The sequence below is a fragment of the Deinococcus metallilatus genome (assembly GCF_004758605.1).
GTDB classification, from domain to species: Bacteria; Deinococcota; Deinococci; order Deinococcales; family Deinococcaceae; genus Deinococcus; species Deinococcus metallilatus.
In genome coordinates, this window is the sequence record NZ_CP038512.1 from 257,501 (window position 1) to 312,084 (window position 54,584).

Annotated in this window: 55 protein-coding genes, 3 tRNA genes and 1 riboswitch (2 of these 59 running past the window's edge); of the genes, 27 read left to right on the plus strand and 31 right to left on the minus strand. The window is 65.9% G+C overall.

The annotated features are described in order from the left end of the window. The 5 genes in view from E5F05_RS07155 to E5F05_RS07175 are tightly spaced (at most 60 nt apart) and all read right to left on the minus strand, a layout consistent with a single transcriptional unit that may run on beyond the window. On the minus strand, positions 1-729 hold the start of the coding sequence (locus tag E5F05_RS07155; protein ID WP_129117933.1) for a dynamin family protein. The gene continues 966 nt to the left of window position 1, outside the view; 729 of the gene's 1,695 nt are visible here — the first part of the coding sequence; the start codon lies at positions 727-729; its stop codon lies off the left edge, out of view. Between the two features lie 60 nt (positions 730-789). Next, positions 790-1,626: a PilW family protein gene (locus E5F05_RS07160; RefSeq protein ID WP_129117934.1), complete on the minus strand. Its 837-nt coding sequence runs from the start codon at positions 1,624-1,626 to the stop codon at positions 790-792. Positions 1,627-1,628: 2 nt separating this feature from the next. After that, a complete protein-coding gene (locus E5F05_RS07165; RefSeq protein WP_129117935.1) occupies positions 1,629-2,165 on the minus strand; it encodes a PulJ/GspJ family protein in 537 nt (178 codons plus the stop codon). Then, the gene (locus tag E5F05_RS07170) at positions 2,166-2,627 is read right to left on the minus strand and encodes a pilus assembly FimT family protein (RefSeq protein ID WP_129117936.1); all 462 of its coding nucleotides are present in this window, start codon (positions 2,625-2,627) and stop codon (positions 2,166-2,168) included. Then, on the minus strand, positions 2,627-4,660 hold the full coding sequence (locus tag E5F05_RS07175) for a hypothetical protein (RefSeq protein WP_129117937.1): 2,034 nt from the start codon (positions 4,658-4,660) through the stop codon (positions 2,627-2,629). Before E5F05_RS07175 ends, E5F05_RS07170 begins: the two co-directional genes overlap by 1 nt. A 172-nt stretch (positions 4,661-4,832) precedes the next feature. On the opposite strand from E5F05_RS07175, the gene E5F05_RS07180 reads away from it, so the two are divergent. The 5 genes from E5F05_RS07180 to E5F05_RS07200 all read left to right on the plus strand — a co-directional run bounded on the left by E5F05_RS07180 (position 4,833) and on the right by E5F05_RS07200 (position 8,904). Beyond that, positions 4,833-5,045 (plus strand): hypothetical protein, encoded by a 213-nt coding sequence (locus tag E5F05_RS07180; protein WP_129117938.1) that lies wholly within the window; start codon positions 4,833-4,835, stop codon positions 5,043-5,045. Between the two features lie 244 nt (positions 5,046-5,289). Then, positions 5,290-5,365: transfer RNA gene (locus E5F05_RS07185), tRNA-Asp, on the plus strand. 23 nt (positions 5,366-5,388) lie between these two features. Then, a tRNA-Phe gene (locus E5F05_RS07190) sits at positions 5,389-5,464 on the plus strand. A gap of 167 nt (positions 5,465-5,631) precedes the next feature. Then, a complete protein-coding gene (locus tag E5F05_RS07195; protein WP_164973381.1) occupies positions 5,632-6,906 on the plus strand; it encodes a tyrosine-type recombinase/integrase in 1,275 nt (424 codons plus the stop codon). Between the two features lie 354 nt (positions 6,907-7,260). Continuing rightward, on the plus strand, positions 7,261-8,904 hold the full coding sequence (locus E5F05_RS07200; RefSeq protein ID WP_129117940.1) for an ISL3 family transposase: 1,644 nt from the start codon (positions 7,261-7,263) through the stop codon (positions 8,902-8,904). Positions 8,905-8,949: 45 nt separating this feature from the next. Here E5F05_RS07200 and E5F05_RS07205 read toward each other — a convergent pair whose 3' ends face one another. The 3 genes from E5F05_RS07205 to E5F05_RS07215 all read right to left on the minus strand — a co-directional run bounded on the left by E5F05_RS07205 (position 8,950) and on the right by E5F05_RS07215 (position 11,501). Further along, positions 8,950-9,144 (minus strand): helix-turn-helix domain-containing protein, encoded by a 195-nt coding sequence (locus E5F05_RS07205; protein WP_129117941.1) that lies wholly within the window; start codon positions 9,142-9,144, stop codon positions 8,950-8,952. Positions 9,145-9,512: 368 nt separating this feature from the next. Further along, positions 9,513-10,372 (minus strand): IS5 family transposase gene (locus E5F05_RS07210; protein ID WP_146719922.1). Its coding sequence is split into 2 segments (ribosomal slippage): positions 9,513-10,015 and positions 10,015-10,372, totalling 861 coding nucleotides; the frame shifts between segments, so codons are not numbered across the junction. Positions 10,373-10,922: 550 nt separating this feature from the next. Then, on the minus strand, positions 10,923-11,501 hold the full coding sequence (locus E5F05_RS07215) for a hypothetical protein (RefSeq protein WP_146719923.1): 579 nt from the start codon (positions 11,499-11,501) through the stop codon (positions 10,923-10,925). 214 nt (positions 11,502-11,715) lie between these two features. On the opposite strand from E5F05_RS07215, the gene E5F05_RS07220 reads away from it, so the two are divergent. Beyond that, on the plus strand, positions 11,716-12,159 hold the full coding sequence (locus E5F05_RS07220) for a hypothetical protein (protein WP_129117969.1): 444 nt from the start codon (positions 11,716-11,718) through the stop codon (positions 12,157-12,159). A gap of 235 nt (positions 12,160-12,394) precedes the next feature. Here the strand turns inward: E5F05_RS07220 and E5F05_RS07225 are convergent, their stop codons facing one another. From E5F05_RS07225 to E5F05_RS21450, 9 genes are all read right to left on the minus strand, one after another. Next, positions 12,395-15,625 (minus strand): DUF499 domain-containing protein, encoded by a 3,231-nt coding sequence (locus tag E5F05_RS07225; protein WP_129117970.1) that lies wholly within the window; start codon positions 15,623-15,625, stop codon positions 12,395-12,397. Further along, positions 15,622-16,317: a hypothetical protein gene (locus E5F05_RS21435; protein ID WP_206732992.1), complete on the minus strand. Its 696-nt coding sequence runs from the start codon at positions 16,315-16,317 to the stop codon at positions 15,622-15,624. The genes E5F05_RS07225 and E5F05_RS21435 overlap by 4 nt, the downstream gene beginning before the upstream one ends. A 1,409-nt stretch (positions 16,318-17,726) precedes the next feature. Further along, positions 17,727-18,461, minus strand: a complete 735-nt coding sequence (locus tag E5F05_RS21440) for a DUF1156 domain-containing protein (RefSeq protein ID WP_206732993.1) — start codon at positions 18,459-18,461, stop codon at positions 17,727-17,729. 111 nt (positions 18,462-18,572) lie between these two features. Continuing rightward, the gene (locus E5F05_RS07235) at positions 18,573-18,866 is read right to left on the minus strand and encodes a hypothetical protein (protein WP_129117971.1); all 294 of its coding nucleotides are present in this window, start codon (positions 18,864-18,866) and stop codon (positions 18,573-18,575) included. A 468-nt stretch (positions 18,867-19,334) separates the two neighbouring features. Further along, the gene (locus E5F05_RS07240; protein ID WP_129117972.1) at positions 19,335-21,047 is read right to left on the minus strand and encodes an ATP-binding protein; all 1,713 of its coding nucleotides are present in this window, start codon (positions 21,045-21,047) and stop codon (positions 19,335-19,337) included. 26 nt (positions 21,048-21,073) lie between these two features. Then, the gene (locus tag E5F05_RS07245; protein WP_129117973.1) at positions 21,074-21,256 is read right to left on the minus strand and encodes a hypothetical protein; all 183 of its coding nucleotides are present in this window, start codon (positions 21,254-21,256) and stop codon (positions 21,074-21,076) included. Positions 21,257-21,336: 80 nt separating this feature from the next. After that, a complete protein-coding gene (locus tag E5F05_RS07250) occupies positions 21,337-22,464 on the minus strand; it encodes a phospholipase D-like domain-containing protein (RefSeq protein ID WP_129117974.1) in 1,128 nt (375 codons plus the stop codon). After that, entirely contained in the window at positions 22,461-23,981 is a 1,521-nt protein-coding gene (locus tag E5F05_RS21445) for a protein NO VEIN domain-containing protein (RefSeq protein ID WP_206732994.1), read from the minus strand. The genes E5F05_RS07250 and E5F05_RS21445 overlap by 4 nt, the downstream gene beginning before the upstream one ends. After that, positions 23,903-25,801, minus strand: a complete 1,899-nt coding sequence (locus tag E5F05_RS21450) for a DEAD/DEAH box helicase (protein WP_206732995.1) — start codon at positions 25,799-25,801, stop codon at positions 23,903-23,905. Before E5F05_RS21450 ends, E5F05_RS21445 begins: the two co-directional genes overlap by 79 nt. Before the next feature lie 883 nt (positions 25,802-26,684). Between E5F05_RS21450 and E5F05_RS21280 the strand changes: the two genes are divergently transcribed. Next, on the plus strand, positions 26,685-26,834 hold the full coding sequence (locus tag E5F05_RS21280; protein WP_164973386.1) for a hypothetical protein: 150 nt from the start codon (positions 26,685-26,687) through the stop codon (positions 26,832-26,834). Between the two features lie 57 nt (positions 26,835-26,891). Here the strand turns inward: E5F05_RS21280 and E5F05_RS21285 are convergent, their stop codons facing one another. Both E5F05_RS21285 and E5F05_RS07265 read right to left on the minus strand, forming a co-directional pair. Next, a complete protein-coding gene (locus E5F05_RS21285) occupies positions 26,892-27,617 on the minus strand; it encodes an SHOCT domain-containing protein (protein ID WP_184117673.1) in 726 nt (241 codons plus the stop codon). A gap of 309 nt (positions 27,618-27,926) precedes the next feature. Beyond that, entirely contained in the window at positions 27,927-28,517 is a 591-nt protein-coding gene (locus E5F05_RS07265) for a hypothetical protein (protein ID WP_129117975.1), read from the minus strand. A 275-nt stretch (positions 28,518-28,792) separates the two neighbouring features. Between E5F05_RS07265 and E5F05_RS21895 the strand changes: the two genes are divergently transcribed. Further along, positions 28,793-28,927: a hypothetical protein gene (locus E5F05_RS21895; RefSeq protein WP_260177432.1), complete on the plus strand. Its 135-nt coding sequence runs from the start codon at positions 28,793-28,795 to the stop codon at positions 28,925-28,927. Between the two features lie 123 nt (positions 28,928-29,050). Here E5F05_RS21895 and E5F05_RS07270 read toward each other — a convergent pair whose 3' ends face one another. Then, the gene (locus E5F05_RS07270) at positions 29,051-29,320 is read right to left on the minus strand and encodes a hypothetical protein (protein WP_129117976.1); all 270 of its coding nucleotides are present in this window, start codon (positions 29,318-29,320) and stop codon (positions 29,051-29,053) included. Between the two features lie 248 nt (positions 29,321-29,568). Here E5F05_RS07270 and E5F05_RS21290 point away from each other — a divergent pair. Then, a tRNA-Leu gene (locus E5F05_RS21290) sits at positions 29,569-29,645 on the plus strand. A gap of 171 nt (positions 29,646-29,816) precedes the next feature. Continuing rightward, a complete protein-coding gene (locus E5F05_RS07275) occupies positions 29,817-30,062 on the plus strand; it encodes a DEAD/DEAH box helicase family protein (RefSeq protein ID WP_129117977.1) in 246 nt (81 codons plus the stop codon). 70 nt (positions 30,063-30,132) lie between these two features. Here E5F05_RS07275 and E5F05_RS07280 read toward each other — a convergent pair whose 3' ends face one another. Next, positions 30,133-30,750, minus strand: coding sequence for a hypothetical protein (locus tag E5F05_RS07280; RefSeq protein WP_129117978.1), 618 nt, complete (start codon positions 30,748-30,750; stop codon positions 30,133-30,135). A gap of 601 nt (positions 30,751-31,351) precedes the next feature. On the opposite strand from E5F05_RS07280, the gene E5F05_RS07285 reads away from it, so the two are divergent. After that, complete coding sequence (locus E5F05_RS07285) at positions 31,352-31,552, plus strand: hypothetical protein (protein ID WP_129117979.1); 201 nt, start codon at positions 31,352-31,354, stop codon at positions 31,550-31,552. Positions 31,553-31,604: 52 nt separating this feature from the next. Here the strand turns inward: E5F05_RS07285 and E5F05_RS07290 are convergent, their stop codons facing one another. Beyond that, positions 31,605-32,309, minus strand: coding sequence for an IclR family transcriptional regulator (locus E5F05_RS07290; protein ID WP_129117980.1), 705 nt, complete (start codon positions 32,307-32,309; stop codon positions 31,605-31,607). Between the two features lie 54 nt (positions 32,310-32,363). Further along, positions 32,364-33,056: a hypothetical protein gene (locus tag E5F05_RS07295; protein ID WP_129117981.1), complete on the minus strand. Its 693-nt coding sequence runs from the start codon at positions 33,054-33,056 to the stop codon at positions 32,364-32,366. 30 nt (positions 33,057-33,086) lie between these two features. Between E5F05_RS07295 and E5F05_RS07300 the strand changes: the two genes are divergently transcribed. After that, positions 33,087-34,310, plus strand: coding sequence for an MFS transporter (locus E5F05_RS07300; protein ID WP_129117982.1), 1,224 nt, complete (start codon positions 33,087-33,089; stop codon positions 34,308-34,310). 232 nt (positions 34,311-34,542) lie between these two features. On the opposite strand, the gene E5F05_RS07305 is transcribed toward E5F05_RS07300, so the two are convergent. The 3 genes from E5F05_RS07305 to E5F05_RS07315 form a co-directional block, all read right to left on the minus strand. After that, a complete protein-coding gene (locus E5F05_RS07305; RefSeq protein WP_129117983.1) occupies positions 34,543-34,743 on the minus strand; it encodes a hypothetical protein in 201 nt (66 codons plus the stop codon). A gap of 43 nt (positions 34,744-34,786) precedes the next feature. Then, positions 34,787-35,824 (minus strand): sugar phosphate nucleotidyltransferase, encoded by a 1,038-nt coding sequence (locus tag E5F05_RS07310; RefSeq protein WP_221274459.1) that lies wholly within the window; start codon positions 35,822-35,824, stop codon positions 34,787-34,789. A 74-nt stretch (positions 35,825-35,898) separates the two neighbouring features. Continuing rightward, positions 35,899-36,810: an alpha/beta fold hydrolase gene (locus E5F05_RS07315; RefSeq protein ID WP_129117984.1), complete on the minus strand. Its 912-nt coding sequence runs from the start codon at positions 36,808-36,810 to the stop codon at positions 35,899-35,901. Between the two features lie 442 nt (positions 36,811-37,252). On the opposite strand from E5F05_RS07315, the gene E5F05_RS07320 reads away from it, so the two are divergent. Beyond that, positions 37,253-37,573, plus strand: a complete 321-nt coding sequence (locus E5F05_RS07320) for a hypothetical protein (RefSeq protein ID WP_129117985.1) — start codon at positions 37,253-37,255, stop codon at positions 37,571-37,573. A 104-nt stretch (positions 37,574-37,677) separates the two neighbouring features. Then, positions 37,678-38,346: a response regulator transcription factor gene (locus tag E5F05_RS07325; protein WP_011529345.1), complete on the plus strand. Its 669-nt coding sequence runs from the start codon at positions 37,678-37,680 to the stop codon at positions 38,344-38,346. Positions 38,347-38,384: 38 nt separating this feature from the next. On the opposite strand, the gene E5F05_RS07330 is transcribed toward E5F05_RS07325, so the two are convergent. Next, entirely contained in the window at positions 38,385-39,056 is a 672-nt protein-coding gene (locus E5F05_RS07330) for a dienelactone hydrolase family protein (RefSeq protein WP_129117986.1), read from the minus strand. Positions 39,057-39,090: 34 nt separating this feature from the next. Between E5F05_RS07330 and E5F05_RS07335 the strand changes: the two genes are divergently transcribed. The 4 genes from E5F05_RS07335 to E5F05_RS07350 are packed head-to-tail and all read left to right on the plus strand — an operon-like array spanning position 39,091 to position 41,356. Continuing rightward, entirely contained in the window at positions 39,091-39,993 is a 903-nt protein-coding gene (locus E5F05_RS07335; protein WP_129117987.1) for a P1 family peptidase, read from the plus strand. Between the two features lie 18 nt (positions 39,994-40,011). Further along, positions 40,012-40,455 (plus strand): NUDIX hydrolase, encoded by a 444-nt coding sequence (locus tag E5F05_RS07340; RefSeq protein ID WP_129117988.1) that lies wholly within the window; start codon positions 40,012-40,014, stop codon positions 40,453-40,455. Further along, on the plus strand, positions 40,452-40,910 hold the full coding sequence (locus E5F05_RS07345) for an NUDIX hydrolase (RefSeq protein WP_129117989.1): 459 nt from the start codon (positions 40,452-40,454) through the stop codon (positions 40,908-40,910). Before E5F05_RS07340 ends, E5F05_RS07345 begins: the two co-directional genes overlap by 4 nt. Continuing rightward, on the plus strand, positions 40,907-41,356 hold the full coding sequence (locus E5F05_RS07350; RefSeq protein ID WP_129117990.1) for an HIT family protein: 450 nt from the start codon (positions 40,907-40,909) through the stop codon (positions 41,354-41,356). The genes E5F05_RS07345 and E5F05_RS07350 overlap by 4 nt, the downstream gene beginning before the upstream one ends. Before the next feature lie 3 nt (positions 41,357-41,359). On the opposite strand, the gene E5F05_RS07355 is transcribed toward E5F05_RS07350, so the two are convergent. Further along, positions 41,360-42,091 carry a GNAT family N-acetyltransferase gene (locus E5F05_RS07355; RefSeq protein ID WP_129117991.1) on the minus strand — a complete coding sequence of 244 codons (732 nt, stop codon included), beginning with the start codon at positions 42,089-42,091 and terminating at the stop codon, positions 41,360-41,362. Between the two features lie 313 nt (positions 42,092-42,404). Here E5F05_RS07355 and E5F05_RS07360 point away from each other — a divergent pair, with 313 nt between their 5' ends. Together E5F05_RS07360 and E5F05_RS07365 are read left to right on the plus strand one after the other, a co-directional pair. Beyond that, entirely contained in the window at positions 42,405-43,580 is a 1,176-nt protein-coding gene (locus tag E5F05_RS07360) for a DUF418 domain-containing protein (protein WP_129117992.1), read from the plus strand. A gap of 99 nt (positions 43,581-43,679) precedes the next feature. Beyond that, on the plus strand, positions 43,680-45,554 hold the full coding sequence (locus tag E5F05_RS07365) for an N-acetylmuramoyl-L-alanine amidase (RefSeq protein WP_129117993.1): 1,875 nt from the start codon (positions 43,680-43,682) through the stop codon (positions 45,552-45,554). 8 nt (positions 45,555-45,562) lie between these two features. Here E5F05_RS07365 and E5F05_RS07370 read toward each other — a convergent pair whose 3' ends face one another. Together E5F05_RS07370 and rpoZ are read right to left on the minus strand one after the other, a co-directional pair. After that, positions 45,563-46,825, minus strand: coding sequence for a cation:proton antiporter (locus tag E5F05_RS07370; protein ID WP_129117994.1), 1,263 nt, complete (start codon positions 46,823-46,825; stop codon positions 45,563-45,565). A 151-nt stretch (positions 46,826-46,976) separates the two neighbouring features. Further along, positions 46,977-47,276: a DNA-directed RNA polymerase subunit omega gene (gene rpoZ / locus E5F05_RS07375; RefSeq protein ID WP_026332496.1), complete on the minus strand. Its 300-nt coding sequence runs from the start codon at positions 47,274-47,276 to the stop codon at positions 46,977-46,979. Between the two features lie 569 nt (positions 47,277-47,845). Here rpoZ and E5F05_RS07380 point away from each other — a divergent pair. Continuing rightward, positions 47,846-48,841, plus strand: a complete 996-nt coding sequence (locus E5F05_RS07380; protein WP_164973387.1) for a phosphotransferase enzyme family protein — start codon at positions 47,846-47,848, stop codon at positions 48,839-48,841. Between the two features lie 27 nt (positions 48,842-48,868). Here the strand turns inward: E5F05_RS07380 and E5F05_RS07385 are convergent, their stop codons facing one another. Continuing rightward, complete coding sequence (locus E5F05_RS07385; protein ID WP_129117996.1) at positions 48,869-50,377, minus strand: carboxypeptidase M32; 1,509 nt, start codon at positions 50,375-50,377, stop codon at positions 48,869-48,871. Between the two features lie 75 nt (positions 50,378-50,452). Between E5F05_RS07385 and E5F05_RS07390 the strand changes: the two genes are divergently transcribed. The 6 genes from E5F05_RS07390 to E5F05_RS07415 form a co-directional block, all read left to right on the plus strand. Further along, on the plus strand, positions 50,453-50,968 hold the full coding sequence (locus E5F05_RS07390; RefSeq protein WP_129117997.1) for an RNA 2'-phosphotransferase: 516 nt from the start codon (positions 50,453-50,455) through the stop codon (positions 50,966-50,968). A gap of 156 nt (positions 50,969-51,124) precedes the next feature. Beyond that, complete coding sequence (locus E5F05_RS07395) at positions 51,125-51,616, plus strand: hypothetical protein (RefSeq protein WP_129117998.1); 492 nt, start codon at positions 51,125-51,127, stop codon at positions 51,614-51,616. 43 nt (positions 51,617-51,659) lie between these two features. After that, complete coding sequence (locus E5F05_RS07400) at positions 51,660-52,388, plus strand: SIR2 family NAD-dependent protein deacylase (RefSeq protein ID WP_129117999.1); 729 nt, start codon at positions 51,660-51,662, stop codon at positions 52,386-52,388. A gap of 56 nt (positions 52,389-52,444) precedes the next feature. Then, positions 52,445-52,607: riboswitch (FMN riboswitch) on the plus strand. A gap of 36 nt (positions 52,608-52,643) precedes the next feature. Then, on the plus strand, positions 52,644-53,795 hold the full coding sequence (ribD, locus tag E5F05_RS07405) for a bifunctional diaminohydroxyphosphoribosylaminopyrimidine deaminase/5-amino-6-(5-phosphoribosylamino)uracil reductase RibD (RefSeq protein ID WP_306461355.1): 1,152 nt from the start codon (positions 52,644-52,646) through the stop codon (positions 53,793-53,795). Between the two features lie 2 nt (positions 53,796-53,797). Continuing rightward, complete coding sequence (locus E5F05_RS07410) at positions 53,798-54,442, plus strand: riboflavin synthase (protein ID WP_129118000.1); 645 nt, start codon at positions 53,798-53,800, stop codon at positions 54,440-54,442. Next, positions 54,439-54,584, plus strand: the beginning of a protein-coding gene (locus tag E5F05_RS07415; RefSeq protein WP_129118001.1) for a bifunctional 3,4-dihydroxy-2-butanone-4-phosphate synthase/GTP cyclohydrolase II. Its footprint extends 1,069 nt past the window's final position; the window shows 146 of its 1,215 coding nt (coding positions 1-146); its start codon is at positions 54,439-54,441; the stop codon falls past the right edge of the window. Before E5F05_RS07410 ends, E5F05_RS07415 begins: the two co-directional genes overlap by 4 nt.

The window sequence follows — 54,584 nt, forward strand, 5'->3', positions numbered from 1 at the left end:
CTCCGTCTCCGAGAGGCGCGCCCGCAGGGCGTCCCGCAGGGCCGAGAAGCCGGGATCGCCGCCGCGCTGCTCGCCCCGCGCGCTGATCAGGAACACGGGCGGGGTGAGGCCCAGCACGCCCCGCGCCCCCTTTTCCACGAACTCGCGCACCTGTTCGCGCTGCTCGGGGGTTTCCAGCAGATCGGCCTTGTTCACGACCAGCACCACGCTGCGGCCCCAGCGCGCGGCGAGCGCGAGGAACTGCCGCTCGGATTCGGTGAAGGGCCGGTCGGCCGAGGTGAGGAACAGCACCAGATCGGCGCGCGGCAAGAAGCCCTCGGTGAGCGCCTGGTGCTGGCGGATGATCGCGTTCGTGCCGGGTGTGTCCACCAGCGCCACCCCCTCCAGGCTGGGCAGCGGATAGGTCAGGCGGCTCACGAAGGGGTCACGGGTGGGTTCCATCTGGCCGGGCTTTTCGCCATGCACCAGCAGGTAGATGCGGTCGGTGGTGGGCGTCACGCCTTCCGGCAGCACGGGCGCGCCCAGCAGCGCGTTCACGAAGCTGCTCTTGCCCGCGTTGAACTCACCGACCACCACCAGCAGAAAGCTCTCGTCGAGCGACCGGACCGCCTGCCGCGCGTGTTCCACCGCCTCGGGCGGCGCGCCCTGCGTTTCCAGAAACGCCTGGAGGTCCGCGAGCAGCACGCGCTCCCGCGAGAGGAGGTCCTGAACCCGGCCAGTGACGAGCATGAGGAGAGTGTAGAGCCTCCGCGCTCGCCCGCGCGGAGGCTCAGGGATTGCCAAAGACGCTCAGTTGACAGCGATTTTGCCGAGGTTGGTGGGGTAGACGGTGATGCTGTATTCGTCAGTGGCGTTGGGCAGGCGGAGGGTGGTGCCGCTGACCTTGCGGGTGGTGGCGAGATTGATGGTGATGCCAGCAACCGGTTTGGTTGCCGAAGCTGCCGTACCATCTGCCGCCGTGAAAGTGAACATGGTGTAGGTGTTGGAGGCCGTGGTGAAGCCGGATGTCAGGGTGGTCGGGGCGATGTAGTCGGAGAGGATGTTGGCGCTGTTCCCCATCGGGATGCTGGGGGGCGTAGTGGGAGGGCTGCCCCCCGCTCCAGGGGCAATGGTTCCCCGGTACTCGGCCAGCACCCAGGTATCGGCGTTGTCGTCGTCCGGTCCCGGATTCTTCCAGCTGTCCGTCCCCGTGCCCGAAAGCCACACCGAACGCTTGACCGGGTAGTAGGCCAGGAAGCGGTAGCAGCCATCTGGGCCACTTGTGCTGGTCGCGGTACCGCTGACGCAGGTCAGAGCCGAGTTCTTTGGCGGCAGCACCATCGCCAGGATAGGGTCTGTTCCCACTTGCCAGGCATTGCCACCCGCAGGCTTCTGCGTCAAGGCCGTACCCGTCATGTTAATCGTCTGCCCAGGCGGATACACATACCACGCTTCCTTCAACTTCCCGGCGATCAACTGTTGCGCGTTCAGAATCTCCTGTTGCAACTCGGCGCGGCTGCTCGACTGGGTGGACACGCGGGTGCCCTGGGTGAAGTAATTGAGCAGGGCCATCATCACGACACCCATGATCGCCATCCCCACCAACAGTTCCAGAAGGGTAAAACCAACTTGAGCCTGATGTTTCATTCCTATGGCCTCAGAAGGTCGAGAGTCAGGGCCACGTCCTGCGGGCCGATGACCTGTGAGTTGCCCGGGCCTGCTGTCCCCGACTGCACGATGACGCGGCGCATGGTCGGAACAGCTCCCCCGGTCAGCGTGGCGTTCGTGGATGCCGTGCATGTCGAAGATGTTGTCGTATTAAGGGTATTCACGGGCGCTGCTGTTGGAGGACTGGCAATCGTATTGTTCTGGTTAATAGGCTCCGCCCGCGTACTGAGGTTGATGAACTTCACCGTATAGCCGCTGGGAACAGTCATGCCAGGAGCGCAGGCGTTGTTGTAGTTGCTCAGGACGGTCCAGGCGTTTCGCACGTTCTCCATCACCTGCTGAACGTTCGACGTCGTATCCAATTGCCTCTGTGCCTGCCTGTTCAGGCTCAGGGAGCCGGTCAACGTCGCTGTCAGAACTGCCGCCAGAATCCCCAGCAGGGCGATGGCGACCAGAATCTCAATGAGAGTAAAGCCCTGCTCTGCGGCCCTGGCCTGTACTTTTGAATGCTTCACCATTTACGATCCTGCCTTTGTCAGAATGACTTTCCCTGTCACGCCGACAATCCTGACTTCAAGATCGCTGATCCCACTCATGGGACTCCTGATGGTGTAGGCGCTCCCCGTCGCCCCTGCGCCCAATTCGCCATAAGGGGCCTGATAGGTCACGTTTGTCGTTGTGCCGCTACCACAAGTCGTCTTGCAGATCACCTTGACGTTGTTCGGCAGGGTTTTGGTCACCGTATCAACCATGTACGTTGTTCCGCCGCCACTCCCAGGCAGAACAAGAACGACATCGGCACTTCCCCGCTGCGCCTGCGAACGCGCCCGCCGAAGGTCGGTGGCGACTTGCGTGGCGGCCTCACGCAGTTCTGCGTTGCGGATGCTGCGGATAAGGCTGATGCCGAAGATGCCCGCGAGGATGCCGATGATGGCCAGGACGACCAGGAGTTCGAGGAGAGTAAAGCCACGGGTGTCCATCAGTAATCACCCGTACCCACCTGCTGCCAGGCCACGTCGTCGAGCTTCTTGCCGGAAATAGAGTTATCGCTGAACTGCCCAACGACGACGAGGGGCGAGGATGGGGGCAGGATGCCTTCTTTAAGGCGAGCGTCATAGGAGAAATCATCGCCGTAACCACTCACAAAGGTTCCATCCAGCCTTGCCACACCGTTCAGGCCATACCGCTTCTCCACCACGCTCCCGATAACGTGCCTGTGTCCCTGCATCGGACGGGAATCGTAATCCTCGACGTTGAAGGTTCCCTGACTCGCCATGATGGCGGCATGGTAGGTGGCTTCATTCTTGGTATTGTTGGTCATCACAATATCGCCAGTAGGGGCATAGAGCCCAAGAATGTTCCCCGGTTTATCGTTTCCCGTCTTGGGACAACCCTTCTGAGAGTTCTGATTGTCACACGGGGTGTTGGACATGGTCAGGTCCGAATCGAGCCTCAGCCCCGATGCTCCAGTCACATTAATTTTGGCGAAGGAGGCGAGGGCCGGGGGCATCTTGCTCACGTCCGCCGTCTGGCTGTTGCCGATGCGGTCTGGGCCGCTCACAGTAATTGGTTTCGCTGGTTGCTCGCCTCCATAGATCACGCCGTTGAACGTTTTGCCCATGCTCGACCATGTCCCCTTCTTCCCGTTGCCATTATTGGTCTTTACGTAGAGCATCCCATCGGGGCCATAGCGGTACTCGTTGGTAATCTGGCCGCCCGGGTTCCTGACGCGAATGTACTGGTAAGTGGGACTGGGCTCATTCCAAGACGAATTGTTGCTGTTATAGGACGAGAGCGGATTGCCACTTTCGTCTCCTGCCATCAACTCAACATTTCTCTCTTCGCTGCCCAGCATAATACCCGATTCAGTGGCATCTTCTCTCTGCAGAGAGGCATTGGTAGGCAGAGGAATGTACTGCGAGGTAAAGGTGCCCTTTTTCCCAGGCGCGAACTGTGTTCCGGCATTGGTCATCTTGGTATTGAGATAGTTGTTGATTGCGGTAATATCACTATTTGGGGGTGGAGCAACAAGCGTGTTGAGGGGCTGGTAAATACCTGCGGATTTTGCACAATCGGCGCCTGACTTGGCTTCTTCTGAGGTAGGAAAGGAGGTGCATCCGGCACTGAACACGTCGCCTTTAAAGTTGACAGTGTTGAAGCCGAACAAGAACCTGACCTTCTCGTTAACAAACATATCCCCATCGATGACATCGTTAAAGAAGCCGCCGTCGGCACTCAGCCACTGATCGATAAAAAGGTTATAGTTAAACGGATTGGGAATGGTGACCTCAAACCACCAGTCGCCCTTGCTGGTACGCTTGCTGGCAAGAACCCGCGTGCCATTTCCAGATGAACTTTTTGCCGAGAGGCTGGTCACACCGAGATAGAAGCGGTAACGGACGTTGCTATTGTTCCCGAGCTTGACGACACGAAGGGGCTTGACCAGGTACTTGGCATCCCCCAGGTCTACGTTATCCAACCTCTTATTCCACCAGTCTGTCAAAGGCTGGCCTGGTTTGGGGCGTTCCGATGCGGGCAGGACATTGTAGGCCGTGGGGGTCACAGCATCGGCCAGAATGGCGTACTTCTGTGCCGTCAGGCTTGAATTTTTGTCCACCAGGCACTGCTTGGCTCCCGGATAAGGTTGCGTGTCGCTTTCATTTCTTGGCGTGGCAAATTCAGAAGTGTCGGTCCAGGGGTCACTGACAGCTTCCTTGCCACAGAATCTCCTGGCGTAGGCTTCAATGACAGACAGGACGGGGACGGTGCCGACCGGGGGGAGCTTCATGTAGGGGACGATGGCTCCGGCAGCATTCGTGCCGGTCGGGGCCAGCATGGTCTGAATATCTCTCAGCGTGCTGCGGGCCAGATTGACTTTGGATTCCGCCGCGTACTGCGCCCTGAGTGTCGCCGCCTGGTCCGCCGTATTCTGCCGACTGCCCAGCCCCAGACGCAGGGTGGCGGCCAGGATGCCTGCCAGCAGCAGCAGGGTGAACAGGACGACGATAATCATGGTCGCCCCTTCTGTAGATCGTGGGCCTCTCATAGCGATCAGTCTGCGGCGCCCCCCACCGCAGACCAATCCCCTGAATTGGGGGGTGCGTGAACTTCCCTTCACCCCCCTCTCGCGTCCCCGGGAACTTGGCGTTGCAGACTGCCTCCATTCCCACCCAGGAGGTATGCCGATGACCGGACCCTACGACCGTCCCCCTGCTCCTGCGTCCGAACCGACCGATACGCCCGCCCCCATGCCCGAGCGGTTGCCCGGCGGCACAGATACCGGTCCGATCATGGACCCCCCTATGAACCCCGATCTACCCGGTATGCCGGTCCCGACGCCCAGTGACAACCCCGACACGCCCGGCTTGCCCAGCCCGACGCCGATGCCCGCCATGTAAGCGGCGCCCACAACCGCTGGGCCCCTGGAATGGAGGGAGGTGGGGCGAGCGCAGTATCACCGCCGGAGCCTGAAAAACAGCCTGGTGCCTGACTGCTTAGCCCCTACCACAACTTCCAGATGTGGGTCTGCCGCCACTGGGTGGGAGGCAAGCAGGACCACTGGTCTTTTAGGCGTGTTGACAAGGCTCAGGGACGCGGCTATCCTTAACCCCGCTGCTTTTTGCGGCGCAGTGTGTCCAGCCTGGTCCGGTAGTGTAGCGGTTAGCATAACTGCCTGTCACGCAGTAGGTCGCGGGTTCAAATCCCGTCCGGACCGCCATCGTTTCCCCTCCAGGGGAATACGGCTAGGTAGCTCAGCTGGTAGAGCAAACGACTGAAAATCGTTGGGTCGCCGGTTCAAGTCCGGCCCTGGCCACCAAGAGCAAGAACCCCGTCCTGGACGGGGTTTTTCTTTTTGGACTCGGTTCAATGAACGACATGAGAATCGCGGGATAGTGTGCTCTTCACAACGCAGTTCCAGAGCAAACGATTCGGGATTCTCCGCCTACCGAGGACCAGAACAGGATGCCGTCGAAAGGAGCAGCCATGCACCTCGACGAACTCTGGCAGCGGCACACCCGGCACCTCAAGCTCCGCAAGCGCAGCCCCCACACCCTGACGTACTACGACGCTACCGCCAGGACCCTCCGAGCCTACCTGGAGGCTCAGGAGCACTGCCTGCGGGCCGAGGCCATCACGGTGGGGGACCTTCGCGGCTTCATGGAGTACCTCGAAGCGAGGGGCCTGGCCGAAGGAGGCATCGACGCTCACTACCGTGCCCTCAAAGGCGTCTTCGGCTGGGCAGTGAAGGACGAGCTGCTGGACCGCAACCCCACGGCCCGCCTGGAGCGTGTCAAGAAGCCCCACAGGCTCATGGTGACGCTGGGTGGGGAAGAGTACCGCCGAATGCTCGCCGCCGCTCGCAAGAGCCCTTTCCGTGACCGGGAGACAGCCATTGTCATCACCCTGTTCGATACGGGGCTCCGGCTGGCCGAAGTGGCGAGCTTGACCGTGGACGACGTGCGCTTCGCCGACGGCCTCATCCAGGTCATCGACAAGGGGAACAAGGAGCGGGTGGTGCCCCTGGGGCAGATGGCCTCCGAGGCGTTGGACCGGTATGGAGTTGACCCGCCGGTACGTAAACCTGCTTCCCGAAGACCTGGCGAGGGTCCACGCCCAGGTATCTCCTGGCGACCGGATAGACGCTTCGAAGGCGGGAGGCCGCCGATGACCGACAGACGGATGCGGGAGGGCACCTTCAGCGAAGAGCAGCGCACCCGCTTCACGACGCTGGCCGTGAGCCGCAACCTGAGCCACGTCCGCTGGCGCGAGGTAAACCCTTACGGCGCGACCAACCCCGTATCAGTCGGCCTCCAGCTCGCGGCGACGCTGCTGCTCTGGATAGCCACCAGCCCCCTGGAGCAGGCGATGAACGAGTTGGACGGTGACCCGCTCAACCCGAAACTCAAGCGGCTTTGGACCGAGCCGGACTTCCAGCCGGACCACCCGGAGGGGCTGCGGGCCAACCTGCCCCGCTGGTGGGAAGCCATCGCGCAGGGGAAGGTGGAGATGGTCCTGGCCGGAGACGGCTGGTATGTCGTCGGGTTACGGGCGCGTCTTGGTGAGCCAGGGGGTGACAGCCCCGTGTGGGAGATGACCCTGGACCGGGAACGCCTGGAGTTCATCGTGGACACTCTGGCCTGGGCACTGCCCTTCTGGCGCACGCCTATCACGCTGCCAGCGCCATCTGAAGCAGGTGCAGCGCGTCCCGGAAGGAAGCGTAAGGGCAGAAGAGCGAATCCGGCTGAACCCAAAGATTAGGCTTCCAGAAGACTGTGGGGATGCAGTACAGGTGCTGGAGTTCCCCTTCCTTTTCGATAGCCAGCAGGAGGAAGTCCGAGTCGGCCTGGAAGCCCTTGGTGTACCGGTAACGGGCGTGATTTGAGCTGCGCTTCGTGTTTAGCCGGAAGCGGTAGCGCCCCGCCTGTGGGCTCTCCCAGGTCTTGACCTCCAGGCGCAGTGAGCCGGACTGGATGTCGAATGGATGGCCGTATGGCGTGACCATCGCAGGCAGCCCCGTCCGGCGGAGGGCTTCGGCCACGAGATGTCAACGTCAGGTGAGCTGGGTTCTGGCGCCATCTCGGTGCGACCCCTGCCAGGCGCCGAAGATGAAGGATGGACTTCGACCTCCGCGCCCTCCTCACCCTCGACGGGTTGCACCTCGATCAGATCGTCCTTGACGAGCAAAGTGGCCTGATCGTCGTCGAGGTGCACAGCACCACGCCCACTCCGCACTGCCCGCAGTGCGGCACGCCCGCAGGTCGGACGCGCAGCACCTACACCCGTACGCTCGCTGACCTGCCGTGGGGTGGGCGGCGCGTCGTGTGGCGGCTGCGCGTTCGGCGTTGCCCCTGTCTCTGTCCGTCGTGCCCACAGCGCATCTTCGCTGAGCGGTTCAAGACTCTGACCGTGCCCTTTGCCCGTCGAACCTCCCGCCTGGCCGAGTCTCTGCGTGCCATTGGACTGGCGCTCGGTGGGCGGGGGGGAGAACGGCTCGCTGAGCGGTGCTCACTGGTGGTCGGGCGCAAGGCGCTGCTCACCCTCGTTCGACGGGTGCCGCCACCGCCGGTGGCGGCTGTCCGGGTGCTGGGCATGGACGACTGGGCGTACCGCAAGGGGCAGACGTACGGAACGATCCTGGTGGATCACGAGGCCAGGCGAGTTGTTGACCTCCTGCCCGACCGGAAGCCGAACACGGTGGCCGCCTGGTTGCACGCCCACCCGGGCGTGCAGATCGTGACCAGGGATCGTGCGGTGGTCTACGCCGATGGCATCCGGCAGGGTGCGCCTGAAGCCATGCAAGTTGCGGATCGCTGGCACCTGCTGAAGAACCTGAGTGAGGCCGTGCTGCGGGGGCTGCTCGGGCACAGCGAAGATCTCAAGGTCGCCTTCGCCGAGCCACCTCCAGAGGTGGGCGAGTCGAGTGCTTCGGCACTCGACTCGCCCGAAATGAGCCCAACGCCTTCCAGGCCTGACGTCAGCCCCCACAAGCAAGCGCAGTTTGACCGCATCCACGCCCTGCGCGCTGGGGGCCGCACTTTTCGCAGCATCGCCTTCGAACTCCAGCTCAGCCGCAACACCGTCAAGAAGTACGCCCGGCTTGACCGCTGCCCCGAGCAAGTCCGGTGCCCGCGAGGCCAGGCCATCGCCGCCTTTGAAAGCTACTTGGTCGAGCGGTTCAACGCGGGCCAGCGCAACGCCAGGCGGTTATGGGAAGAGGTCTGTACGCAAGGCTTTACGGGCAGCGCCTCAGTGGTTCGGCACTATATGGCTGACGTCCGCCGACAGCACGGCGTGAAGGGACGGCGGAACGACGGCTCACCCGACCGACCCCAAGCGGTGGTGCCGACGGGAGTAAGACGCCCTACCTTGACCATGCTGGCGTTCACCGTCATCCGTGCCCCCGAAAAACGCAGTGACCGGGAGCGCGACTGGGTCGACAAGTTGATGCAGACGAACAGCGAGGTAGCGAGCGTCACGACGCTCGCCCAGCAATTCGCCGACATGGTGCGGCGCCGCGACCCGAGCGAACTCGGCACGTGGCTGAAGGCGGCAACCGACAGCGGCATCGCGGCGCTCAAGGGCTTCGCGCAGGGCGTGTGGAGCGACCTGGAGGCGGTGCGGGAGGGAATGCGGCAGGCCTGGTCGAACGGGCGGGTGGAGGGGTATGTCAACAAGCTCAAGTTAGTCAAGCGCCAGATGTACGGCCGTGCGAAGTTCGATTTGCTGCGTGCCCGGCTGCTGGCCGCCCCGGGGTAGGGGTCGCACCGAGATGGCGCCAGAACCATTTTGAAGTCGCCACCGTCAGAGCTGCTCGCCCTGCCTGCCGATGTTGTTGCGATGGTCGTTGCTCCCCAGATTGAATTCTTGTTTGTACCGCTTCAACTGGGCCAGGCTGACGCCAAGCAGGTCCGCGAGGGCCTGGTTCTTCAGCCCCTGGGCGTGAGCTTCGAGGAGGATGGCGGTAGTTGCCGGGGTAAGCTTGGTCTTTCTGGACATACGAACCTCCGAAAAGGGAAGCCGCCCAGGGGTGCTGGGCGATCGGGATGCTTGGATTGAATGGCGGGAAGGAGAAGATTTGTTCAAGGGAAATCCGTTGGCAGAAAAAGGAGTTCTCCCAAATGGTTAGTCCCCTGGAGACAACACATTCCTGCTCTGAGCGACGTGGTGAGGCCCCTTCCCCATGTTCGGTGAGGGTGTTGCGGGGCACTTCGCCCCATCTTTCTGTCGAAGTAGCCGAAGAGCGTCGTAGAGCCCTTCTTTCGGCAGCAATCGGCTGCGCAGCAGCCCCGGCGAAGCCGGATATTACGTGACGAAGTAGGAATAACCTGCCAGGAAACCCGACTAGGGTCTGTCTGGCTGAAGAATCAAAGCCAAAGAAGGATGCAAGCGAGGTGGACACCGGCTAAAAACTGGTGTCCACGCTTCTCGTACCGGGTGGCAATCGCCCGAAAATCCTTGAGGCGATTGATCCCCCGTTCGACGACCTGGCGGCCTTTGTAGGCTTCTGCGTCAAATTTTGGGGGGCGTCCCCCCCGCTTGCCCTTCCGCAGCCGGGCCTTGCGCGCATCCTGGCGCTCGGGACAGACACACCTGATCTTGCGTGCCCGCAAAGCACGCCGGTATTTCCTCGCCCCATACGCCCGATCCATCCGAAGGGTCGGGGGACGCTTGCGCGGGCGTCCCGGTCCGGGACGCCCCACCCGCACGGCCTCCAGAAGCGGCACGAGGTAGGTCGGGTCGCTCGCCTGCCCAGCAGAGATCAGCACACTGAGGGGCCGACACTTCCCATCCATCAGGACGTGGATTTTGGTGGTGCGTCCCCCACGACTGATCCCGAGCCACTCGTCTTCGAGCGCCCCCTTTTTTCCAGCTTGGCTGGCTCTTTTCGTGCGCCCACCGCAGCGCGGTGGGCTTTGACGTGCGTGCTGTCCGCCGCCGCGCCTTCCCAATCAATCTTTCCCTCAGCATCCGCTTTCAGGTGCAGGGCGGCCAGAATCTCGGCCCAGACCCCGCTGCGCGACCAGCGGGTGAAGCGGTCATGACACGTCTTCCACGACCCATACCGCTCGGGAATGTCTCGCCACGTTGCCCCGGTCTTCTGACGCCAGATAATGCCGTTCAGCACCGGCTTATGGTCCTTGTAGGCGTGTCCCTTCTTGGGGTTTTTGGGGAGCAGTGGGGCCAGAATGGCCCACTGCTGCTCCGTCAAATCCGTCCGTCCCATCCCCCTATCCTGCCAAATTCAGCCAGACAGACCCTAGCTGGCTGCCGGGGACGGCGGGGACCCTACAACCCCACGGACTTGACCGTTGGGGGGCTGATTGAAGTAGGGGAGGGGGGTGTCGCCCAGCGAGAAGAAGCAACCGTGAGGCTGCCTTTTTCAGGGGGGAAGGGTCAGGTCTCCGCCCAATCGCAGTACAAGCCTGCGGCGACATGAGTGCGGCTTACATCCACCACACGACCGAGCCGTCAGTTCTGCGCGGCCACGAGGGGAAACAGTCAAATGCTGTCGTCCGCCTAAGAGGATGCACCGAGTCCCTCCATCTCCAGAGTACGCAGGCCGTCAACACTTTGACCCCCGAAGAACCGAGGTTTTGGAGCAGAAACTCTTCAAAACGAGAGGTCGTTTTGGGGGACTTTCTGTCACGCCGCCACGGGCAGGAAAGATGCTAAAGCACCGTCATGGACAGCAAAAATCGTGTTGCGACGCCAAAGAGAGGTACGAACCTATAGCCCTTCCCCTGCTCCTGGGGGGGGTGCTTGGTTCCTGGCCTTCATTCCAGCGTGACCCTCTCCAGCTCAACTTGCCACTTCGGCATACCCAGGTCCCTGATAGCCCTGTCCTTGACCAGTCGGTTGATACGGCTGTTGTGCCGAGTCCTCTTGCTAGCGTCCTTGAAGCGCAGAGTGAAGCCGTCGTGCTGCCAGGCCGTAATAGTCACCTCCTCGCTGCCTATTTGAAGCAGGTAGTCCACAATAGGCTTGAGCAGGTACAGCTCGTAGGCTTGCATCTCCTCAGCCATCAGGCTGCGGGGGTTACGACCTGTCTTGCCTGGGGAGAGGGACGCCGACTTGCCGAAGACCGTTGTGATGCCCCCTTCGGCCTGAATCTGCCCCTGACGGTTCTTCTGGGCGGCCAGAATGTCCTGCATCAGCTCCGAAGTCAGAAGCTGCTCCGTCTGGGCTGAGGTCAGGCCGGGAACGCCTTCCGTGCCCTCCAGCAGGTACTTCTTGACCGTCTTCTCGGAGGCCCCGAAGAGCAGGGCATACACCGCCCGCTTGAGCACCACCTTCTCCGTAAACGAGGGTCTGAAGCTCCCTTTGACGGGAAGCCCGGCGAGTTGTCCGAGCAAGGCCCAAGGGCCGAGCAGGCGGTGTTTGGTTAACGCTTCCGTCAGGCTGGGAATCTTCCAGACGTGGGCCGCCAGCGTCAGTTGTGTCGTACTCGTCGCAGCCCGCCAGTAAGGCTTTGCGGATGGGGCGACTCAACGACAGGTAGCTGCCGCCAACGGGGAACAATCTCACCGTCCGCTCGGCTTTCGAGGGCTGGTACAGGGGAACCGGGTTGTGCTCGACCTCCAGAAGGAGCCGCCAGTTGTACCACTTGGTCTCGACGGGCATCTGGGTGTCATTCGCCACCGCCTCTCTGGCAGCGTCAATGTTGCGTTCGACGATGCCCTTCAGCGCTGTGGTGGGCTGGGTGTTCAAGAACCTGAGCAGGTCAGCGGCAGGGTGGTCGGCGTCCAACTCCTGGGCAATACGCTCCACTTCTTCCTGCCGAGCTTCCCGAGCCTTAGCAATGTGCGTGCGGGAGTATTTGGGTGGTCTCCGCCCCGTGTCCAGGTACACCCCCCGCGCCTGCCGGTCTACCGTGGCGGACGTGAACTCGTGGTGCAGAATCCCGCCCAACTTCGGCCCCTGAAGCCTCTGAACAATGCGGGCTCGGCCATCGTTGTACTGGTGGTTCTCGATGACGAGGGGGGCTACGTCACGCTGGAAGCCTTCCAGTAGGTGCTTCCCCACGTAGTTCCGAGACCCTACCTGTCCTTCCCGACCTTCCAGCCGCGCCAGTGTAGTGGCGTCAATGACCAGGAAGCCCTGTTTCTCCTCGGCCTCGAAGGTGCCGAAGATCAGGTGCTCCAGCAGCCGTAGGTAGCTGGGGTTCTGGAATGCCGCCGGGTACAGGTTTTGAAGAGCTTCCCGCGTTTCGGGAAGCACGATGCGTCGGAACTTCACTGCGCCCGCTTCACTCCTGGTGCCAGTCCACGTTCAGGCCGTGCTGGTCAATGAGTTCCTTGACGCTCAGGTCGAGCATGGCCTGGTCGAGCCCGGCGGGGTTGCTCGCCGTCAGCCGAACTTCCATCTGTACCTGACCCTTGGCGTCCTTAAGGCCGTGAAAGAGGTCAAGCAGCGTAGGTATCTGGGTGAGCGGCATATCGGGCAAGGTCAGGCGGACATATGTGACGCCACGCTTTGGTGGAAGCGGTCCGATGGGAGGAGGTGGGGGAGGGTCAACAACAGGTGGGGGGTCAACGACGGGCGGTGTAGGCCGGGGAATCGTGTTGGGTCTGGCAAGCCGGTACGCTTCGGTGAAGAAGACGCTGCCCTCGTCCACCGGGTTCTTGCGGTCCCAGATGTTCTTCGGGTCCTGACCGATGAACTGGCCCAGATCGAATAGCCCCTGCTGAACACCGCGCACGATGGCCGTCTTCAGAGCCGCATCCGACTCCAGGAAGGGGAGGTGGGGCAGGCGGGTGAAGTATTCGCGGAGCTTGTGCAGCTCCAGGTACGGCTCGTCGGCGGGCCAGAGCTTCCAGGGGCCTTGCAGGAGCAGGGCAGGGTCAATGGCGGCAATGAGCAGGTCTTCCTGGCGCAGCACGTCCGTGACCGCCGCCTCCAGGGTGGGCCGGGTCTTGGCGTGGGCCGTGATGTCGATGTCCCGCCAGACAGCCTCTCCAGCCTCGTTCGTGGTCGGCACGAAGAGGGCCGTGTAAGCCGCCTTGGTCAGGTTGGGCACCATGTCCGTCTGCTTGGTCAGGCGGTCCTTGAGGTCCGCTTTCTGCTCCGGGCTGAGGGTCAGGGCGCGGTCCTTCTCGATGTCCTGCAAGGCAAGCAGGGTGCGGGCAGCCTCGATGGCGCGGGTGAAGTCGCCCCCCTTGCCGATGAGGTAGACCAGTGTGTTCTTGTGGATGCGTGGCCCGCCCCCGGCGTTCTGGTGGAGAATGCCGAGCTTGCGGTTGCGGTTGTCCCTGTCCTCCAGCGTGGCGTCGGGGCCGAGGAGGACCAGCTTGAAGCCGGTGCTGTCGGGCACGTCCTTGTGCCCCTCCGGCCAGATGAAGGGCTTGAAGAGGCTGGGCCCCGCCGCCTTCTGCGCCGCCTCGCGCACGAAGTCCAGCGCCCGCTCCCGCTTGACCTGCGCCGTGCGGTCGGCGAGTACGCTGTTCAGGTTGGCCTGGGCGCGGAACACGTAGTTCCCGTTCGCGTGCATGTAGTACAGGCGGTTTTTCAGCCGGTCCAGCGCGTCGGTAATCAGCATGGGCGTGATGCCTTCGGGGTGCATCAGCGCGAGGTTCAGGCCGGGCTTGGTGATGCCCTTCTCGGTGCCGCCGGAGTGCGAGGCCATGAAGACGGCGCTCGCCACCGTCTGCGCCAGCCGGAACTTGGCGTAGTTGCCGCCCTGCTCCCTGTCGAGCTGGTAGGAGCGGCCTCCGGGGGCGCTGAGGTCGCTGGCGAGGGCGCCGCCCCATTCGGCGTCCTTGAGGGTCTGCGTGAGGGTGGCCTGCATCTCGCCTTCCTCCAGGCCCACGTCGCCCAGGGAGATGAGGGGGCGAGCCGCGCCGGACAGGTAGCCGTGCTCGATGACGCGGGCGAGCAGCCGCAGGACGCCACGGGTCTTCTGGAAGCTCTGCATCGAGCCCCACTGCTCGTACAGCAGGTCAATCAGCTCCGGGTGGAAGGGGAAGGCCCGCGTCATCTTCTTGCGGTACTCGGTGGTGCGGGCTTCCAGGGGCAGGTCGTCCTTGTGGGCGTCGAAGAGGGCGCTGTATTCGGCGGCGACCTGCGTGGCGGCCCGCTCGTCTATCGAGTCAAAGAGGCGGCGGCGAATGACCTCGTAGATTTCCTCGCCCTGGACCGGCACGCGCACGGCCTGTACGCGACCGAAGATTTTCTCCAGGCGGGAGAAGACTTCCGGGGCTTCCTGATGGTCGTAATACTCGATGTGCGATTCGGGGAAGGTCGTGACGAGGGAGACGCCCTCCACACCCGCCACCGCTTCCGTCAGGCTTTGCAGGAAGGCGAAGGTCTGGGCCTGGAGCGTCGTGCCCTCCACGCGCCTGCCCGCCGCCTTGACCTGATAGACCAGCAGCTCGTCCATCAGAATCAGGGCGCTGCACTTCCCGGCGCGGACCAGCCCGAACAGCTCGATGAGCTTGTCCTTGCTGGGAGCGATGCCGGACTCGTCGGCGGCCCGCAGCAGCTCGTAGCCGTCCTTGCCGCCGAGCCCGTAGGCCATCTCGCCCCAGAGGGTGCGGAGGGTCAGGCCGTCCACGCTGCGGCCATTGGGGTCGAGCTGGGTGCCCACCAGCACCGCCACGCGGGTACGGGGCACGTCCGTCAGGTTCGCGGCCTTGAGAATCGCGGCGCGGTCGGCGTCCTCGATGTCGGCGTGGTGTCTCACGAGGTGGTACAGGGCAATCAGGGCGTGCGTCTTGCCGCCGCCGAAGGGGGTGCGGAGCTGCACCACCGACTCGCCGCCCGTCCCGGCCAGCCGCTTGAGGGTGTCGGCCAGCACCGCCGTCAGTTCCCGTGTCAGGTAGGTCTTCCTGAAGAACAGGTCGGCGCGGCGGTACTCCAGCGGGGCGCTGCCGTCGTCGCGCACCACGTCGTCCAGCTTGGCGGCGAAGGTGTTCTCGTCGAACTGGCCCTTGCGGATGTCGGCGTGGGGCTGGGCGTGCTTCCACCAGGGCTGGAGCGCCGGGTCGTGGGGTGCTGCCGGAGCCGCCGCCACCTTCCCGCCCGTCAGCAGGCCGTCGCGCAGAGCCTTCACTTCGGCAGCCTTCTCGTTCTCGTCCATCAGCACGAGCAGGCGGGCCATGTTGTCCAGCGCCCGGTAGGCGTCGTCGTCCGACACCGGCTTCTGGTGGCTGTACTCGTGGCGCACGTCGGCGATTTCCTGTGCCCAGGTCACCGCCTTGCTGTGCTGGTTGCCGAACAGAGGCTTGAAGATGTCCTTTTGCCGCAGAATCACGTCGCTGAAGTGCGTGACATCAATCAGGTCTTCCGGTGCTTTGACGTTTCCGGCCTCGATGGTGTTCCTGACGTTGTTCTGCTTCTGGAACGAGAGCGAGGCCATGAACGCCTCGAACCACGGCTTGCCCTCGCCGTAGACGCCCTTGAGCCTGCCGCTGACATACCCGCGTACCGCCCCGGCGTAGCTGTAGACCGCTTTGCCGAAGGCTTCCTGCACGTTGCTCATGCTTTCACTCCAAAGAGGGTGTTCATCGCGTCCCCGCTGGCCTTGGGCAGGTTGTCGCGGATGGTCAGCAACTCGTGCAGCGCCCGCCCGTCGTCCACACCCTCCTGCACTTCGGCCAGGGCCTGCATGGTCTGCCAGAAGGCTTCTTCCTCCAGGTAGCCCACGCCGCCCAGGTAGTCCGACACCGCCTGACGGCTCCCGCCGCCCAGCAGGTTCACGGCACGGTACATGGCGTCCACCATCGGCACCTTCTCGCCGTGCTTGCTGAGGCCGAGATTCCTGTCCTTGCTGCGGGCCTTGATGCCCTGCACGTTCGCCTTCTCGCCCTTCACGGTCACCAGCCCGGCAATCTCGCCCAGTTCCACGCCCACCGACTGCGCCAGCTTGCGGGCCTCGTCGGACGGCAGTTCGGGGCCGTAGCCCCACAGGGACAGCAGCGCGAACTGGGTCGGCGCGTCCACCACGCCCAGGCTCCTGGCCCCCAGCACCTGCTCCAGCGCGAACTCCATGACAATCTTGCGAACCTCGTCGAGGAACTCGCCCACGGTCACGACCTCGCCACTCATGCGGCGCACCTCGTCGTGCCTGCTGTACGCCTCCAGCCCCGGCCCGATGGCCGACATAAAGAAGTCCGCGCCGCGAATGCCGGATTCCCAGAACTCGGCCAGTTGGGGTTGAATGGCCGCAATCATGTCCCGGCGAACGTCGTTGAAGTAGCCGATGCCGCCGGAGGTACGTTTGGTGCAGTTGAGGAAGGTGGAGGAGGCGAGGGCGGCGGAGTTTTGTGCTCGTGTACGGCCAGGCTTTTCAGTACGTAAGGGCCATGATGCTTCAACTCTGAAGCCAGCACTGATTAGGGCACCAATCAATGTTTCCCATGCATCAGTTGACTTGTGGGCAAATACGATTGTTGCCTCCCCGCTCATCTTAAGGACTCGGTGCATTTCGGTGAATGCTTGGGACATCGTGGCTTCAAAAAACCGTTTAGCCTTCTCGTTGTCCCCACCGTGTCGGATAGGATTTTGAACTGCCTCTTGTGCCTTTGGCGTAGTCGGTGTGCGGAAATGCTCTGGGTACAGTCCTCCTATCGTACGCTTCAGCCAAACATAAAAGAAGTCCGATAAGTCTGAATAAGGAATGGCATCGTAGTAGGGAGGGTCTGTAATAATTGCGTCAATGACTCCGTCATCTATTGGCATTCTGGTTGCGCTTCCGCGCAAAGTGACTGCTCCTTTGTTGGAAACCAAAGCAGTGTGATTTATTGAGAGGACAATCCATTCTATTGCGTTTGGCCAGCCAACATCCGTAAATGGTGATGTTTCAGCGTAGTCCCAAACCATGGGCAGTGCTTGCCTGATGAAAACATGAGCAATCTTTTCGCTCTCTGGTTGGTAATTTACCAACGTACAGACTTTATCAGCAAGCCTATCCAGATTAAGACCCAGATAAACAGAAACAACCTTTCCATACTCCGCGTCTCCAATTTGTGCCGAGGCTTCAGCATGGGCGGCGCGAACGTACTTGGCGAACGTGACCAGGGAGAGGGCTTGGCGGGCGTTGAACAGTTGACCCCATTCGGTGAAGCCGTAAATGCATGGGGTGAAAGCACGTGGCTCATAGGGAATCGGTTCGTTGGGAACCAGCGGTAGACCGTCAAAGGTTTCGGTAGCTTTCAGTTCCTCAAGTCGTTGCTTGGCCCTCTCAAAAACAGCTTCATCGTCAGCAGTGGCAACGCGATAACTCTTGCCCTGCTCACCAGGGGTAGATAGAACAACGGCCATCAGGCGCTGGCCCCAGCGGTTGCTCTTGGCCTGTTCGCGGGCTTCGCTGCTGGGAATGGCGGTATGGCAGGCAGGGCAAGTGCTGTTGCCACGCTCAATTGTCCCCTCATCCGGCCACGTTTCGCCCTTCCCGACTTCCACAACAGCAAAGTCAACCCGTCTTGCTTCCGGGTTGACTACAGGTTTCAGTGCCAGGCTTTTGCCGGGCTTCTTCGCCAACCACCACTGGCGCACCATCGGGACTTCGGCACGGCAGGCGGGATTGGTACAGGTGACAGTACGAGCCCAGAGGTAGGCGACAGGGCTACGCCTGGAGTACCCTAGTGAATTCTCGCTGCGCCCCCCCTCATAATTTGCTCATCTTCCCCAAAAACGTCGTCTGGATAGAACTCAGCCAATTCGGCGCGGGCCTTCACCCATTCGCCCCAGTAGCGCACGTCGGTCGCCAGCGGATTGCGCTTGTACGCCTGCTCCCACAGGCCCTCGCTGCCGCTGAAGTCGAACCCGACTTGCCGGGTGGCCTTACCCCTGTTCTTCGTGCTGACCTTGCCGGTCGCCAGGGCAGCAGCCTGCCGGTCCTTCTCGCGGATGTAGTCGGGCACAGGGCGGCTGTTCGGCTGGCCGTACTTCTGCGGAAACTCCAGCGTGGCCTTCTGGATGATGTGCGCGACAGGGTTCAGGTCCATCGAGTAGACCTCACAGCCCAGACGCAGGGCTTCCAGCGGAATGGCCCCACCCCCGCCGAAGGGGTCGAGGACTTTGGGGGGAACGCCGCCGTTGGCTTCCAGCACCCGGCGACGGGCTTCCAGAATGGCATCGCTGTTGCCGTCCTTGACCGCCTCCCAGGGGACGATTTTCTTGACCAACTCGTAGTTCTCGTCGGTGTCGGGCACCAGCATGGCAAAGACGGCGGCACGGCTGGCGGCGAGTGGACGCCGTGCCCACCAGATGTGAAGCGTAGAGATGTGACCGTGCCGAATGCTTTTTTCACGCGCCGACTCGGTGCTGACCTCGGCCAGCGGCAGGCGATGTTCGATGAGACGCTTGTAACCCATGATTAAGACACAAGATAGGGCGCAGGAGTATAGCAAGAGTCCCACAATGCGGCAGATGAAGTAAAAACGCCCGCTGGCAGGGCAGCGAGCGTCTAACCGGGTGCGTGTGGGCTACTTCTTGTTGTTCAGCAGGGTCAGGAGCCGGATGATTTCGGCGTTCTGCTTGGTCTGGATGTACATGAGTTGGGCGGTGGTCTCGTTGGCGACCTGGGAGACCTGGGGGGCGCTGTCGGCACCGATGACCGAGATGCGGTAATCCATGATGATTCTGTTTGCCTCAGCTACATAGTCCGTCTTCGACTTGGTGGAGGCGGCGTCGAGGGCCTTGTCGCTCAGCGCCTGGCCGATGGCGACGCCACCGATAAGGAGACCCAGGGCCAGTGCCGTGTTCTTCAGGGTTTTCATACCTCGCGGACTGTAGCAGCCTGCCCAGCGGCGCGATGCCGCAAATGCGGTGACGCCGGGTTTCGTTGACGAAAGACATGGGAGAGGTGGTCTAAGCTCTTCCCTCGGCTAAGCCGGAAGGGCTTGGCTTCGCGATGAAACCGGCGGTTTTCTCCCTCCATACTGGGTCAACTCGGAATGTGAGACGGCACATGATGTTTTCCGAGTTAGATTCCGAGTTAACCTACGAGGCTCTAACCGAAACTCCGTGCAGAACGGGATTCTTCGACCTACGAGGGTGCACAATTTTCCGAATTGGGGGCCGAGTTGGGGGCGGGGCTGGCGGATGCAGGGCCGCTTATGGGCGATATTTGTTAGCAAAAAACTGTGCCCGAAACTAACGTGCCAGACGATGCGTACCGCGACGGGTTTTCGGGATATGGGCAACTTATGGGCGATTGCCCATATCTGGTTGTGCCCATACCCGGCTTATGGCTCGGTGGTGCCCAGGGTGTAGCTGGTGCCCTTCCGCTCACCACGCTTTGCGATTTGGCGAGAGCGGGTCAGGCGCTTCAGCAGGTTCGACGCCTCACTGGGCGTGAGTTCGGGCAACAGCTTGAGGACATCGCTGCGCTGAATTTCGCCGTGCTCCCGCAGGAATTGCAGCACGCTCTGCTCCTGCCGGATGCTGTCGGGCCCGCGCCTGCGAACGTACTCGGCCTTCTGGCCCATGCGGTTGTACAGGCGGGCGCTCAGGTGATAGGTCCGGTGTTTCTTCGGCCCTTTGGGCTCCAGCAGCCCGGCCTCCATAAGCTGTTCCAGGGTGGAACGCGCTTGATGTTCCGTGCCCCGGATGAGGGCCGTCGCCTCGGCGGTCGTGATTTCGCCCTCATCCTTGGCCGTTCGGAGAATCAGGAGCTGACGCCAGGTCAGGTCACGTTGCTGACGGTTCTGGGCCTCGATGGTGAGGCGCACGAACTCCACGTCCGGCTGTCCACCTGGCAGAAACACACGCACATTTGTACCGTCCTTGTCCACCTCATAGGTGGGTGCTGGCCGACCAGCACGCAGGATGGACTCGTAAATACGGTCTACGCCGCGTCCTGTACGTTCGGCCAGGCCCAGGCGCCGAAAAGCGTCAGCAAGGAGCGGATTTCTGGCCCTGGGTTCCACCACCAAGATGTTGTCCGTCGTCACGCCCTCCGGCAGCCGTCCGGGATTGCTGATGTACATACCGCCTGCACCCTCATCAATCCGAACGTAGACGGTGCCACGCTGCGTGTAGTCCCGGTGGACGAGCGCGTTAGCCAGACCCTCTCGAAAGGCCGCTGTGGGGTAGGGCGGCACAGGAATTCGGCGAATGCCTAGGTCAAATTCCTCCTCCAGGTTGAGGGGGACCAGATACTGCTCGAAAGTCTGGAAGAGCTTGACCAGCGGTGCATGGCTGAATTGGTTTAGCGGATTGCCCAACCTCTCGGTGAGAAGCTGGAAGGCAGCCTCGTGCGTGGGCACATGGCTACGAATGGACGCTTCCCTTCCTGCCAGCAGGAGCCCAGTGACTGTAGGGCGTGCCACGCCGTCTACGGTCACCACCAGATTCAGTGCCCCCGCAAGTTCAGCGTGGTCCAACCCGCGTAGCGCTGGGTCAGCCTTCGGGTTGGTTTCAACGTTCTGCCTTAGCCGTTCGAGTTCAATGGGGTCCAGGTCATCCCAAGTGGCGCTGGGAGGCGTGTAGGCGCTCAGGTCGGGAGCACCCATCTGAATAGGGTAGTCCATCCAGTTGGTAGGGTGAATGGTCACGCACTCCGGCCTGCCCTGGCCGCCAATAACGCGCCGCTTCACGAGGCCGTCTGAGGTGGCGGTCAACCCCGCTGCTTTCGGGACGGTGATGACCACAATGCGGTGCCCACCAAGGCTGTGAAAGCCCACTGGTGCGGCGAGATGTGGGCGAGTCCTGTTGGCAATCAATGCTTCGAGATTCGCGGGAGTGAGGTGAGCTGGACGTTCTGGGTTCAATCCAGTCACCTCTCCGCTGTCCTCCACGCCGAGCAGGAGTTGGCCCCCGTGGGTGTTTGCCATGCAAACGATGGCTTCCACGAGCTTGTCCTGATGGAGACCACCCTTCTCCTCCACGTCACTTTTAAATTCAACTGTGAGGGTCTCTCCCTGGGCAATCAGGTCGCGTAGCTCCTGCTCGGTCATCCTGCACAGGATACGGGGTGACTGGCTCAGTCCTCCGCAAGGTCGCGCTCCACCTGAAGTTGCCCGTCCAGGAACGGCCTGAACTGCGGGAACTGCTCCTCGTCGTAGGGCTGTGGATTGATGGGGGCATTTCCGGCGGCGACCTGAAGGTAGAACTCGACCTCAGAAGTGGAGATGCCCAGGACCAGCGGGTCTTCTGCCGTCGGCACCCCCTCAGTCCCCGGTCTGTTCTCTTCTGAGTCGCGGCTTCCCGTTTCATCTGTCAGGGTAACCGGGGACGCCAGTCGGCTCAGTACAGCCGCTGCCGTGCCCGAACCTGCACCATAGCTTGCGCGAGCCCGCTGTGAGGGTCGTCGGCATCTTTCAGGGGAATGAAGAACTGGGCGCTGATGCGAAAGGGGTCCCGGCTGATGTAGTCGTCGAAAGCATCGGCAGCATCTTTCGCAGCCTGGGCCGGAGTCTTGGCTATGTAGCTGGTTTTCTCGCTCAGGAACCGCTGGAAGGCGCTCTCGAACCGCTTCGTGAAGTCGTCCCGCAGATGCTCCCGCTCTTGGTGGAGTTCCTGCTCGAACTTCTGGCGGGCCTGCTTCTCCATGTCGCACAAAAAGGTCTTGATGCTCAGCATGTCCTCGGCCCGCAGGACGTACAAGCCGCTCACGTCGGGCACGTCCTCAATCCGGTCGTCGAGCTTCCGCTTCTCGGCGTTGATGAACTTGCGGAAGCGGGTGGCGAGGCTGGTGTCGGGGTCGATGAACTCCACGCTGGGGTAGCGAACCCGGTCCCGCTGCGCCTGCTCGTTGCCGTGGCCCAGCCAGTCGGGCGGGATGGTGAACTGCCCGCCCAGCAGCTTGAACGAGAGGCGCAGGGCCAGCACACCCAGCTCGGCTTGGTCGAGCAGGAGGGTGCGAAACGTCTCCTGCTCCTGCACCAGCCGGGTCAGCTCGTGCTGAACGTCGCTGGGGCTGAAAGGCTTCCCGTTGCTCCAGAGGTATTCCAGCTTCGTCAGGGTGGCGGGGGTGAGGGGGTGTGGGCCGCTCATGGCCTCTACCTGTTTGCTGTGCGCCCCGCCGTCTTCGCCCAGGTTCGAGAGGTTGGCGCTGCCGAGCCACAGGACCCCGCCCTCGTGCTCACGGGCGTACACCTTGGCGTGCAGGTTCGGCAGGCGCTTGACTTCCACACCCCACTCCCTGAATGCTTGCACGGCGTCGAGGCTGGACATCCCCTTCAGGAAGTCCTCGGCGTGGCGGGTGGTGAGCCAGGGCGTGAACAGCCAGCGGCGTCCCGGCCCCTCCATGTCCTGCACGGCGGCCCGCCAACCCTCGGCCAGATGAACCAAGTCGGGGGCCGAAGGAGATGGGCTCGCCTTCTCCCCGGCGGGGACGAACACCGTGTCGAAAAGGCTCTGCTGGTCGTTCATGCGTGCTCCTGGGGTTGCTCGCCCGCCCGCTGCCACTCCTCGGTGGGGATGACGTAGTGCAGCACGGTGACTTCCTGTCCCGGCGTGACGTTCGCGGCGGGATTGCGAACGATGGTGAGGTTCGGCTGGGTGCTCAGGGCATTGGTGACGATGTAGAGGTAGTAGTTCTCTTTCAGCCGTCCAGCGGTAATCCACTCGTTGGGGGTCAGGACGACGGGACCGACCCCAGCACGGCCCTTGACCTCAATGAAGCGGGTTTCCTGGGGCGTGCCGTCTGCCGCTGTGCTCGGCATGACGCTGCGGATGTCGTACCCGACGTTCTCAGCGCTGACATCGGCAGGCATCCGGCCCTGGGACCGCTCATATTCCTCGGCCACCCTCATCCCGGCGAGTTCCACGGCCTTGCGGACCTCCGGGTCGTCCTCGTTCGGCAAGTTCTGCTGCGTGGGTTGGAGGGGCCGCAGGTACGCCAGCGCGAGAGGCTGGGCCGGTTCGGGAATGAGCTGCGACTCCTGCTCCAATTCGGCCAGGAAGCTGCGCTGACGCTCCTGAAGACCACGCAGGCGGCGTTCCTCCTGAGTGATGGCGAGCTTCATGTCGTCGCCCTGCGCGGCCTTGAGCTTGTGCTGGGTGAGCTTGCGGGTGGACTCCCGGAGCAGGTGTTCCAGACTGCGGGTGCCGTACCGGCGGCGAATGTCCACCTCACGCAGGCGCTCGCCGCGCACCTCGTTCTCGTAGGGTTCGAGTTGGGTCTCCAGCAGCCAGTTCTCCAGGTGCTCCGAGACGCCCTCGCCGTCGGGGATGTTGCCCTCTCCCTGGGGGGCAGGCAGGGCGTCCACTAGAAGCCGGGGCGATACCAGCGTCGGTGTCTCGTCGCCCTTCTGCTGCACGGCGAACAGGCGGCGTGAGGCCGTGCTGCCCTGTCCGTCCACCACCGCCAACTCATAGAAGCCGAGGAGGGCGTCCCCCGTCAGGCCGTCCAGCTCGAAGGTCGCGCCCCGCTGCATGACCGGCTGGGCCAGGGCCAGCGTCTCCTGAAGCACCAGGTCGAACAGGGGATGGCCGGGAGCCAGGAAGTCGGCGTCGTAGGCCGCCCGCTTGTCGAAGGTCGTTTTCAGGTACTCGCTGCGGACGTTGTGCGCCTTACTCCGCAACTCGTAGGGCACCCGCATGGTGTACAGGCCGTCCTGCCGCAGGGTGGCCCGGCCCCCCAACTTCTCCAAGGCTTGCACGAAGAAGCGGGCCGTGTACTCCGGCTGGATGCGCGTCAGCTCGCTCTGCTCGCGGTCGGCCCGCAGCCGCGAGAGGTCCACGTCGCGCTTGGCGAGGGCTTCCAGCGTGACTTCCTTCAGGTACTCCACGCGGTCGGGCGAGAGCCGGGCGGACACCATCGCCTGAATCTCGGCCAGGGTGCGGCGGCCCAGCAGATGCTCCAGCATCAGCTTTTCGAGGTCCACGTCGCCCAGCAGCTCGCCCACCACGTCGTACACCCGGTCACTGCCGAGCTGCTCGCGCATGATTTGGAGCTTCTCCAACACCAGGGCCAGCACGTCCCCTCACGGGTGCCCTCGGCGATGAGGTTGTGGATGTTCACCTCGTACTTCTGCCCGTAGCGGTGGATGCGGCCCATGCGCTGCTCCAGGCGGGTGGGGTTCCACGGGAGGTCGTAGTTCACCATGACCGAGCAGAACTGGAGGTTGATGCCCTCGCCTGCGGCCTCCGTCGCCACCATGACCTGGGCTGAATCCCGGAACTCGTGCTCGCGGCCCACTCGCTCCTCCAGGCCCATGCTGCCGTCGATATGGGTGACGGCGTAGCCCTGCTTTTGCAGCACGGTGACCAGGAAGTTCAGGGTGTCCTTGTGCTCGGTGAAGACGAGGAGCTTCTCGCCGTTCAGCTTGCCGAGCACCTTGAGCAGTTCCAAAAGCTTCCGGTCCTGCTCCAACTTCGCCAGCGTCCGCGCCTCGCGGCTGAGGAACTCCAACTCCCGAATTTCGGCCTCAAGCTGGGGAAGGTTGCGGGCCAGGGTCAGCCGCTCGGCGATGCGGTCCTCCAGCTCCCAGCGTTCCTCTTCGGGGAGGTCTTCCAGTTCGTCCTCGGTGTAGCCCAGGTAGGGGTCGTCCGCCAGGTTATTCACGTCGTCCCGTAGGGCCTGGAGACGCTTCAGCCGGTTCTCCAGCGAGCGGCTGATGGCGTAGGAACTGCTCGCCAATCGGCGTTGCAGGACGGTCATGGCGAGCCCCACGTTGCGCCTGCGGTCGTCCCACGCCTTGCGGAAGTGCTTGGTGACGTAGTCCGTCACGCGGTCGTACAGGGCACGTTCACTGGGCGAGAGCCGGAACTGCGGCGTGTGGACGTAGCGGGGCGGGAACAGCGGCTTGCTGTCGAAGTCGGTCATGTCCTCCTTCAGGCGGCGCAGCATGATGGGGTTCTCGCCCTTGCCCGCAGCCTCCCGCAGCAGCCCGGCGGTAGCGAAGAGGTCCGGCTCCAGCAGGTCCAGCAGCAGGCGGAACTTCTCGTCGTCGCCCTGGTGTGGGGTGGCGGTGAGGAGCAGCATGTGGGCGCTGGTCTGGGCCAGCATCTCGCCCAACTTGTACCGCTGGGACCGTTTGATTTCGGACCCGTACTTGGTGGCGGAGAGGCGGTGCGACTCGTCCACGATGACGAGGTCCCAATGGACACGGCGCAGGTGCTCCAGGTTCTCGTCCCGCTTGGCGAAGTCCACGCTGGTCACCACCAGGTTCTCGCCCTCCCAGGGGTTCTCGCCGTAGCTCAACCCCGCCACGTCCCGGTTGATGACCTGGAACGTCTCGCCGAACTTGTCGTGCATCTCGCGCCGCCACTGGTCGGTCAGGTTGGCCGGGGTGACGATGAGTACCCGGTCGAGCAGCTTGCGGTAGCGCAGCTCCTTGAGCAGCAGGCCGCCCATGATTGTCTTCCCAGCTCCTGGGTCATCGGCCAGAAGGAAGCGAATCCGGGGGCGTTTGAGGAGCACGCCGTAGACTGCTTCGAGCTGGTGCGGCAGCGGGTCGATTCGGCTGGCCGACACCGCGAAGAAGGGGTCGAAGGTGTAACCGAGCTGGATACGCCGGGCCTCGACGCCCAGCGCGAACAGCTCCGGGTCGCCCGCGAAGTCCGTCCGCTGGTCGGCGACCAGGTGCATCAGGGCGGCAATGTCCGCACCATTCAACATGCGTTGGTGGATGCGATGGGTGCTCAGGCCCTCGGCGGTGACTTTGTGTCGCGTTCCTGCACGCTCCACACGGATGACCCGCACCGGCTCCGGGAAGATGGGCGAGCGCAGCGGGCGGTCGAGGAGCCGGTCGAATGTAGTCATGAGAGAGCCTCACCCCAGGAAAGCAGAAATACGGGTGGGGAGCGAACGATTCTGCCCAGGGGGACTGGGGGTAGGAGAAGTGGAATGGGGGTGGGGGTTGACACTCGTGCTGGAGCACACGATTATTCGTGCCCAGTCGGATGGAGATGGCTCTGGAAATGTCCCACGAGGAGCCATCCGTAAGCCCCGAATAGTTAGCCGAACGGTAAGGCCGAAGCAGGACAACGTTGATACTACCGAGATTGGACACGGAGTGGGGAGGCGTTGAAAACCCAGTAAGCGCGCCGGGCTGCTCTCAGCAGACCGCGATGCTGGAGCGTGGACCTCAAGGGTTCACAGCCTGACTTCGGACTCTTCCACTGTCCACCACCGCCACCTGACCTAGGGGCGGCTGGCAAACCTTCACGCTCCTGAGCAGCCCGGCGCACGTCCCATCGCCGAGAGTCTTTGGGCTCGCCTGTGTACCCAGGAGTACAGAATGCAGACAACTAAAAAATTGGACATCGACCATCCTGCCATCGAGCTTCTCTCCTATTACATGGGGCTGCTTAACCCTGTGCAAGACATTTTGGAGAACCTGTACCGTCTCTCTTTCGAGGAGGGGAGGTTCGGTAATTCGGAATGGTCGAGCACACTCGCATAGGGCTTGAGCACTATGGAAGTTGTTTTGATTCCGATGGAGACAATTTACGGTAATCTTCAAGGTCGTCCACCAGAAAATTTGGTACTACACGCAGTTCGGGAGCGGCAGGTTCAAGAGGACCAATGGCTGGAGGTGCTGTTCTGATGCCCAGCCCGTTTCTGAAGCAGCAGCAGGGCGCATTACTGCTCAAAGCAGCCCTTCTGGCTGGGCTAGAGGCCAACTTGGTCACCCTGCTACGCGATGCAGGAGCGGCATGAGCAGCTCACCCGGCGCTACGAGCGCCTGAGCGAGCTGCACGCGCAGAGCGAGGAGGAACTCGATGACCTGGAGAATTTAGTTCTGGAACCGTTACGCGAGGCGCAGGACGTGCTGCTGCGGCTCGCTTCCTGATGTGAAAGAGGGAGCCGGTATTCGCCCGGCTCCCAATCCTCTGAAAGACCCGGTACGTTAAAGCCGAGCGAGTAGCTTGGCCTTGAACGCCTTGAACTCTTCGTCGCCCAGCAGGCCCCGCTCCCGCATCTGGGCCAGGCGCTCCAGTTCGTCCATCACGGAGGGGGTGGCGGTTGGGGTTGGACCTGGGAGGGGTGCGGGCGCGTGGTCCTGCACGAACAGGTGCCTGAACTCTGCCAGATGGTCAATGACTTTCTGAGCGTTCAGGGCTCCGGAGTGAACGCTTAGGCCGCCCCACACCTCGAACTTCACTCGCTGCTTGACGCCGTTGATGCGGCAGATGACGACCACCGTGTTCTTAAGCCGGTGAACGTCGTTGTCGGCACCCCCGGCTATGAGACTACGCACCATGCTGACCTTAAAGTTATCGAGGTCGAGGTCATAAATGTCCAGGTAGGGAATGCGCAGGACGGTGGGGAGCTTCAGCCAGACCAACTCCTCCTGCCCCAGATACAGGTGCCCGCCATCAATGATGTCTGGGAGACCAGGGTAGCCACCGTGGTAGTTGGCAGAAACGTTGAACTTGACGACGGCAGGGACGTGCTGGGCCAGAAGAGCGTCCTGTTCAGCTTTACGGGCAGCCTGCTCGGCTTCGGCCACCTTGCGCTGCTCCTCGGCCTGCTGCTGGTATTCAGCCAGACGTTTCTGGCCCTCGGTGCCCAGTTCGGCGGCGACTTCGGTTGCCTTCTTGCCGATTTCCTGAACTTTCTTCCAAAAGGACATTTTGTTCCTTTACTTAATTGTCACATGTCTGCTGGCTAACGCTGACGAGAGAAGGCGGGAAAAAGCCGACCCAGCCTGACTTCTTTGCAATAAGTAGACTACCAGCCAATCCAGAATCCTGTGATTCTCAATCGACCTACAAGACCAATTAAGCCGATAATGAGCATGATGCCCAGGATACCGGCAACCAGTGCTAGAACAAATTTAGCAATGAGGATAACACCTGCGACAGCCAGGACAATCAAAGTGGTGTAGAATAGTAGTTTCAGAAGGACCCTAAAACATCCCATCTAAGTCTTCCATCCCATCTCATTTACAGTATTTGACGGCGGCAAATGCCTGTGCGAAGCCTTGGGGTTGGAAGGTGTAATCCAGTTGCTGCTTTACAACGGCCCCATCGCGTCGCGGCTGAATACGAATGACTACCTTCTTGCCGTCCATTAAACCCTGCGCGATGGCATTATTGGCATTCATGTCGTAGAAGAGCAGGGATTCAGGACGAAGCTTTCTGTTGAGCCATGCCGAATCAATGTCGCCCACGGTCGCGGCTTGTGAGGTTCCCACGCGGTAGGAGACGGCGTAGAGGTCATCTATCTGTTTGTCCAGTTCATCCCTCGACTCGATGGGTGTGGTGGGCAGCAGGGCGTGCTTGGTAGCGATGCCGAACAGCCAGCCCTGCCCAGCAGCGCACTTCATGCTCAGGTATGTATTGCTGCCCGTATCGTTCAACTCGTCGATGAAGACGATGCTGAGGTTGGCGTCGTTCATCGGGTCCTTCTGATAGCTGTAGAAGACTTTCGTGCCGGGAACGCGAGTTTCAGCCTGGGCCACGGTGGCAGCGCCGAGGCCGAGCAGGGTGAGGACAAGCGTAGGAAGGGTTCGACTCCTTGAGATGGTCATATGTTCGGCGGCACTTTAATCGACGCGGCGGGGCTGCGTGGACGAATATGCGTCCTCTTGAGAAGTTTTCGCGGTGGCTACCCCCGATTTGAAGCAGGTACACCCCCAAGGTTCAGCTCCCTGTGCCTCCTTTCGGCCTGGCCAGCATCTCCAGTTCTGAGTATTCGGCTTCGAGCAGGGCTGAGCACGTTCGATGGTCGTGATGCGGCTTCTCCAGATGCACCTGCTCCGGCCCCTCCAATTCTTGGTCGTAGTGGGGGAGTAGCATCATGGGCATGAGCACCAACACCGAGGCACGAACCAGCTCCCCACAGAAGTCCGAGAAAAAGCTCGTGCTGGATGCTCGTGCTGTAGCCCAGGACGTGCTGGAGAAACGTCATGCTGTATTCGCCGGACTTGCTAAGCGGTAACGGTGCTCTCGCAAGTTGTGGCACTTCAACAGCTTGCCCAACGCCTGTAACTCCGTTGCGAGGGTCGTGGGAAAGGAGGCGTGCTGGATTTGCGGCCCAGCACGCTGCCCTCCCAGCAAGGGGTTAGTTGCCCTGCCACCCGGCGGGCCGTGACAGAACGGCCAGGAGAGGATGTTCCTCTTCCATCTGGACCCGCCGCCGCTGGTGCTGGGCGAAGAGCCGAGTTAGGTGAGCCAGCTCTGAGCTGTTCAAATCGTCGTCACTGTCCGGTGCCATCAACACGCTCAGGGCGTTGAGGTTGGTCAGGACTTGCAGGTATGCCTGAGCCGCGGGAATGGGAACGTCGCTTTCGGCAAGGCGGGCACGAACCTGTTCAATAAAGGTGAAGTACATGGGGTTCCTCCAAAAGGAAAAGCCCCCGGCCAGCCGAGAGGCGGACCAGGGGTCGAGAGACTTATGCAGATTTTTCGTTGCTATGGACGGCGTTATTCAGGAATCCACTGAACGATTTCCGGTCGTTGTATCCTCAGAGCCTTTAAACCCGCTCTAGGACGGCTTTCTCACGTATGCACGAGGAGCGGTATCGTGTGCTCCCCAGGGGTTTTGACAGGAGCGCAAAGCCGTATTACACTGTCTAGGACGGCATTTGCGAAGTTGGTGGAGCAAGGGACGACTGAAAATCGTTGGGTCGCCGGTTCAAGTCCGGCCCTGGCCACCAAACGAAAAGACCCCGTACTGAACGAGGTCTTTTCGCTTTTGAGCTACTGCAAAGGGGAAGGCATAAGGGCTGTATAACGCCCAAATCGTCCTCTCCGAACAGCCCAAAAAGCGGTGAAATCAGCAAACGATTCGCTCCGACGGAAAGGACTTCCTTCAGGACAGCCGCCGCGTGGCCAAGAACACCCTCATCTCCTACGAGAGCGCCCTACGTACCTTCGCGAACTACTGCGAGGCCCAGGGCGTTTTTCACGTTGAGGCGCTGAACCGGAAGCCACTACGGTTCCTGCTGTCTGGCGACCGGGGCGCGGGCATGACCGTCATGGCAGGTCTACGTATCAAGGAGCTGACGGTGTGGGGAGAGCTGGACCGTGGCCTGATCGGGGCGCCGCGGGCCGGGTCTATACCACTCCGGTGACCTCCTGGGGGGAGGGTGGCGAACCGGGAAGTGGCGGTGCAGCCGGGGTTGGTTGAGGAACGGTCGACCGTCAGGGTTTGGGCGGGCAAGCCATCACAGGCGTCATGTCGGTGACGCCCTTGAGCTTTGTGGCCGCGCCGCTGGAAGTCACGTATACCGCTCCATCGGTGCCGGAAACCAGCTTGCCGCACAGCACCGCCCCCCCCTGCTGGGTCACCAGCTGGTAAGGCTTGTCGGCGGGAATCAGGCTGAGCAGCACGCCGAACAGCAGGAGGGCCAGAGCGACGGTGGAAACCTGCTGGGACTGGAGTAGCCGCCGGGCAGCCTCGAAGTTCCGCTGCGCGGTCTGATTGCGGTACAGCTCCCCATCAGTGTAGCTGACGACCGGGGTGACCTGGGCCGCCAGGGTGGCCAGATAGCGTGCGACCAGGCCGGTGGCCAGCGCGCCAAACAGCAGCGTCACCACCCCCTCCTGCTGTCCGCCCTCCAGCTTCCCGATTTCCGAGGGTAGAAAGGCCAGGCCGCCAATGGAGAACGCGCCAAGTGCCCCAGTCAGAAACGTCGCCCAGGTCGTCGCGGCCGTGCTGATCGTCCCCGAAGCCTCGAAAGGGAGTTGCTGTGCGGCGGCCGTCCACTTGTCGGCAATTTCCCTGGGGCTGAGCACCTGGGCGGTAACCTCGCCCGCCATCACGGCCCCCGCATGCCAGGAATACGCAGCCCGCAACCCGTTTTGCCCTTTTTATGGGTTTCGTCACAGAAGCAGCGAAACTCGACGGTGGCGGGGGGGCTGTGAATCAGTCGCCCGCTGCTGCCGGGAAAAGCGGACGGTGCCAGGGAGACTGTCGCCTCCACCTCAAGTTCCGTTTCGTGGCGACACCTGGGGCACCGACCTTTTGTTTGCCACCGGTGGGTCCCCGGCACCTGCTGCCATGTCCATTGATTCAGTTCGTCCAGCCACCGTTGATCGGATGCGTTTTCGTCGTACGGAGTGGCGGTTACCCTTCCTCCTGCCGAATCTGCCATATCCCCTCCTGGCGATGGTCGGGCGCTCTTTTCAGCCTCTCCAGGGTCGTTGGTGCTTCCGGTGTGACCCGACGCGCGTTGGCCTGGGCTCCTCTGGTCCCTGCCAACCGCCAGCTTGAGCGCCCTGCCCGCGCTGCGCTGCTGGAAGAATGGGGGGTGTACGACGAATGCGCTCTGCGAAGGGCCTCCGGCGACGACTGGGGAACCGTGTCACGGCACGCTTTTCCGGAATTCCTGAAGACAGCTTAAGCAGGCCGGGATGGGACATGCAACTGCCGGTCAAGGTCATGGCCGGGTTGGGGGATCAGGCTTTTGGCGACAACCTCAAGCAGAAGGACGGCAAAGCCCCGTCTGAACAGGGGAGCCTGATTCGTTACTGGCATTTAAGCGCGGACTGGCATTCAAGCGCGGCAGAATCCTCGTCCCACAAAAAAGGGACGGGCGACGCCGGGGTGGTGCCGGGATGAAAAGGCCTCGCTGCGCGCGAGGATTGGCCCTGCGAGACGATGTTTTCCCGCTCTAGCCCTGATCCTCCTCTTCCCGCACGATCTGGAGCACGCGCTCGCGGATGCTGCGCTCCTCGCGCAGGTAGCGGCGGGCGCTCATCTGCACGCCGATGGCGGCGACGACCTGCCCGCCGTGGCGGTACGGGACACCGAGGGTACACTGGCCGGGAATCCATTCCTCGATGGCGTAGGCGTACCCCCGGCGCCGCACCCGCGCGACCTCGGTGCGCCACTCGTCCAGGGTGGTGATGCTGCTCTGGGTCGGGGCGGCGAATTGACGCGGCTGAAGATCGGCGTGGGCATACAGAATCTTGCCGCTGGCGGTGGCGGTCGCGGGCAGATAGATATCGAGCGGCTGATCGATGTCGGCGTCGGGGTGGCGTTCGCGAATGGCGCAGACGACCTCCTCACCTTCCAGAATGCACAAAAAGGCGACCGAACGCACGTCCAGCGCCAGGCGGGTGATCAGCGCGCGGGCGTCCTGAAACCAGGGCAGCGCCGAGGTCAGGTGCGCGCCCATCTCCGCGATGTGCCAGGAGAGGCGGTATTTCCCGGCGGGCGTGCGGCGCAGGAATCCGGCCTCGGTCAGACCGGCGAGGTAGGCGTGGGCGGTGGCGCGGGGAACATTCAGATGCGCCGCCAGCGCCCGCACGCCCCATTCGGGCTGTTCGGCGCTGAACGCACCCAGGATGCTCGCGGCTTTCTGTAGGGACAGCACGTGTCCAGCGTACACGGACAGGACAGGGAACATTCCAAGCTGGGCAACGAACGGTCACCCTGGCGGGCCGGGCAGGGCTTCCGGGTCGTCGGCGTCCAGGGGGTGCAGCGCCGTCTGGATCAGGTAGGGCCGTTTGCCCGCGCGCTGGCCGTCCTGCAAGACGAGCAGCTCGCGCAGGGTGTTGAGCGCCTCCTGAACCTGGCGGGCAGTCCCGTCGTCCAGCCACAGCACGCCCATATAGTCCCCGCCGATATGGTGCTGACGGAAGGCGGCATAGGTCCGGGCGTCGGGCATGAACGTCTCCGAATGCACCTCACCCTCTGTACTGCGGTAGAGCAGCCGGGCATTCAGGTCGAGGCGGGCCAGGCCTCGCGCCCCGGCCCGCGCCCGCAACCGGTCAAAGGGCCGCCCGTGCCGGAGAATCTGTGCCTCCAGGTCCGCGAAGGGCGTCAGGTGAAAGGGCACCCGGAAGCCGCCCGGCGCGCGGTAGAGCCGCACGGGCCGCCCCGCCCGCCGCCGCTCGCCCGCCTCCTCCAGCAGGCCCGCCGCCACGAACTGCCGCACGCGGTAGAGCATCCGCTCCACGCTGACGCCCGCCTCGCGCGCCGCCTCCGCCGCTCCCAGCGTCCGCCCGATGAAGGGTTCGAGGTGCCGCAGCGCCGCCGGGTCGCTGAGCAGCCGGGCCTGTTCGGGCGTCGTCACCTCGAACCACTCGCCCCCGAAAGAACCCAAAACGGTGTGCGGCATTTTCAGCAGGGTACGCCGGACGCTGGGGGCATGACCAGCACCGCTCCCGCTCTCCGGCTGCCCCGCGCCTTCTGGACCTACTGGGCGGGCGTGACCCTCACCGCGCTGGGGGACGCGGCCGTGTACGTCGCCCTGCCCTTCCTGGCCCTCGCCACGCATCCGGCCGAGGGCGCCGGGGCGGTCGGCGGGGTGGTGCTGGCGGGGAGTCTGCCACGCTTTCTGGCGCCGCTGCTGGGCGGACTGGCTGACCGGCTCGCCCCCCGGGGGCTGCTGGCCTTCAGTGCGGGGCTGCGGGCGCTGGCCGTCGCGGTGGCAGGACTGCTGGCGACCAACGGAACACTCCCGCTGGCGGCGCTGCTGGCCCTGGCGTTTCTGAATGGGCTGCTGTCCACGCTGGCCTATGCCACGGGCAGCGCCCTGGTGCCGCGCCTGGTGGCCCCGTCCCTGCTGGCCCGTGCCAACAGTCTGAACAGCGGGGCGCTGATGGGGGCGCCGCTGCTGGGCTACGGCCTGGGCGGCCTGCTGATTCACCTGCTCGGCGCGGGCGGCACGCTGCTGGTCAGCGCCCCGCTGATCCTGGGGCTGGCGCTCGCCACGCTGGCCCTGCCCGCTCTGGCGGGGGCGGGGGACCGGGTTCAGCCCCTCGCGGATCTGCTGGAGGGCCTGCGCGTGATCCGCCGGTCGCCGCTGCTGCTGGCCCTGCTGGGGATGAGCTTCGCGCTGAACGCCGCCATGAACGTGATGAACGTCCGCGCGCCGCTGCATATGACCGCCCTGGGGCGGGGCGCTCCCGACTATGCGGCCTTCGAGATGCTGATCTCGGGGGGCGTGCTGGCGGGCATCGCGCTGGTCACGCCGCTCGCCGCGCGCTGGAGCCTCGACGCCCTGATCGGGGGGGGCCGCTGGGTGCTGGTGGTCGGTGCTCTGGGATTCGTCTTCACCCCCGTGCCGGTGTGGTGGGGCGCCGCCGTGGTCTTCGGCCTGGGGCTGGGCCTGCTGGAGGTCGCCGCCACCACCCGCTCGCAGCAGATCGTGCCGGACGGCCTGCGGGGGCGGGTGATCGGGGCACTGATGGGCGTGAATGCGCTGGGCCTGATGCTGGGGGCGGCCCTCGCGGCCCGGCCGCTGGGGACGCCTCCGCTGATGCTGGGGCTGAGCGGGGCGCTGGCCCTGCTGGCCCTCACCTGGCCGCTGGCGATTCGGGCGAACCGGCGAACGCCTCACCCGGTGGGCCACGTCCGCCCGGCGGAATGAGGGGCGGCGGCCCTCATTCCAAATTGCGCCCCTTCGCGAGAATCAACCGAGCGGACTTGCAAAGCTGCGCAGCAGAGCGAGCAGCAAAACGTACCGGCTGGCGGCGATGGACCATGAGCGGGTCAGCCTCTGGCGCTTCCGGCAAGACAGGCGAGGGGCCGCCCCTGAGCCTCCGGCCACTGGAGAACATCCGGCGCTCTTCCGGCTGTTCTGGAATCAGAGCAAGTCGGTATCAGCCGTCCTCGTCCGTCGGTTCCTTGTGGGGCAGCATGGGCGTGAGGCGGGCGTGTTCGTCCGTCGGCGTGACGTTCTCCCGCTCTTCCTGGCTGGGGCCGGTGTCCAGGCCGCTGATGACGACCTCGCCCTGCCCCTGGTCCTGCGGGGTCTGGGCCACGCGGTTCGGCTGGTCTGGATAGTCTGGCGCCCGGGTCATGCCCCAGGGTACGCCAGGCGCGGGCGCGGGTGGTGTGGAGGGTTCATACCCGCAGCACGCTGTGGTCGCCCACCACGATCTGGAGGCCGGTGTCGCTGGGCGCGGCGACGGTCGCGCGCCGCCCGATCACGGTCCGGACGAGCGGGCGGGTGGGGCGCCGGACGGTCGCGGCCTCGTCGATCAGGGTGTCCGAGAGCGTGGCCCCCTCCACCTGCGCCTGCGGGCCGATGCTGACATTCGGGCCGAGGGTGCTGCCGCGCACGCTGGCCCCCGCGCCGATCAGGACCGGGCCGATCAGCGTGCAGTCCTGCACGGTGGCGCCCGCCTCGACCACGACCGGGCCGCTGAGGTGGCTGCCGCTTACGTCGCCGTCCACGCAGGGGGACAGGCCCGCCAGAAAGTGGGCGCTGGCGGTCAGCAGGTCGGCGGGCGTGCCCGCGTCGCTCCAGAAGCCGGAAAAGGACACCGCCCGCACCCGTCCGCCCGACGCGATCACCCGCAGCAGCGCCTGCGGGAACTCGATCTCGCCGCGCTCGCTGGGTGTCAGGCGAGCGACCTCCTCCAGCACGTGCGGGTGAAAGGCGAAGACCCCGCAGGCGGCCAGGTCGCTGGCCGGTCGGCGCGGTTTCTCGTCCAGGCGCGTGAGCAGGTCGTCCCGCACCACCGCCACCCCGTAGGCGCTGGGATCGGGCACGCGCTTCACGCCCAGGGCGGCGTCGGCATCGTGCAGGGCTGCGGTGAGGGGCGTCAGGGCGTCCGCGAAGAGGTTGTCTCCCAGGTACAGCAGGGCTGGGCCGCCCTCCAGAAACTCCCGCGCGGCGAGGACCGCGTGCCCGGTCCCGCGCGGTTCCTCCTGTCGCAGAAAGGTCAGCGGTCCCTCGCCCCGGGTGGCTTCGCGCAGGGCCGTCTCGCTGGCGGGGCTGCTGACCACCGCCACTTCCTCCACCCCCGCCGCCCGCAGTGCCCGCACCGCCCGCGCGATGATCGGCACCCCCGCGATGGGCACGGCATGTTTGGGCCTGCCCGCACTGACAGGAAGAAGACGGCTGCCACGACCAGCAGCGAGGATCACGCCTTTCATATGAGTAGACCGAGTATAGCGGCCCATGTGTGAGAGAGCGGAGAGCGTGAAAAGCTTCACGGCTGGGCGAACCGCTACCGCGTCAGCGCCTCCTCCAGCGCCTCCGCGAAGGCGTCCTCGTCGTCGAGCCAGGGGTAGTGTCCGGCGTCGAGGACGGTCACGTCGGCGCCGCCGAGGTCAGCGAGCCACTCGACCTGTTCGGGGTAGCTGCTGCGGTCGTGGACGCCCGCGATCACGAAGAGGGGACGGCGCAATTCCGGCAAGAAGGGCGGGTACTCGAACTCCCAGAGGCCCTGATTCACCAGGGCTTCCTGCACCTCGCCGCCGCCGATGAGTTGCCCTTCCGCGTCGGTGAATTCCAGGCGCATGCGGCTGGCGCTGTCGCGGAAGTGCAGGGCGTTGAGCAGGTCGCGGGCGTTCAGCAGAGTGAAGGCGGCCTCCACCCGCGCCTCCCCGACCGGGGGGTACTGGCCTTCGGGGGTGCGGGCGCGCACGGCGTCGGCGGGGTCGTCGAGGGGCACGCCGCGCATGGCCGAGGCCTCGCGCAGCAGCGTCAGCGCGAGTTCGGGGAAATGCACCCAGGGATTGACCACGATCACGCGGGCGGTGCGCTCAGGGTGCCGCCGGGCGTACTCCAGCGCCACCAGCGCGCCGAAGCCGTGGCCCAGCGGTACGAGGCGCTCCGCCCCCAGGTGCTCGCGCAGCGCCTCCAGGTCGGCCACCAGGGTGTCGAGGTCCAGCTTGTCGCCCCCCTGCTCGGTTTCCGAGAGCGGCCCGCTGCGGCCCGAGCCGCGCTGGTCGAGGTACACCACCCGCCGCCCCGCGAGCCGCTCCCCGAACAGTTCGCGGAAGGAGTAGCTGTTGTAGCCGGGGCCGCCATGCAGGAACACGATGGGGGCCTCCGGCGCGTCCTCCGGGCCGGTCACCTCGAAGTACAGGTCCGCGCCGTTCAGGCGCTCGGAGTTCGGCTCGTCCGGCGTGGTCATGGGGGCATTGTAGGGGGGAGAGCTTAGGACTTACGCGAAACTGTGTTCTGGGTAGGGGTGGAAAACCACGTTTTCCTGTTTGTGGTGGCTTCGCCGTCCATCCCCGCTGCCAGCGGCTCTGCGAGTCCCGGCCTCTCGCGGTACGAGCTGTGCCAGTCCCCTGCAAGGGGCTGGGCGATGCAGATAAGTCTCTCATCTTTGCAAAGGATGTGGCTGCTGTTGCGTTCGAGCCGCGTTGGGAGGGCGTTTGCGCTCCCCCCTCCCAGCCTCCCCCACAAGGAGGGACTCGCAGAGCTGCCCAGCGGAGGAGCAAAAACCCTTCACACGCACTCGGCTTTTGAATCGCGTCAGTCCTGAATTGGGAATCGCCGCGCCGTTCCCTCAGCTTCCCGCCAAGATCCGCCTCACGGGGCGGCCGCGGCTCCTCCGCTACGCTGCGCCTATGACCCCGCTGCCTCCTGATGCCGTGCCCCCTGCTGATGGGTCCCCGGACGCCGCGCCGCAGGGCATCGCCTTCACGCTGGAGGGCGTGGACGAACTCACCTTCGCGCGGATTCTGCGGGACGTGCTGGGAGACGCCGCCTTCGCCCGGCCCCTCCAGGTGCAGGCGCAGGAACCGCGTCCGGGCCGCCCCGCCCGCCTGACGCTGGTGTTCTGGCCGCAGGACCGCACGCGGGCGGTGCAGGCGATGCAGCGCCTCAAGACCCTGCTGCTGCGCCAGGGCGTGCAGATCGATACGGTGCGGGTGCCGGGGGAGAGCTGAGGCGCTGTTAAGAGAGCCTAAACCGCGTTCGTTACCCGCCCTGCCCACTGTGGCCCCTACGATGGCGAGAAACAGGCTCACGCCGGGAGACAAAGGCAGACCTCATGGACCAACGCATCCTTCTCATCGAAGACAACCCGGACATTACCCGTGTCGTCCAGTACGAACTGGAACAGGCCGGATACCGGGTGCTGACCGCGCCGGACGGAGTCACGGGCCTCACCAGCGCGCGCGAGAACAGCCCCGACCTCGTCATTCTCGACCTCGGCCTGCCCGACTTCGACGGCGCCGAGATCGCCCGCCGCCTGCGCAAGACCAGCAGCGTCCCCATCATCATCCTGACCGCGATGGACGCCGTGGACCGCAAGGTCAACCTGCTGGAAGCGGGCGCGGACGACTACATGACCAAGCCCTTCCACCCGGAGGAACTGGTCGCCCGCGTCAAGGTGCAGCTCCGCCACCAGCAGCACGGCGAGGTGATCAGCATCGGCGCGCTGGAAATCCACCCCCAGAAGCGGCTGTGCCACTACAACGGCCACGAGGTGCGCCTCTCGCCCAAAGAATTCGACCTGCTGACCTTCCTGGCCCGCCAGCCCGGCCGCGTGTACTCGCGTCAGGAAATCGAGCGTGAGGTCTGGAACGGCGAGCTGCCCAGCAACTCGAACGTGGTGGATGTCCACATGGCCAACATGCGCGCCAAGCTGCGCGACCTCGACGGCTACGGGATCATCCGTACGGTGCGGGGAATCGGGTACGCGCTGAAGACGCCCTGAAGAAGGCGGAGAGCGGGCGGGAGGACCGGTCCTCTCCCTCAAACGTAGGCATCAAAAAACGCCATCACCCGGTTCCAGGCGTCCTCGCTCGCCACGGCGTCGAAGGCGGGGCCGGGGTTGGCGAAGGAATGGCGCGTGCCGGGATAAATCTTGATGCCGTTGGGGATGCCCGCCGCGTCCAGTTCGGCCCGCAGCACCTCGCCCTGGCGCGCCGTCACGTCCTTTTCCGGGTAACTTCCCACCACCGGGCAACTGCGGCGCACGGCCTCCAGTGGGCTGGGGTTGAAGCCGTAGTAGGGGGCGATGGCTTTCACCTGACGGTCGGTGCAGGCCAGCGCGATAGCGAGGCTGCCACCCATGCAGAAGCCCACGGCGCCCAGCCGGGAAGGGTCCACGCCCGGCAGTTCCCCCAGCACTTCCAGGGCACGGCGGGTGTCGCGCACGCCCTGATGCTCCAGCGAATTCAGGAAAATCCCCGACAGCATCCGCGTCATGCAGACCAGGCGGTTTTGCCCGGCGAAGAGGTCCACCGCCAGCGCCACGTATCCCGCCCGCGCGAAGCGGTCCGCGACGGCGCGAATGCCTCCCATCAGGCCGAAAATCTCATGGATGACCAGCACGCCCGGCGCGTTCCCCCGGCTCACGGCGGGGCGGGCCAGATAACCGGACAGCAGGCGGCCTTCGGACGGGAACTGGAGTTCTTCCGGCATGACGCACCTTACCCCCGCGTGGTGCAATGCGGCCATGTCTGGCGTCAACCCCACCCTCACCGCCATTCCCGGCTTTCGCGTGGGCCACTGGACCGATCCGGTCGGCCTCACCGGCTGCACGGTCATCCTCTGTCCCGACGCGGGCGCGGTGGCCTCCGCGAGTTTCCTGGGGCCGAGTCCCGGCACCCGGGAGGGCGTGCTGCTCGCCCCCGGGAAGAAGGTGGAGCGCGTCCACGCCCTGCTGCTGACCGGCGGAAGTGCCTTCGGCCTCGCGGCGGCGGCGGGCGTGGTGCGGGTGCTGGAGGAACGCGGCGTGGGCCACGAGACGCCCTGGGCGCGGGTGCCCATCGTCCCGGCAGCCGTGATCTATGACCTGGGCGTGGGCGACCCGGGAGCGCGTCCCGGCGAGCGGGAAGGGGAGGCGGCGGCGCGGGCGGCCTCCAGTGACCCGGTGCCGCGGGGACGGGTGGGCGCAGGTATGGGCGCGACGGCGGGCAAGTACCTGGGCGTGGGAGCGGTGCCCGGCGGCCTGGGCAGCGTGTATATGGAGCGGCACGGGGTCCGCGTGGGCGCGCTGGCGGTGGTGAATCCCATCGGGGACGTGCTGGACGAACGGGGCGGGGTGTTGGCCGGGCCAGGCGTGGGGCCGGGTGCCCTCGCTTTCACGCCGGGCGAGATAGAAAGCACGACGCTGATCGCCGTCGCCACCGAACATACCCTCACCAAAGCCGACGCCCGCCGCTTCGCCGACGCCGCGCAGACGGCGCTGGGCCGCGTGATCGCCCCCAGCCACACCTTCTGGGACGGGGACAGCGCCTTCATGCTGAGTTCCTGCACCCTGCCCCCCGCCGACCCGCTGCTCCTCGGCGCCTTGGTGCAGGAGGCAGTATGCGCGGCGGTGCGGGACGCGGTGAGAAGTGCGGCTGGCGCTGAGTGATTTGTGTAATGTACTCACATGAGTACGAAAGACTATGTGCGTGACCTGCGGGCGGTGATCGGCCCACGCCCGGTGAACTTCGTGGGCGCGGCGGGCCTGATTCAGAATGAACGCGGCGAATTGCTCTTGCTGCGGCGGGTCGGCTCCGAGCGGTGGGGGCTGGTCACGGGCATCAGCGAGCTGGGCGAGGCGCTGGAAGAGACGCTCCGGCGCGAGATGCGGGAGGAAACGGCCCTGACGCTGCACCGGGCCGAACTGCTGGACATGCTCAGCCCCGACCGGCTCAGTCAGGTGGCGAATGGTGACCGGTTCTATTCGTACACGGCGCTGTTTCGCGTGACCGAGTGGAGCGGTGACCCGGTGCCGGACGGCGTGGAGATCGCGGAACTGCGGTTTTTCCCGGCGGGCGACCTTCCGCCCCTGACGCGGCTGGGCGAAAAGGCCAGAGAGGTCCTGGCATGACCGCCTCCAACTACGTCCGCGACCTGCGGGAGCTGGTCGGCCCGCGCCCCGTCAACTGGGCAGGCGTCTGTGCCCTCGTCGTGAGCACGGCGGGCGAGGTGCTGCTGCAACGCCGCAGCGACACGGGCGGTTGGGGAACGCTGGGCGGCATCGCGGAACTGGGGGAGGCACTGGAGGACACCCTGCGGCGCGAATTGCTGGAGGAGGCGGGGATCACGCTGCGCGGTGCCGAACTGCTCACCATCGTGAGCGGCCCGGACACCTACCAGAAACTCCCGAACGGCGACGAGTTCTATCAGGTGACGGCCGTTTACGTGGTGCGTGCCTGGGAAGGCGTCCCGCTGCCCGACGGGGACGAGGGCGTGGAATTGCGTTTCTTCCCGCTGGAGGCGCTGCCTGAGCGGCTTGGCCCGGTCGACAGGCGGGCGCTGGGGCTACTGCGGGACGGGACATGATCGCCCCCTCCGTCACCCACGCCCCGCCGGGCTACCCCTGCCCGTTCTGCCTGCTGGCTGCGGGCATCGTGAACGAACATGTCTGGAGCAGGGAAAGCGACATCGTGTACCGCGACGAATGGGTGATGGCGTTCATCGCCGCGAAGCAATGGGCTGGCACGCTCGGTCACGTCCTGATTGTTCCCGTCGCGCACTTTGAGAACCTCTACACCCTCCCTGATGAACTCGGCGCACGGATTCATGCGCTTTCGCGCCGGGTCGCGCTTGCCATGAAGGCGGCGTACGGCTGTGCGGGCGTCAGCACCCGGCAGCACAACGAACCGGCGGGGCAGCAGGACGTGTGGCACTGCTGGCCTGGTGACGACCTGTACGGTACGCGCGGTTCGGACATGCCGCCCGGGGAGCGGGCTGGGTACGCGGCCCACCTGCGCGCCCACCTGTCCTGACCCTCATCCCCGTGTCAGCGTCAGCCGCATTCCCGTCAGCCGGAATCCGGCGCGGCGCACGTTGCGTTCGCTTCCCGACCCGGGCCGCACGAACACGCTGGCGAGGTCGGCCCCCAGCCGGGCGGCCAGATGCAGCCGCGCGGCGAGCAGCGCCGTCTGCACGCCCTGGCACCGCCACGCCGGAAGGGTGGCCGCGCTGTAGCACGCGGCGACGCCCTCCCACACGCTCAGGGCCGCGACGCCTGCGGGCGTGCCTTCCACAACGGCGAGGAGGTGGTGAGGCCCGGCGAGGCGGGCATTCAGCCGCGAGATCACCTCGCTGCCCGGTCCGAAAGCCTGAGCGGCGAGGTCGGCCCAGACCTGGGGGTCGGCGTCCTGCTGGACGGGCAGCGCCGGGGGTGGGGGGAGGTCGGTCAGCGCGTGCGTGTACAGGTGCAGCGCGCCCGTCAGCGTGTAGCCGCGTGAGGCCAGCAACGCGAGCAGATCGGGCGCGGCGCAGGACAGCAGGTGCAGCGTGGCGGGCTGCGCGTGGGCCGCGCTGAAGGCCTCGAAGGCGGCCAGGTCACCGTCCGTCGTGGGGCCGGACCCCGCGTGCCAGGCGGTGTTCACCGGCAGGTCCGGCCCGGCGTGAACGGCCACCAGCGGCCCGAAGTGCTGCACTTCTCCGAAGGCGCCGTACCGGGCGTGCCCGGCCGCCTCCACGTGGGCGAGGCGAGGGAGGAGGTCGGCGGTCATCTTCCCAGCGTAGCGGTTTGCTCCTCTCCTGGCCTGGGTCCTGGGTATGAAGATCAGAGCAACCGCAACGTCCAGTTTTGGAGGTGCTCGGCCCGGTCAACCCCTCAGTCAGCTTTGCTGACAGTTCCCCTCAAGGGGAGCCAGGGGCTCAATTTGCCTTCTGGGAAGCTCAATCTGTTGCTGAGGGGAGGTGGCCCGAAGGGTCGGACTCGTAGAGCTGCTTGCAGAGGGGGTTGCTTGCTACTTTGCGGTAGCCGTAGGGCTTCAGCTTTGGCAGCGTCGGGCGTGGGTTCTCCGCGCGCTAGCCTGGGGTATGGCCCTCCCGACTTTGCCCGAACCCGCGCCCGCCCCGGAGTCCGGTCCGCCGCGTCCGGTCAGGGCGGGGGAGCGGTCGCTGCTGCCGGACGTGCTGCGGGGGCTGGCGCTGCTGGGCATCCTGATCATCAACGTGCAGGACTTCGCGGGGTTTCGCGAGTGGACGCAGACGGGAATCGACCGCGTGGTACAGGTCTTCACCGACATCTTTTTCAACGGGCGCTCGATCAGCCTGTTCGCGATGCTGTTCGGGTGGGGCGCGGCGGGGATGCTCGCGCGGTACGGGGTGGGCACGCTGGCGCGGCGGCTGGCCGTGCTGCTGCTGATCGGCGCGGCGCATTTCGTGCTGGTGTGGCACGGGGACATCATCTCGACTTACGCGCTGCTGGCGCTGGCACTGCTGCTCACCGGCGGGATGGGTGCCCGCCTGCTGGTGACGCTCGCCGGGGTGCTGGGGGCATGGTGGCTGGGAAAGGAGCTGCTGGCGGCCTTCGCGGCGCTGGGGAGTCCCCGGCCCCGCTTCGACGGCCTGCCCGACCTGGTCCCAGGCATGAGTTACCTGGAGGTGGTGGCGGGGCGCGCGGCCACGTTTGTCGACAGCCTGATCGGGACCAGCCTCTACAACGGGGCCTGGCTGATCGCGCTGTTCTGTCTGGGCGCCGCCGCCCAGCGCACCGGGCTGCTGACCCGCCCGCAGGAGCAGGTGCCCCTGCTGCGCCGCCTGGCCGTCTGGGGGCTGGGCCTCGGGCTGCCGCTGGGCGTGCTGCTCGCCTGGCTCAACACGCGGGGGGACTTCGCGGCGGGGCTGCTGGCGATCCCGGTCCGGATGGGCGGCGGGCTGGCGACCGCGCTGGGCTACGTGGGCGTGCTGGGGCTGCTCACCGTGCGTGGGCGGCTGGGGCCGCTGCGGGCCTTTGCGGCCAGCGGGCGGGTCGCCATGAGCAATTACATCGCGCAGAGCCTGATCATGACCACCTTCTTCTACCCCTACGCGGGGGCGCGCTTCGGGACGTGGGGGGCCGCGCCCGCCGTGCTGCTCGCCTTGATCGTGGGCCTGGCGCAGGTGCCGGTCAGCGCGTGGCTGCTGGCGCGCTTCGGGACCGGCCCACTCGAACGCCTCACCCGGTTGCTGGTGTATGGGCGCGGGGTGAGGCGGGAACCTCCGGCTTCCTGAGCGCGTAAACGGAAAAAAGCGCCTTCCCTTCCGGGTCGCCCGCCTCAAATGAGTGCTGGTGCTCATTTCTCACGCGCTGGCAGTTCACTATAGAGGCCCATGAAGCGGCAGGTCATCTTCCTCTCATCCGTCCTGTCGTGCGGTGTGGCGGGGTCCTGGGCGGCGGCGCAGGCGGACCCGTTTCAGCGCGCGGCTCCGGCGCAGGCCGCGCCCAGCCTGCGCGGAACGCCTGCGCCCACCGCAGCGGCCCCCACGCCGGGCAACCTGACCGGGGCGCCGAACCTGACCTTCGGCGCCCCACGTTCCAGCAGTGACGGCAGCCAGACGCGGGTGGTGTTCGACCTCGTGCCGGGAATGGCCTATACCCTCACGCCGACCTTCGGGGGCCTGCGGGTGGACGTGCGGGGGGCGCGGGTGCTGCCCGCCGTGAGTGCCCGGCTGGGGGCCAGCGTGACGGAGTACCGGGCGGGCGGCGGCCAGGTCACGCTCGTCACGCCGTTCCCGCTGTCGTTGACCGAGGGCTGGCGGGCCAGCGAGGCGACCCTCGCGGCGGGCACGCGGGTGCTGATTCTGGACTTCGGGCCGACCCTCTCGGGCGGGGCCAGTGCTCCCCTGCGCGCCCTGGTCCGCATGACCCCCACCGCCACCACGCCCGACGCGAGCCGCGCGCTCACCTCGCCTCTGAATCTCACCTCACCCGTGACCGGTCCTTCCCCGACCGGCACACCCCAGACCGTTGCGGCTCAGACCGTTGCGGCACCGACCAGCGTGTCTCAGACTGCGCTCCAGACCAGCGCGCCGCTCGCGGACCAGCTGCCGCCCGGTGACGCCGTCCCGACCGCGCCCAGGGGCAGCCTGCCGCCCCCCGCGCCCGCCCTCCCCGGCCAGGACCCCGACAAACCCAGTGCGCTGGCGGGCCGCGCGCCGGGGAACGGGCAGGCGGGGGCGGCCCTCACGCCGCCGCGCGTCGGGAAGAATCCCGGGATGACGCGGGTGGTGCTGGACCTGCCGCCGGGGACCACGTACCGGGTGTCGCCGGGCGGGGTCGGCCTGCGGCTGGACCTCTCGGGGGTCAGCGCCAGTGCCCAGATGGGGCAGGACATCAGCCCGGAGCTGCGCGGCTGGCGCTACGAGCCGGGTGCGGACGGCGTGACGGTGACGCTCCTGACGGGAACCCCGCTCACGGCCCGCAGCGGGTGGCGGGCACAACTGGTCCCGCCCACGCCCGGCAGCGACCGCTCGCGGCTGGCCATCGACCTCTCGCCCGCCCTGGCCGACCTCACGCCGCTGACGCCACGCGAACGGGTGGTGGCGACGGTGCCCCTGCTGCCCGCGGCGCGCGGCACGGCGATCCTGGCCTTCAGCACCAGCATGGTGCAGCCGCGGGTGGTGATCGATCCCGGGCACGGCGGGAGTGACCCCGGCGCGGTCGGCGCGGTGGTGGAGAAGCAGGTCACGCTCGACGTGGCGCTGCGGGTGCGCGACCTGCTGCGTCAGGCGGGCGTGGACGCGGTGCTGACGCGCGACAGCGACCGCGAGCTGAACCCCGTCAAGAACACCGACCTGGTGATGCGCGCGGCGATGGGCGGCCCCGGCACCCAACTGTTCCTGAGCATCCACGTGAACGCGATGCCCGCCAGCAACGCCCTGCACGGCTACGGCGTGGAGACGTGGTGGAACCCCAACCACCCGCTGTCGAACAGCTTCGCCGCCCTGATCCAGAAGAACGTGGTGGCGGTGACCGGCGCCTTCCCCCAGGGCCTGCGGAACAACCGTTCGCTGGCGGTGCTCCGCAACAGCCGCATTCCCGCCGCGCTGGTCGAGATCGGGTACACCAGTCACCCGGTCGACGGCCTGAACCTCAAGGACACCAACTACCTCGACCGGGTGGCGCTCGGCATCGCGCAGGGCATCCGCGAGGCGCTGGTCACCGGCATCACGGCCGGGGGCGCCGTGGGCGGGGCCGGGAAGTAACCGGCGCGTCAGCTCCGGGCGGGGGTTTCGGTGCTGGCCGCGCTGGCCTTGTACACCAGCGGCATGATCGTGAGGCCCTGCACCGCGATGGTGAACAGCACGACGGCGTAGGTGGCGGTGAGCAGGTGCATCCGGAAGGGGCTGTCCGGCAGGCTCAGCGCCAGGCTGATCGCGATGCCGCCGCGCAGGCCCCCCCAGGTCAGCAGGCGCACGGTGTAGGCGCCGTAGCCCTCGCGGGCGCGCACCAGCAGGAAGGGGAGCGCCACGCTGACCCAGCGGGCGGCCAGGGACACGCCGATCAGGAGGACGCTGGCGAGGAGCTGCCGTCCGGTCGTCCGGGTGAGCAGCACGTCCAGGCCGATAAAGGCGAACAGCAGGATGTTCAGCACCTGATCGGCGGTTTCCCAGAAGCCCTCGACGTGGGCGCGGGTGTCCGGGCTGAAGGCCTGCTCCTTCACGGCGGAGATCACCAGCCCGGCGACCACCATCGCCAGCGGGCCGCTGACGCCCAGCGCGGTCGCCGCGACGTACCCGCCCACCACCAGCGCGAGCGTGAGCAGCACCTCCACCGCGTGCTGCTCGATGGACCGCAGCATCAGGTATCCCACGCCTCCCAGCAGCGCCCCGAACAGCATCCCGCCCAGCGCCTCCCGCACGAACAGGCTCAGGGCACCCAGAACGCTCGGCTCGGCGTGGCTGGGCCCGATCCCCGCCAGGCCCGCCAGCACCAGGAAGATCACCACCCCCACCCCGTCGTTAAACAAGCTCTCGCCCGCGATCAGCGTCTCGATCTGGGCGGGCACCCGCGCCCGCTTGAGCAGGTCCAGCACCGCTACCGGATCGGTCGGGCTGATCAGCGCGCCGAACAGTAGCGCCCACATCAGCGGCACGTGCAGGCCTACCAGCGCAAACACGAAATACGCCCCGAACCCGATCAGGAATGTGCTCAGCAGCGTGCTCAGGATCGCCAGCGTCAGGATGCTGACCCGCTGCCGCAGCATCTGCCCGGCATTCAGGCTGAGCGCCCCGGCAAACAGCAGGATGCTCAGGATGCCGTTCAGCACGAAGTTGGTGAAGTTCAGCGTCTCCAGCAGCCCCGCCGCCCACCCGCGCAGCCCCGGCACGCCCAGCGCGTCCAGCGCCATCAGCAGCAGGCTGGCCACCGTGCCTGCCAGCGTTACGCCGACCGTCGTGGGAAAGTGCAGCAGGCGCTCGTTCAGGTACGCCAGCACGGCGGTCACGCTCAGCAGGAAGGCGAAGGCGGTCAACATGCCGCCCACTCTAGCCGCCAGAATCAAGAAACCTCCCGCAAAAGGCAGCGGGAGGTGTCTCAAAGTCTAACGGTCTAACTGCTCAAAACCGGCCCTGCTCCGGCTTCTCCAGCCGTCAGACGGTTTGACGGTCAGACCGTTAGACGCTGGCTCAGTCGCGTTCGCGCTCGCGCTCGGCGTTCAGTTGCGCCTGGAGCTGGGCCTGCTTCTGCCGCACGTAATCCTGGTGAAAGCGGCCCTCGTCCATCAGCTCCGTGCCGACGGTCAGCTTGCCGGTCGCCAGTTCGCGCATCGCCTGCGTGACCAGGTTGCGCGTCCGCACCCGCTGCTCGACGGGCAGCACGCTGGGCGCCCCCGAACGCAGTTGCAGGGCACGTTTGGCCGTCACGACCGACAGCCGGTACTTGCTGTCGGTCAGGGAAAGCAACTTGTCGATATCCTTCTCGGCCATCTTCAAAACCCCTTTCCAGGCGGCGGCCCCGGGCACGTCACCTGTCTTGCCGCGCCCCTCCGGACGCTCTCAACCAGGCAGTCTACCCCGCCGGAGCCGATCAACACCAGCGATAGAGGCACATCCTCTTTAACCCCCTCTGCTCCGCCGCTCTGCGAGTCCGGCCCTGCGGGCCACCTTCCCTTAAAACGCCTGCTGTGAAATGCGGGGCTGGTGGGTAGGGCGCGCAGAACCTTTTTTCTCGTCTGGCACGAGGGCGAGCTTCGCCCGCCACCCCCCTCCCCGACCCTCCCCCGCAAGGGGGGAGGGAGCAAGAGAACACGTCTGGGACGAGGAATCTTCTATTGCACATCAAGCGTTCAAAGGGAGGCAACAGCATGAACGTCTTGGGGGCCATCCCTGGCTCCCCTTGAGGGGAGCTGTCAGCGAAGCTGACTGAGGGGTTGACTGGAGCGCAACCGGACATTGCGGTCGCCCTGGCACATCCTGCCCTGGGCTGGGGCCGTTCACCTATCCGTTAAGACGTTTGGCCGATGCCGCACCGCACGCTGTCCCGTAGGCTGCTCCAGATGTTCGGCAATCCTCCCCCTCCACATGAGCTGTTGACCGCTGTGGCCGCGCACTACGGCCAGACCCCGGACACCCTGACCGACCTGGGGAGCTTCGAGAATCAGGTCTACGCCTTTTCCGCGCCCCAGGGCGGGCGGGTGCTGCGGCTGGTCCACAGCAGTCACCGCAGCGAGCGGCAGGTCAGGGCCGAACTGCACTGGCTGACCTTTCTGGCAGAGGGGGGCGTGAGCGTCGCGCCGCCGGTGCCGGATGCCCAGGGCGAACGGCTGCACGTCTGGCCGGACGGAGCGGGCGGGGCCTACTTCTCGGCGGCCTTTGTGCGCGCGGCGGGCGAACGCGCCAGGCCCGCCGAACTGACCGTCCCGCAGATGCGCGCCTGGGGCCGCCTGCTGGCCGAACTGCACGAACGTACCCAGGCGTACCAGCCGGAGGACCCCCGGGGCCGCCCCACCTGGCAGGACGACCCCTACATCCGCGACCGGCACGCGCTGGCGGCGGCCCTGAGCGTGCCGCTGGACCCCGGCATCCTGCCGCGTTTCGACGCGCTGGTCGCGGAACTGGCCGCCCAGCCCGCCACGCCGGACCGCTTCGGGCTGGCCCACAACGACGCGCACCCGGGCAACTTCCTGCTGCGGGGCGAGCAGCTCACCCTGTTCGATTTCGACGACTGTGCCCACAACTTCTACGTCAACGACCTCGCGATGGCGCTGTACTACGGCGTGGGGGGCGCACCAGACCGCGAGGCGCTGGGCAGGCACCTGTGGGCGAACCTGCTGGCGGGCTACCGCGAGGTTCGCCCGCTGGACGAGGCCGACCTGGCGCTGGTGCCCGCCCTGCTCAAGCTGCGTGAGGTGGACCTGTACCTGCTCCTCCAGAGCAAGTGGGACCTGGCGCGACTGTCCGAGGCGCAGCAGCGGACACTGGAAGCCTACCGCCACAACATCCTGGGAGATATCCCTTACCTGAACTTCCTGCAAGCCTGCGCCGCCGGTTGAGGGGAGGGGGAAGCTCCCCTCGACCGCCTACGAGAACAGTGCCCCGTACTTCTCCCGCAGGTACTTCAGGTACGGCTCCACCGTCAGCGGCTCCCCGGTGGCCCGCTCGACCAGTTCATTCGGCGTGTAGAGGCGGCCCGGCGCGTACACGTTCTCGCGCAGCCAGCCGTGCAGGCGGCCGAAGTCGGCGCGGGCGAGGTCGGCCTCCAGCCCCGGATTCGCCCGCTCGGCGGCGGCGTAGAACTGCGCGCTGAGCACGTTGCCCAGCGTGTAGCCCTGGAAGGCCCCGCCGATGTTGCCGAAGTACCAGTGGACATCCTGAAGCACGCCGTTTACGTCGTTCTCGGCGCGCAGGCCCAGGTTCTGCTCGTAGGCGGCGTGCCAGGCGTCGGCCAGGTCGCGCACGGCCAGGCGGCCTCCCAGCAGTTCGCGCTCCAGCTCGAAGCGGGTGATGACGTGCAGGTTGTAGGTGAGTTCGTCGGCGTCGGTGCGGATCAGGGAACGGGCGACGGTGTTCACGGCGCGGTACATCTCGCCCTCGGTCACGTCCGCGAGCTGTTCGGGGAAGGTGTCGCGGAGCTTCCCGAAGTACGCGGCCCAGAAGGCCCGGCTGCGGCCCACCAGATTCTCCCACAGGCGCGACTGGCTCTCGTGGACGCCCGCGCTGACGCCGCCGCCCAGCGGGGTGCCCAGCAGCTCCTCCGCCACGCCCTGCTCGTACATCGCGTGGCCGGATTCGTGCAGGGTGGAGTACAGGGCCTCGGTCAGGTCGTTTTCCTTCACGCGGGTGGTGATCCGCAGGTCGTGCCCGCCCAGCCGGGTCATGAAGGGGTGGTGGGTGAGGTCCTGCCGCCCGCGCGTGAAGTCGTACCCGTAATCGCGGATCACGGCCTCTCCGAATTTCAGTTGCTCCTGGCCCGGGTAGCGGCGGTGCAGGAAGTCGGTGCGGGGCGGCTCGGCTGCGGTCACCGCCTCCACCACCGGCACCAGCGCCGCGCGGAGGGCAGAGAAGATTTCGCCCACCTGTGCGGCGGTCATCCCCTCGTCCGACTGGTCGATGAAGTAGTCCAGCGGGTCCGCGAACTCGGGAAAGTAGCTGGCGGCCTGGAGGCTGAGGTCCAGGGTCTTTTCCAGGTACGGCACCATCCGCGCGAAGTCGTTCGCGGGGCGCGCCCCGGTCCAGGCGGCGTAACTCTCGCCCACGTGCTGGCTGAACTCCGCGACGAACCGGGCGGGAAAGCGGGTGGCTTCCCCGAACTCCTTGCGGGCGACCGCGAGCGTCCGCGCCTGCACAGGGGACAGGTCGTCCCGGCCCGCCAGTTCATCAAGCCGCCGCCCGTAGGCCGCGTCGGTGGCCCGCTCGTGCCGCAGGCGGGCGAGAAGCGCCTGCTGCCGCGCCCGTCCGCCCGCTGCGCCTGCCGGAAGATAGGTGCTCTGGTCCCACCCCAGCAGCGCCAGGGTGCCGCCCAGGTCGGCGAGTTCCTGAAAGCGGGTTTGCAGTTCCGTCCAGGCCGCGTCGGTCGGCGTCTGAGTCATGGGGGCAGCGTACCCTGTCCGGCGCGGGAGCGCCTCCGCGTTCTGGCCGGGGCCGGGCAGCGGCAGAATGAAGGCGTGACCGACGAGCAGCTTTCCCGCCGCCTCTCGTACCTGCTGCGCCACGCGCCCGGCGAGCTGGGCGTGACGCTGGAGCCGGACGGCTGGGCACCCGTGCAGGCCGTTCTCCGCCATCTGCGCGTCTCCCGCGAGCAACTGGAACGGGTGGTCGCCACCAACAACAAGCAGAGGTTCTCGCTGGACGGCGACCGCATCCGCGCGAATCAGGGGCACAGCGTCCCGGTCGATCTGGGCCTCACGCCCGCCGTCCCGCCCGCGCGGCTCTACCACGGCACGCACCCGGCGGCCCTGCCTGCTATCCGCCAGGAGGGGCTGCGGAAAATGGGGCGGCACCACGTCCACCTCTCGCCCGATCCCGAGACGGCCCGGCGCGTGGGGGCCAGGCGCGGCGTGCCGGTGGTGCTGGAGGTGGAGGCCGGAGCCATGCACGCCGCCGGGTACGTCTTTTACCTCAGCGCGAACGGCGTGTGGCTGGTGGACGCGGTCCCGCCGGAGTTCCTGGCGTTTCCCTGACGCCGCCCGTGACGCGGCGCTCATGCAATGCCCGCCGCCGCGGCGCACACTGAAGCTCACACGGTCGCAGCTCACACGGCCGCTCCACATCCAGGCGGTGCCCACCGGACCGGAACCCCGGCGGCGCGGCCTCCGCAGAAGGGGAAGCGTATGGTCATGCGGTCGCAGGCAACCAGGTCGCCCCTCACGCCGCCAGGCCGGGAGCGGATCGAGCGAGATCTCGCGTTCCTGTCCCCCGGGCAACGCCAATTCTTCCGGCTGGTGATCGGGGTCACCCGCGTGCTTTTCGTGCCCGTCTGGCTGTTGCTGCTGGCCGCATGGGCCGCACGCTGCCTGGGCCTGACCCTTGCGGCGGGCCGCCCTGCCCCGCGCCCGGCGCTGCCCCCCCGGCCCGGCACCGAGTTGCTGGAAGTTCCGGGGTGCAGGCTGTACCTGATGGGGGCAGGTGTCGCCGTCGTCCTGGGCCTGAGTTCGATCATCGGGATGTGCTTCCTGCCCATGATCACGTTCCTGGGGGCCTTCTCCGCCCTTCAGAACGGGGAGGGACTGCCGCGCGTGGTGACGGGCATCCTGGGGGCCGCCGGGCTGGAGGGGCTGATGCTGCTGGTGTACTTCCGGCATTTCCGCGACCTGCTCGCCGGAAAGTGACGGCCCTGGGCTGACCCGGCGCGGGGCACGTTACCCTGACCCCATGAAGCTCGAAGAGGCCCGCGCCGCCCTCCGGAAGGCCCGCCGCGTCGCCGTGCTGACCGGTGCGGGCGTGAGCGCCGAGAGCGGTATCCCCACCTTCCGCGACGCCCAGACCGGCCACTGGGCACGCTTCCGTCCCGAAGACCTCGCCAGCCCGGAGGCGTACCGACGCGACCCCGAAACAGTGTGGCAGTGGTACGCGGGCCGCTACGCCGACGTGACGCGCGCGCAACCCAACGAGGCACACATCCGGCTGGCCGAACTGGAACGCGAAAAGGGCGAAGGCTTTTTCCTCGCCACGCAGAACGTGGACGGCCTGCACGCCCGCGCTGGAAGCGAGCGCCTGGTGGAACTGCACGGCAACCTGACCAGCGCCCGCTGCGAGGAGTGCGGCACGGTCACGTCCCTGCCCGCGCCGGACACCTTCACGCCCCCGCCTGCCTGCCCCACCTGCGGCGCCCGGATGCGCCCCAACATCGTCTGGTTTGGCGAATACCTGCCCGAGGACGCCCTGGAGGCCGCGACCCGTGCCTTTCAGGAGGCGGACGTGGCCCTGATCGTGGGCACCAGCGGCGTAGTCTACCCGGCGGCGGGACTCGCCTTCGAGACGCGGCGGGGGGGCGGCGCGGTGATCGAGGTGAACCCCGAGGAGACGGAACTGACGCCGTACATGGACTACAGCGTGCGGGAGGTGGCCTCGAAGGGGCTGGCGGCGCTGCTGGACAGCTAAGGCACACCCGCTGCGCCCCGGTGCTAGCCTGTGTCCGGCCTGCCGTGCAGGTGGGCCGCTTCCTTCGGGGCGGGGTGAAATTCCCCACCGGCGGTGATGGCCCAGTGCGCTGGCACTCTGGCCTCAGCCCGCGAAGCCCGCGCAAATTGCACCGCGCGCGGGCCCGATCCCGTGAGACTCGGGGGCCGACGGTCACAGTCCGGATGAGAGAAGGAGGAACGTCGCCGCGCCTTCCCCGGCGGGTGACGACAGCGTATGTGTGAAGTGAATGCTCCGCCCGGCACACGGGTGGAGAAGATTCCGCTGGCTGGACCGGACGCCGCCTTCATGGCGCAGGCGCTCGCCCAGGCGGCGCGGGGCCTGGGGCGCACGGCCCCCAATCCCCCGGTGGGCTGCGTCGTCGTGCGGGGGGGCGACATCGTGGGGCGCGGCTTTCACTCCCGCGCGGGTGAACCCCACGCCGAGGTGTTCGCCTTGCGTGAGGCGGGCGAGCAGGCGCGGGGCGCGGCGGCCTACGTCACCCTGGAGCCGTGCGGCCACTTCGGGCGGACGCCCCCCTGCGCGGACGCGCTGATCGGGGCGGGCGTGGCGCGGGTGGTCGTGGCGGCCCTCGACCCCGACCCCCGCGTCAGCGGCGCGGGCGTTCGCCGCCTGCGGGCGGCGGGCCTGGACGTGACGCTGGGCGTGCTGGAGGACGAGGCCACAGCGCAGCAGGCGGGCTTTCGCAGCCTGGTGGCGCGGGGGCGGCCCTGGGTGGTCGCGAAATATGCCATGACCCTGGATGGCAAGATCGCCGCCCTGCGGGCAGACGGCACGCCCGAGGGCCGCGGGGCCGTGACGGGCGAGCAGGCCCGCGAGCGGGTCATGCGCTGGCGCGACGAGCAAGACGCCATCGCGGTCGGCAGCGGCACCCTCCTGGCCGACGACCCGGCCCTCACCACGCGCGGGGTGCCGGGGGGACGTGACCCGCGCCCGGTGGTGTTCGACCGCCGGGCACGGACGCCACTGACGGCCCGCGTATGGCGTCCGGGAGCCGTCCTCGTCACGTCGCCCTCTGCGGACGCGAGGGCCCACGCGGCGGCGGGCGTGCAGGTTCTCCGCGCGGCCACCCTGCCGGAAGCCCTGCGCGGTCTGGGCCGCCTGGAGATCTCCAGCCTGCTGCTGGAGGGCGGCTCCGGCCTGCTGGGCGCGTTCCTCGCGGCCGGGCTGGTGGACGAGGTGCGTGCCCTGATCGCCCCCCGGCTGCTGGGTGCGGGCCTGCCGCCGCTGGACGGCCCGCTGCGCCCGATGGGCCAGGCAGAGGCCCTCTCCCACCTGCGGGTGGAAACCCTCGGCCCGGACGTGCTGATTTCGGGCCTGCTCAACCGGGTTCCGCGTCTGCAAAGAGCAGCGGCGCGGGAGGAGTGACTATGTTTACCGGAATCGTGGAACAGGTGGGGCGCGTGAGGCGTGCCGAGGAACGGAATGGCATCCTCACCGTGACGGTGGCCCCGGAACGGATGTGGACAGACCTGGAACTGGGGGAGAGCGTCGCCTGCTCCGGCACCTGCCTGACGGTGACGGGCTGGGACGGGGAGAGTTTCACCGCCGACCTCTCGCAGGAGACGCTGAAGAAGACCGCCCCCAACTGGCACGCTGGGGTACGCCTGAACCTGGAACGCGCCATGACCGCTGCTGGCCGCTTCGGCGGGCACGTCGTCAGCGGACACGTGGACGGCACGGGCGAGATTCTGGAGCTGCGCGAGGCACCGGGGGCCTACACCCTGCGCGTCCGCGCCGCGCCCCACCTCGCCCGCTACCTCGTCCCCAAGGGCAGCGTCACCGTGGACGGCGTGAGCCTGACCGTGGTGGACACGGGGGGTCCGGGGGGCAGCCGCACCGACCTCGCGCCGGACGAGTTCACCCTCTGGCTGGTGCCGCACACCCTGGCCGTCACCGCGCTGGGGGAGTGGCGGGAGGGCGCCGGGGTGAATCTGGAGGCCGACCAGATGGCGAAGTATGTAGAGCGGCTGCTCTTGATGCGGGACTTCGGGTGGACGGAGGTGAGCGCGTGAGTCTCACGCCCATTCCCGAACTGCTGGCCGAACTCCGGGCGGGCCGCCCCGTCATCCTGGTGGACGACGAGCACCGCGAGAACGAGGGCGACCTGCTGATGCCCGCCGCTGCCGCCACGCCGGAGTGGGTGAACTTCATGGC

Excerpts from the sequence above, each read along its gene's own strand:
- E5F05_RS07160 (WP_129117934.1), bottom strand. The coding sequence starts at position 1,626 with ATGAAACATCAGGCTCAAGTTGGTTTTACCCTTCTGGAACTGTTGGTG.
- E5F05_RS07165 (WP_129117935.1), bottom strand. The coding sequence starts at position 2,165 with ATGGTGAAGCATTCAAAAGTACAGGCCAGGGCCGCAGAGCAGGGCTTT.
- E5F05_RS07170 (WP_129117936.1), bottom strand. The coding sequence starts at position 2,627 with ATGGACACCCGTGGCTTTACTCTCCTCGAACTCCTGGTCGTCCTGGCC.
- E5F05_RS07175 (WP_129117937.1), bottom strand. The coding sequence starts at position 4,660 with ATGATTATCGTCGTCCTGTTCACCCTGCTGCTGCTGGCAGGCATCCTG.
- E5F05_RS07180 (WP_129117938.1), top strand. The coding sequence starts at position 4,833 with ATGACCGGACCCTACGACCGTCCCCCTGCTCCTGCGTCCGAACCGACC.
- E5F05_RS07195 (WP_164973381.1), top strand. The coding sequence starts at position 5,632 with ATGCACCTCGACGAACTCTGGCAGCGGCACACCCGGCACCTCAAGCTC.
- E5F05_RS07200 (WP_129117940.1), top strand. The coding sequence starts at position 7,261 with ATGGACTTCGACCTCCGCGCCCTCCTCACCCTCGACGGGTTGCACCTC.
- E5F05_RS07205 (WP_129117941.1), bottom strand. The coding sequence starts at position 9,144 with ATGTCCAGAAAGACCAAGCTTACCCCGGCAACTACCGCCATCCTCCTC.
- E5F05_RS07225 (WP_129117970.1), bottom strand. The coding sequence starts at position 15,625 with ATGAGCAACGTGCAGGAAGCCTTCGGCAAAGCGGTCTACAGCTACGCC.
- E5F05_RS21435 (WP_206732992.1), bottom strand. The coding sequence starts at position 16,317 with ATGATTGCGGCCATTCAACCCCAACTGGCCGAGTTCTGGGAATCCGGC.
- E5F05_RS21440 (WP_206732993.1), bottom strand. The coding sequence starts at position 18,461 with ATGGGTTACAAGCGTCTCATCGAACATCGCCTGCCGCTGGCCGAGGTC.
- E5F05_RS07235 (WP_129117971.1), bottom strand. The coding sequence starts at position 18,866 with ATGAAAACCCTGAAGAACACGGCACTGGCCCTGGGTCTCCTTATCGGT.
- E5F05_RS07240 (WP_129117972.1), bottom strand. The coding sequence starts at position 21,047 with ATGACCGAGCAGGAGCTACGCGACCTGATTGCCCAGGGAGAGACCCTC.
- E5F05_RS07250 (WP_129117974.1), bottom strand. The coding sequence starts at position 22,464 with ATGAACGACCAGCAGAGCCTTTTCGACACGGTGTTCGTCCCCGCCGGG.
- E5F05_RS21445 (WP_206732994.1), bottom strand. The coding sequence starts at position 23,981 with ATGCGCGAGCAGCTCGGCAGTGACCGGGTGTACGACGTGGTGGGCGAG.
- E5F05_RS21450 (WP_206732995.1), bottom strand. The coding sequence starts at position 25,801 with ATGACTACATTCGACCGGCTCCTCGACCGCCCGCTGCGCTCGCCCATC.
- E5F05_RS21280 (WP_164973386.1), top strand. The coding sequence starts at position 26,685 with ATGCAGGAGCGGCATGAGCAGCTCACCCGGCGCTACGAGCGCCTGAGC.
- E5F05_RS21285 (WP_184117673.1), bottom strand. The coding sequence starts at position 27,617 with ATGTCCTTTTGGAAGAAAGTTCAGGAAATCGGCAAGAAGGCAACCGAA.
- E5F05_RS07265 (WP_129117975.1), bottom strand. The coding sequence starts at position 28,517 with ATGACCATCTCAAGGAGTCGAACCCTTCCTACGCTTGTCCTCACCCTG.
- E5F05_RS21895 (WP_260177432.1), top strand. The coding sequence starts at position 28,793 with ATGAGCACCAACACCGAGGCACGAACCAGCTCCCCACAGAAGTCCGAG.
- E5F05_RS07270 (WP_129117976.1), bottom strand. The coding sequence starts at position 29,320 with ATGTACTTCACCTTTATTGAACAGGTTCGTGCCCGCCTTGCCGAAAGC.
- E5F05_RS07280 (WP_129117978.1), bottom strand. The coding sequence starts at position 30,750 with ATGGCGGGCGAGGTTACCGCCCAGGTGCTCAGCCCCAGGGAAATTGCC.
- E5F05_RS07285 (WP_129117979.1), top strand. The coding sequence starts at position 31,352 with ATGCAACTGCCGGTCAAGGTCATGGCCGGGTTGGGGGATCAGGCTTTT.
- E5F05_RS07295 (WP_129117981.1), bottom strand. The coding sequence starts at position 33,056 with ATGCCGCACACCGTTTTGGGTTCTTTCGGGGGCGAGTGGTTCGAGGTG.
- E5F05_RS07300 (WP_129117982.1), top strand. The coding sequence starts at position 33,087 with ATGACCAGCACCGCTCCCGCTCTCCGGCTGCCCCGCGCCTTCTGGACC.
- E5F05_RS07305 (WP_129117983.1), bottom strand. The coding sequence starts at position 34,743 with ATGACCCGGGCGCCAGACTATCCAGACCAGCCGAACCGCGTGGCCCAG.
- E5F05_RS07310 (WP_221274459.1), bottom strand. The coding sequence starts at position 35,824 with ATGAAAGGCGTGATCCTCGCTGCTGGTCGTGGCAGCCGTCTTCTTCCT.
- E5F05_RS07315 (WP_129117984.1), bottom strand. The coding sequence starts at position 36,810 with ATGACCACGCCGGACGAGCCGAACTCCGAGCGCCTGAACGGCGCGGAC.
- E5F05_RS07320 (WP_129117985.1), top strand. The coding sequence starts at position 37,253 with ATGACCCCGCTGCCTCCTGATGCCGTGCCCCCTGCTGATGGGTCCCCG.
- E5F05_RS07325 (WP_011529345.1), top strand. The coding sequence starts at position 37,678 with ATGGACCAACGCATCCTTCTCATCGAAGACAACCCGGACATTACCCGT.
- E5F05_RS07330 (WP_129117986.1), bottom strand. The coding sequence starts at position 39,056 with ATGCCGGAAGAACTCCAGTTCCCGTCCGAAGGCCGCCTGCTGTCCGGT.
- E5F05_RS07335 (WP_129117987.1), top strand. The coding sequence starts at position 39,091 with ATGTCTGGCGTCAACCCCACCCTCACCGCCATTCCCGGCTTTCGCGTG.
- E5F05_RS07340 (WP_129117988.1), top strand. The coding sequence starts at position 40,012 with ATGAGTACGAAAGACTATGTGCGTGACCTGCGGGCGGTGATCGGCCCA.
- E5F05_RS07345 (WP_129117989.1), top strand. The coding sequence starts at position 40,452 with ATGACCGCCTCCAACTACGTCCGCGACCTGCGGGAGCTGGTCGGCCCG.
- E5F05_RS07350 (WP_129117990.1), top strand. The coding sequence starts at position 40,907 with ATGATCGCCCCCTCCGTCACCCACGCCCCGCCGGGCTACCCCTGCCCG.
- E5F05_RS07355 (WP_129117991.1), bottom strand. The coding sequence starts at position 42,091 with ATGACCGCCGACCTCCTCCCTCGCCTCGCCCACGTGGAGGCGGCCGGG.
- E5F05_RS07360 (WP_129117992.1), top strand. The coding sequence starts at position 42,405 with ATGGCCCTCCCGACTTTGCCCGAACCCGCGCCCGCCCCGGAGTCCGGT.
- E5F05_RS07365 (WP_129117993.1), top strand. The coding sequence starts at position 43,680 with ATGAAGCGGCAGGTCATCTTCCTCTCATCCGTCCTGTCGTGCGGTGTG.
- E5F05_RS07370 (WP_129117994.1), bottom strand. The coding sequence starts at position 46,825 with ATGTTGACCGCCTTCGCCTTCCTGCTGAGCGTGACCGCCGTGCTGGCG.
- rpoZ (WP_026332496.1), bottom strand. The coding sequence starts at position 47,276 with ATGGCCGAGAAGGATATCGACAAGTTGCTTTCCCTGACCGACAGCAAG.
- E5F05_RS07380 (WP_164973387.1), top strand. The coding sequence starts at position 47,846 with ATGTTCGGCAATCCTCCCCCTCCACATGAGCTGTTGACCGCTGTGGCC.
- E5F05_RS07385 (WP_129117996.1), bottom strand. The coding sequence starts at position 50,377 with ATGACTCAGACGCCGACCGACGCGGCCTGGACGGAACTGCAAACCCGC.
- E5F05_RS07395 (WP_129117998.1), top strand. The coding sequence starts at position 51,125 with ATGCGGTCGCAGGCAACCAGGTCGCCCCTCACGCCGCCAGGCCGGGAG.
- E5F05_RS07400 (WP_129117999.1), top strand. The coding sequence starts at position 51,660 with ATGAAGCTCGAAGAGGCCCGCGCCGCCCTCCGGAAGGCCCGCCGCGTC.
- ribD (WP_306461355.1), top strand. The coding sequence starts at position 52,644 with ATGTGTGAAGTGAATGCTCCGCCCGGCACACGGGTGGAGAAGATTCCG.
- E5F05_RS07410 (WP_129118000.1), top strand. The coding sequence starts at position 53,798 with ATGTTTACCGGAATCGTGGAACAGGTGGGGCGCGTGAGGCGTGCCGAG.